The 57,671-nt window shown below is 52.6% G+C and carries 46 protein-coding genes and 3 pseudogenes (2 of these 49 running past the window's edge); 29 read left to right on the top strand and 20 right to left on the bottom strand.

The window, feature by feature from the left end:
• The 12 genes from ABU178_RS19625 to ABU178_RS19570 all read right to left on the bottom strand — a co-directional run.
• Nucleotides 1-538, bottom strand: partial view of an amino acid ABC transporter ATP-binding protein gene (locus ABU178_RS19625; RefSeq protein WP_397218075.1) — the 5' portion only. 275 nt of this gene lie to the left of the window's left edge; 538 of the gene's 813 nt are visible here — the first part of the coding sequence; its start codon is at nucleotides 536-538; its stop codon lies off the left edge, out of view.
• Between the two features lie 4 nt (nucleotides 539-542).
• On the bottom strand, nucleotides 543-1,181 hold the full coding sequence (locus ABU178_RS19620) for an amino acid ABC transporter permease (protein ID WP_397218073.1): 639 nt from the start codon (nucleotides 1,179-1,181) through the stop codon (nucleotides 543-545).
• Nucleotides 1,178-1,837, bottom strand: coding sequence for an amino acid ABC transporter permease (locus ABU178_RS19615; protein ID WP_397218071.1), 660 nt, complete (start codon nucleotides 1,835-1,837; stop codon nucleotides 1,178-1,180). Before ABU178_RS19615 ends, ABU178_RS19620 begins: the two co-directional genes overlap by 4 nt.
• Nucleotides 1,838-1,848: 11 nt before the next feature.
• Complete coding sequence (locus tag ABU178_RS19610) at nucleotides 1,849-2,772, bottom strand: transporter substrate-binding domain-containing protein (RefSeq protein ID WP_449590402.1); 924 nt, start codon at nucleotides 2,770-2,772, stop codon at nucleotides 1,849-1,851.
• Between the two features lie 988 nt (nucleotides 2,773-3,760).
• A complete protein-coding gene (gene gabT / locus ABU178_RS19605) occupies nucleotides 3,761-5,047 on the bottom strand; it encodes a 4-aminobutyrate--2-oxoglutarate transaminase (RefSeq protein WP_397218069.1) in 1,287 nt (428 codons plus the stop codon).
• A gap of 163 nt (nucleotides 5,048-5,210) precedes the next feature.
• Nucleotides 5,211-6,113, bottom strand: a complete 903-nt coding sequence (locus ABU178_RS19600; protein WP_397218068.1) for a DMT family transporter — start codon at nucleotides 6,111-6,113, stop codon at nucleotides 5,211-5,213.
• A complete protein-coding gene (locus ABU178_RS19595) occupies nucleotides 6,110-6,937 on the bottom strand; it encodes a sugar phosphate isomerase/epimerase family protein (protein WP_397218066.1) in 828 nt (275 codons plus the stop codon). Before ABU178_RS19595 ends, ABU178_RS19600 begins: the two co-directional genes overlap by 4 nt.
• A 4-nt stretch (nucleotides 6,938-6,941) precedes the next feature.
• Complete coding sequence (locus ABU178_RS19590; protein WP_397218064.1) at nucleotides 6,942-7,682, bottom strand: amino acid ABC transporter ATP-binding protein; 741 nt, start codon at nucleotides 7,680-7,682, stop codon at nucleotides 6,942-6,944.
• Nucleotides 7,679-8,344: an amino acid ABC transporter permease gene (locus ABU178_RS19585; RefSeq protein ID WP_397218061.1), complete on the bottom strand. Its 666-nt coding sequence runs from the start codon at nucleotides 8,342-8,344 to the stop codon at nucleotides 7,679-7,681. Before ABU178_RS19585 ends, ABU178_RS19590 begins: the two co-directional genes overlap by 4 nt.
• Before the next feature lie 40 nt (nucleotides 8,345-8,384).
• Nucleotides 8,385-9,140, bottom strand: coding sequence for a substrate-binding periplasmic protein (locus ABU178_RS19580; RefSeq protein ID WP_397218059.1), 756 nt, complete (start codon nucleotides 9,138-9,140; stop codon nucleotides 8,385-8,387).
• 49 nt (nucleotides 9,141-9,189) lie between these two features.
• Entirely contained in the window at nucleotides 9,190-10,020 is an 831-nt protein-coding gene (locus tag ABU178_RS19575; RefSeq protein WP_397218057.1) for a PfkB family carbohydrate kinase, read from the bottom strand.
• A 5-nt stretch (nucleotides 10,021-10,025) separates the two neighbouring features.
• The gene (locus ABU178_RS19570; protein ID WP_397218055.1) at nucleotides 10,026-11,063 is read right to left on the bottom strand and encodes an SIS domain-containing protein; all 1,038 of its coding nucleotides are present in this window, start codon (nucleotides 11,061-11,063) and stop codon (nucleotides 10,026-10,028) included.
• Between the two features lie 229 nt (nucleotides 11,064-11,292).
• On the opposite strand from ABU178_RS19570, the gene ABU178_RS19565 reads away from it, so the two are divergent.
• On the top strand, nucleotides 11,293-12,399 hold the full coding sequence (locus ABU178_RS19565) for a LacI family DNA-binding transcriptional regulator (protein ID WP_397218053.1): 1,107 nt from the start codon (nucleotides 11,293-11,295) through the stop codon (nucleotides 12,397-12,399).
• A gap of 710 nt (nucleotides 12,400-13,109) precedes the next feature.
• Entirely contained in the window at nucleotides 13,110-13,895 is a 786-nt protein-coding gene (locus ABU178_RS19560; protein WP_397218051.1) for a hypothetical protein, read from the top strand.
• Nucleotides 13,896-14,375: 480 nt separating this feature from the next.
• On the opposite strand, the gene ABU178_RS19555 is transcribed toward ABU178_RS19560, so the two are convergent.
• Nucleotides 14,376-15,383: a protein kinase domain-containing protein gene (locus ABU178_RS19555; protein ID WP_397218049.1), complete on the bottom strand. Its 1,008-nt coding sequence runs from the start codon at nucleotides 15,381-15,383 to the stop codon at nucleotides 14,376-14,378.
• Between the two features lie 385 nt (nucleotides 15,384-15,768).
• Between ABU178_RS19555 and ABU178_RS19550 the strand changes: the two genes are divergently transcribed.
• The 10 genes from ABU178_RS19550 (at nucleotide 15,769) to ABU178_RS19505 (ending at nucleotide 34,503) form a co-directional block, all read left to right on the top strand.
• Nucleotides 15,769-20,085, top strand: a complete 4,317-nt coding sequence (locus tag ABU178_RS19550; protein WP_397218047.1) for an NACHT domain-containing protein — start codon at nucleotides 15,769-15,771, stop codon at nucleotides 20,083-20,085.
• Between the two features lie 727 nt (nucleotides 20,086-20,812).
• The gene (locus ABU178_RS19545; RefSeq protein WP_397218045.1) at nucleotides 20,813-22,891 is read left to right on the top strand and encodes an AAA family ATPase; all 2,079 of its coding nucleotides are present in this window, start codon (nucleotides 20,813-20,815) and stop codon (nucleotides 22,889-22,891) included.
• 33 nt (nucleotides 22,892-22,924) lie between these two features.
• A complete protein-coding gene (locus ABU178_RS19540; protein WP_397218043.1) occupies nucleotides 22,925-23,899 on the top strand; it encodes a helix-turn-helix transcriptional regulator in 975 nt (324 codons plus the stop codon).
• On the top strand, nucleotides 23,896-25,143 hold the full coding sequence (locus ABU178_RS19535) for a hypothetical protein (RefSeq protein WP_397218042.1): 1,248 nt from the start codon (nucleotides 23,896-23,898) through the stop codon (nucleotides 25,141-25,143). Before ABU178_RS19540 ends, ABU178_RS19535 begins: the two co-directional genes overlap by 4 nt.
• On the top strand, nucleotides 25,136-27,109 hold the full coding sequence (locus ABU178_RS19530; protein ID WP_397218040.1) for a hypothetical protein: 1,974 nt from the start codon (nucleotides 25,136-25,138) through the stop codon (nucleotides 27,107-27,109). The genes ABU178_RS19535 and ABU178_RS19530 overlap by 8 nt, the downstream gene beginning before the upstream one ends.
• Entirely contained in the window at nucleotides 27,102-29,657 is a 2,556-nt protein-coding gene (locus tag ABU178_RS19525) for a helicase-related protein (RefSeq protein WP_397218038.1), read from the top strand. The genes ABU178_RS19530 and ABU178_RS19525 overlap by 8 nt, the downstream gene beginning before the upstream one ends.
• Nucleotides 29,658-29,711: 54 nt before the next feature.
• On the top strand, nucleotides 29,712-30,575 hold the full coding sequence (locus tag ABU178_RS19520) for a GTPase (RefSeq protein WP_397218035.1): 864 nt from the start codon (nucleotides 29,712-29,714) through the stop codon (nucleotides 30,573-30,575).
• The gene (locus tag ABU178_RS19515) at nucleotides 30,553-31,044 is read left to right on the top strand and encodes a hypothetical protein (protein ID WP_397218033.1); all 492 of its coding nucleotides are present in this window, start codon (nucleotides 30,553-30,555) and stop codon (nucleotides 31,042-31,044) included. The genes ABU178_RS19520 and ABU178_RS19515 overlap by 23 nt, the downstream gene beginning before the upstream one ends.
• Nucleotides 31,041-32,879, top strand: a complete 1,839-nt coding sequence (locus tag ABU178_RS19510; protein ID WP_397218031.1) for a dynamin family protein — start codon at nucleotides 31,041-31,043, stop codon at nucleotides 32,877-32,879. The genes ABU178_RS19515 and ABU178_RS19510 overlap by 4 nt, the downstream gene beginning before the upstream one ends.
• Entirely contained in the window at nucleotides 32,866-34,503 is a 1,638-nt protein-coding gene (locus ABU178_RS19505) for a dynamin family protein (protein WP_397218029.1), read from the top strand. The genes ABU178_RS19510 and ABU178_RS19505 overlap by 14 nt, the downstream gene beginning before the upstream one ends.
• A 162-nt stretch (nucleotides 34,504-34,665) precedes the next feature.
• Here ABU178_RS19505 and ABU178_RS19500 read toward each other — a convergent pair whose 3' ends face one another.
• The 3 genes from ABU178_RS19500 to ABU178_RS19490 are packed head-to-tail and all read right to left on the bottom strand — an operon-like array spanning nucleotide 34,666 to nucleotide 35,384.
• On the bottom strand, nucleotides 34,666-34,827 hold the full coding sequence (locus ABU178_RS19500; protein WP_397218028.1) for a hypothetical protein: 162 nt from the start codon (nucleotides 34,825-34,827) through the stop codon (nucleotides 34,666-34,668).
• Nucleotides 34,828-34,866: 39 nt separating this feature from the next.
• Complete coding sequence (locus ABU178_RS19495) at nucleotides 34,867-35,001, bottom strand: winged helix domain-containing protein (RefSeq protein WP_397218026.1); 135 nt, start codon at nucleotides 34,999-35,001, stop codon at nucleotides 34,867-34,869.
• A 29-nt stretch (nucleotides 35,002-35,030) separates the two neighbouring features.
• Nucleotides 35,031-35,384, bottom strand: coding sequence for a JmjC domain-containing protein (locus ABU178_RS19490; RefSeq protein ID WP_397218024.1), 354 nt, complete (start codon nucleotides 35,382-35,384; stop codon nucleotides 35,031-35,033).
• Nucleotides 35,385-35,407: 23 nt separating this feature from the next.
• Between ABU178_RS19490 and ABU178_RS19485 the strand changes: the two are divergent.
• Nucleotides 35,408-36,434: pseudogene (locus ABU178_RS19485) on the top strand (IS3 family transposase); the annotation flags it as partial.
• A 44-nt stretch (nucleotides 36,435-36,478) separates the two neighbouring features.
• Here the strand turns inward: ABU178_RS19485 and ABU178_RS19480 are convergent.
• Nucleotides 36,479-37,405 carry a hypothetical protein gene (locus ABU178_RS19480; RefSeq protein ID WP_397218022.1) on the bottom strand — a complete coding sequence of 309 codons (927 nt, stop codon included), beginning with the start codon at nucleotides 37,403-37,405 and terminating at the stop codon, nucleotides 36,479-36,481.
• Between the two features lie 611 nt (nucleotides 37,406-38,016).
• On the opposite strand from ABU178_RS19480, the pseudogene ABU178_RS19475 reads away from it, so the two are divergent.
• Nucleotides 38,017-39,007 (top strand): annotated as a pseudogene (locus ABU178_RS19475) (tyrosine-type recombinase/integrase).
• A gap of 144 nt (nucleotides 39,008-39,151) precedes the next feature.
• Here ABU178_RS19475 and ABU178_RS19470 read toward each other — a convergent pair.
• On the bottom strand, nucleotides 39,152-40,156 hold the full coding sequence (locus ABU178_RS19470; RefSeq protein ID WP_397218020.1) for a GntR family transcriptional regulator: 1,005 nt from the start codon (nucleotides 40,154-40,156) through the stop codon (nucleotides 39,152-39,154).
• A 323-nt stretch (nucleotides 40,157-40,479) separates the two neighbouring features.
• Between ABU178_RS19470 and ABU178_RS19465 the strand changes: the two genes are divergently transcribed.
• The 8 genes from ABU178_RS19465 to ABU178_RS19430 are packed head-to-tail and all read left to right on the top strand — an operon-like array spanning nucleotide 40,480 to nucleotide 48,264.
• Entirely contained in the window at nucleotides 40,480-41,871 is a 1,392-nt protein-coding gene (locus ABU178_RS19465; RefSeq protein WP_397218018.1) for an amidase family protein, read from the top strand.
• A 25-nt stretch (nucleotides 41,872-41,896) separates the two neighbouring features.
• Nucleotides 41,897-42,778: a polysaccharide deacetylase gene (locus ABU178_RS19460; RefSeq protein WP_397218016.1), complete on the top strand. Its 882-nt coding sequence runs from the start codon at nucleotides 41,897-41,899 to the stop codon at nucleotides 42,776-42,778.
• 31 nt (nucleotides 42,779-42,809) lie between these two features.
• Nucleotides 42,810-44,186, top strand: coding sequence for an MFS transporter (locus ABU178_RS19455; RefSeq protein ID WP_397218015.1), 1,377 nt, complete (start codon nucleotides 42,810-42,812; stop codon nucleotides 44,184-44,186).
• A 12-nt stretch (nucleotides 44,187-44,198) separates the two neighbouring features.
• Nucleotides 44,199-44,966 (top strand): SDR family NAD(P)-dependent oxidoreductase, encoded by a 768-nt coding sequence (locus ABU178_RS19450; RefSeq protein WP_397218013.1) that lies wholly within the window; start codon nucleotides 44,199-44,201, stop codon nucleotides 44,964-44,966.
• An 11-nt stretch (nucleotides 44,967-44,977) separates the two neighbouring features.
• On the top strand, nucleotides 44,978-45,724 hold the full coding sequence (locus ABU178_RS19445) for an SDR family NAD(P)-dependent oxidoreductase (RefSeq protein ID WP_397218011.1): 747 nt from the start codon (nucleotides 44,978-44,980) through the stop codon (nucleotides 45,722-45,724).
• A gap of 13 nt (nucleotides 45,725-45,737) precedes the next feature.
• On the top strand, nucleotides 45,738-46,022 hold the full coding sequence (locus tag ABU178_RS19440) for a hypothetical protein (RefSeq protein ID WP_397218009.1): 285 nt from the start codon (nucleotides 45,738-45,740) through the stop codon (nucleotides 46,020-46,022).
• A gap of 21 nt (nucleotides 46,023-46,043) precedes the next feature.
• Nucleotides 46,044-47,066 carry a CobW family GTP-binding protein gene (locus ABU178_RS19435; RefSeq protein WP_397218007.1) on the top strand — a complete coding sequence of 341 codons (1,023 nt, stop codon included), beginning with the start codon at nucleotides 46,044-46,046 and terminating at the stop codon, nucleotides 47,064-47,066.
• A gap of 4 nt (nucleotides 47,067-47,070) precedes the next feature.
• Nucleotides 47,071-48,264 (top strand): PotD/PotF family extracellular solute-binding protein, encoded by a 1,194-nt coding sequence (locus ABU178_RS19430; protein WP_397218005.1) that lies wholly within the window; start codon nucleotides 47,071-47,073, stop codon nucleotides 48,262-48,264.
• 8 nt (nucleotides 48,265-48,272) lie between these two features.
• On the opposite strand, the pseudogene ABU178_RS19425 reads toward ABU178_RS19430, so the two are convergent.
• Nucleotides 48,273-48,407: pseudogene (locus tag ABU178_RS19425) on the bottom strand (GntR family transcriptional regulator); the annotation flags it as partial.
• Nucleotides 48,408-48,696: 289 nt separating this feature from the next.
• Nucleotides 48,697-49,371, bottom strand: a complete 675-nt coding sequence (locus ABU178_RS19420) for a TetR/AcrR family transcriptional regulator (RefSeq protein WP_397218004.1) — start codon at nucleotides 49,369-49,371, stop codon at nucleotides 48,697-48,699.
• A gap of 484 nt (nucleotides 49,372-49,855) precedes the next feature.
• Between ABU178_RS19420 and ABU178_RS19415 the strand changes: the two genes are divergently transcribed.
• The 7 genes from ABU178_RS19415 to ABU178_RS19385 all read left to right on the top strand — a co-directional run.
• Nucleotides 49,856-50,902 (top strand): zinc-binding alcohol dehydrogenase family protein, encoded by a 1,047-nt coding sequence (locus tag ABU178_RS19415; protein WP_397218002.1) that lies wholly within the window; start codon nucleotides 49,856-49,858, stop codon nucleotides 50,900-50,902.
• Between the two features lie 191 nt (nucleotides 50,903-51,093).
• Nucleotides 51,094-52,074, top strand: a complete 981-nt coding sequence (locus tag ABU178_RS19410; protein ID WP_397218000.1) for an aldo/keto reductase — start codon at nucleotides 51,094-51,096, stop codon at nucleotides 52,072-52,074.
• A 21-nt stretch (nucleotides 52,075-52,095) separates the two neighbouring features.
• Entirely contained in the window at nucleotides 52,096-52,941 is an 846-nt protein-coding gene (locus ABU178_RS19405) for an NAD-dependent epimerase/dehydratase family protein (protein ID WP_397217998.1), read from the top strand.
• A gap of 103 nt (nucleotides 52,942-53,044) precedes the next feature.
• The gene (locus tag ABU178_RS19400; RefSeq protein ID WP_397217997.1) at nucleotides 53,045-54,103 is read left to right on the top strand and encodes an aldo/keto reductase; all 1,059 of its coding nucleotides are present in this window, start codon (nucleotides 53,045-53,047) and stop codon (nucleotides 54,101-54,103) included.
• Nucleotides 54,104-54,402: 299 nt separating this feature from the next.
• The gene (locus tag ABU178_RS19395) at nucleotides 54,403-55,452 is read left to right on the top strand and encodes an NAD(P)-dependent alcohol dehydrogenase (protein ID WP_397217995.1); all 1,050 of its coding nucleotides are present in this window, start codon (nucleotides 54,403-54,405) and stop codon (nucleotides 55,450-55,452) included.
• Between the two features lie 907 nt (nucleotides 55,453-56,359).
• Complete coding sequence (locus ABU178_RS19390; RefSeq protein ID WP_397217993.1) at nucleotides 56,360-56,710, top strand: helix-turn-helix domain-containing protein; 351 nt, start codon at nucleotides 56,360-56,362, stop codon at nucleotides 56,708-56,710.
• Between the two features lie 36 nt (nucleotides 56,711-56,746).
• On the top strand, nucleotides 56,747-57,671 hold the 5' portion of the coding sequence (locus ABU178_RS19385; RefSeq protein WP_397217991.1) for an efflux RND transporter periplasmic adaptor subunit. It continues 254 nt past the right edge of the window; only the first 925 of its 1,179 coding nucleotides appear in the window; its start codon is at nucleotides 56,747-56,749; the stop codon falls past the right edge of the window.

Below are 57,671 nucleotides of genomic sequence, written 5' to 3'. Positions count from 1 at the left end.
TGGGCTCGTCCAGCAACATAAGCTCCGGCTCCAGCGCCAGCGCTCGGGCAATACCAACGCGCTGTTGTTGTCCTCCAGAAAGGCGAGCTGGCCGCGCACTGGCTTTTTCCGCCATTCCCACCTGTGCCAGTGCTTGCGCCGCTTTCTTCCGCGCCACATCGCGTGGCGTTTTCTTGCCAAGAATTAGCGGTGCGCAGACATTTTCTAATACCGTCATATGTGGCCACAGATTAAATTGCTGAAACACCATAGCCAGCGGACGACGCACTTCGGCAATCAACGCTGCGCTGTCACGATCTTTCAGGCTGCGGCTGTTGCTGCTGTACCCCAGAAGCTGCCCTTTGATCAGCACGTCTCCTTCGTCATAGGCTTCGAGAAAATTCATGCAGCGCAGCGCGGTGGTTTTACCCGAGCCTGAAGGGCCGATTAGCGTCACGATCTCACCGGTACTGACCGTGAGATTGATGTCCGCAAGCACCCGATTGTCGGCAAATGACTTGCCAACACGGCGTAGTTCAAGAATAGGTTGGGGATGCATGCTCTTATCCTTCTACAGAGGTGCGGCTCAACAGACGCACGCCGATACTGACACCCTGAGCCAGCAGCCAGTAGCTGAGGATCAATAGGGTGTACGGCACGATATAGGTGTAGGTGTTGGCGACAATTTGCCCGGTCGTCATGGTCAGTTCAGGCACGGTAATCACCGAAGCCACCGCGCTTTCTTTAATCGTGGAAATAAACTGATTACCCAGTAATGGAAAGCTGAAACGAAGCGCCTGCGGCGTCTGGATATGCCAGAAGCTTTTCCAGGCAGAAATATCGTGTACCTGCGCAGCTTCCAGTTGCCCGACACTGATGCTCTTCCATGCGGCGCGGAAAATTTCGCCGAAGTAAGCGGTACTGTATAGTGCAAGTGAAATCACCGTGGCTTCGACGGCGCTAAGCGTGATGCCGATTGCCGGCAGGCCAAAGTAGAACACCGCCAGCTGCGCTAAATAGGGTGTGCCGCGTACCAGCCAGACATAAGTGCGCCACAATCCGTACAGTAACGCGTTCATACGGCTCATGGCCTGCGCAGCGAAACCGATGAGAGCGCCTGACAACGCAGCACATAAACTGATACCGAGCGTAACGACGAGAGCGTGACCAAAATCGGGAATATAGAGCAGGAAGTCGTTCATTGGCCCTCCTTCTGCCAGCGGCGTTCAGCATAGCTGCCCAGCAGCGAAAGCAGGCTGGTGAGTACCAGGTACGACAGCGCGATTGCAATATAGACTTCCAGCGGCCGATAGGTTGAGGAGGCAAGTTGTTGCCCAACTCGCATCAGATCCGTAATGGCAATCACTGACACCACGGCAGAAGCCTTGATCACGTCGATCAACTCGGAAATTAACGACGGTAACGTCAAACGCAGCACCTGCGGGATCTGGATATGCCACAGCGCCTGACGTGGCGTCAGCCCACAGATTGACGCAGCCTCCAGTTGTCCTGGCGCAATGGCCTGAAAACCGCTGCGCAAAATCTGTGACTGGTAAGCTGCGGTATTCAACGTGAGTGCGATAACAGCGGCCAGGTAGCCAGGCAATGACAGGCCCAGCTCGCCCGGCAGGTAATAACAGAGCAAGACCTGTGCAATAACCGGCGTGCCACGAAACAGGCTGATATACACACGAGCGACTCTGCACGCGATTAATGACCGGCCGTTTTCCATCAGATAAATCACCACACCGACAAAAAAACCGGTAACGATGGCAACGATGCACAATGAGGCGGTAGTCACCGCGCCATCTATTAGCATCGGCAGCCAACGGGTCAGCAGCGAGAAGAATTCGCCCATGTTCCCACCTCTTACAGTGCGGGTGCAGGCATTTTGTCCGCCGGCACGTCCATCACGAAACCAAACCATTTCTGCTGAAGGGCTTTCATCGTGCCATCTTTGTTGGCTTCGCTGATGCCATCGCTGAGAAGCTTCACCAGAGATGCGCTGTCAGTATCCTGACGCCCGACCCAGCCGAAATAGGTAGTGGGTCCGAGCATGGGCTTCAGGGTGGTGAAAAGGCCCGGGCGTGACTTGATCAGGGGACCAAGGTTGGCAAGAGATTGCGCGACGCCATCCAGACGTTTGTTTGCCAGATCGGCGTAGGCCTCATCAAAAGAGACGTACTGCTTGATCTCTTTGACGCCCGGCTTGCCGCTGGACTTCAGTTTTGCGTTGAACTCCTGTAACACCTGCAACTGACCTGAGCCCGCTTGGGATCCGACTATTTTGCCGCTCAGATCATCTAATGTGGTAATCGTGCCGTCATTTTCACGTTTGAGCAGCGCAACAGTAGATTCTGCAATCGGTACGGTAAACGCGAAGTGCGCAACGCGCTGTTTGTTTACGGTGACTGCCGTGACCACAAAATCGAATTTCTTGGCATCCAGCCCGGGTAGGATGCCCTGAAACGGCAGGTCAAGCTGTTTAACCGCCACGCCAGGCAGCTTTTTCTCCAGAATGTGATTCATCAGATCGACGTCATAACCCACGATCTTGCTGTTTTCTACCGACTCAAAGGGGGCGTAACGCGCCTCAGTCGCAATGGTAATAGTTTTTTCTTCTTTGATGCGATCCAGCACATCTGCACTGTGAGCCGTCACGGAAAATCCGCCGATTACGCACAGCATCGCCCAGCTGAGAGAAAGCGCCTTTTTACGTCGTTTCATGTTTGCCACCCCGGTGAAAGTATTTTGAAATTTATTCAAGTTACTTGAACTAGGTGAAATAAGCATGAAGCATGCCAGCCGAAAATAACCAGCACCAAAAAGTGATGGGATTTTTTTAACCACATGATTTTAAATTTAAAAAGCAATAATTTTATTTAGCAGATGTCGGCGTTTTACAGATAGGATTGCGAGGCTTGCTAGCTGCAAATGCACAGAAATAATGCAGCCGCGATATTTATTGGTGCAGAAAGAAAGGATCACTGCAGAAGAAATGCCCCCTCGCAGAATAAGATGCGGACAAGAAGCGGCAGCGTAAAGCCAACGAAACGGATCGGATAAAGCTATAAAAGTCCGCGTCTTTCATCAGGTTGTTATCTGTCATCGTAGAAACTCATCCAGACATTCGCACCTCATGCAAGAGCAATAAGAAGCTTTGCCTATAACAAAGCCTCTTATTGCTCTTGCTGTCTCGCGCTATGCCTTTCTTTTAGCCGTATGCGCGTCCAGCTCCCGGTTAAACGCTTCCGGATTTAAGTAGTCACGTAAGGCTTCCAGCACCAGTTGCTGCTGAGCGTTCCCGATACGTCCGTTGTTACCTGCCCCTGGGAAGTTGTCGGCTGTAGTGGTTTACTGAATTTGGCCACCTGAACAGAGGTGATATGCTCATCTCAGAACAACAGATGTGTCCCAATGAAAAGAAGAAATTTCAGCGCAGAGTTTAAATGCGAATCCGCTCAAATGGTCCTTGACCAGAGCCACACCATTGCAGATGCAGCCAAAACTACGGATGTTGGTCTTTCTACCTCGATACTTTTTCCAAGCGCAACGGCTGCATCAACGTGACCAGCTCATCGAGAAACTCGTTCAGGTCGCGCTGGCGGATATGCTTCTGCAGCAGAGTCAGGATGGTTTGCCGAGGCGAAACGCCAGCGTCGTTTATTTTAAAAAATGTTGGGTTTGCTAATCCTTAAAATCAACGGGCAGGCAGCCAGCGCGGCTGCCTGATCAGAGCGTCAATATAATCCCGACTCGTAAGGTAAGGCGAGCCGGGATGTCAGGCTGACGCCGAAGCCGTTTCAGTCTGACTGGCGTGGATGTTCAGCACGTTGCTGAGAATGGAGAGCGCCTGATGAAACTGCATTTCCGGAATGGTCAGCGGATAAAGAAAACGGATAACGTTGCCGTGGAGGCCGCAGGTAAGCAATAGCAAACCTTGTTCCATCGCTGCACTTTGCACAGCCTGAGCGGTACTGGTTTGATCGAATTCCACCGCAACCATGGAACCCAGTGCGCGGATATCAGTAATAGCTTTACATTTCACCCGAGCCTGTTCCAGATGCGTAGTAAGCTGAGCGCCCAGTTGTAGCGCACGTTTACAGAGCTGTTCTTCTTCAATCACGTCCAGCACCGCATGTGCCGCTGCGATTGCCAGCGGATTGCCTGCATAGGTTCCGCCAAGTCCGCCGGGGCCCGGCGCATCCATGACTTCAGCCCGGCCCGCTACGGCGGAGAGCGGCATCCCCCCAGCTAGGCTTTTTGCCATGGTCATTAAATCGACTTTCACTGAATAATGCGCCATCGCAAACAGTTTACCGGTACGGGCAAATCCGCTCTGTACTTCATCAGCAATTAACAGAATACCGTACCGATCGGCCAGCGCACGAAGCCGAACTAAAAATTCAGGCGGCGCGATATGAAACCCGCCTTCGCCCTGAACCGGTTCCAGCACAATCGCCGCGACATCCTGAGGCGCAATACTCTGGCTGAAAATATCTTGCAGGCTCGCTATGGCTGCATCAACGGTAATTCCTTCAGGCGAATTAGGATAGCGGGCATGCCAGACTGAGGCGGGCATGGGGCCAAAATCGCGTTTGTAGGGCGCTACTTTGCCAGTCATTGCCATCGTCATAAAAGTACGGCCATGAAAACCACCGCCAAAGGTGATGAGACCATGACGTTTGGTATAGGCGCGTGCGATTTTAACCGCATTCTCCACCGCTTCGGCGCCAGTAGTGAAAAAAGCGGTTTTGGCTTTTCCGTTTACGGGCACATGCTGATTAATACGTTCCGCCAGCGCGACATAACTTTCATAAGGCGTAATCTGGAAGGCGGTATGGGTAAACCTCTCCAGCTGATGCGCTATGGCCTGTTGAACGCGCGGATGTCTGTGGCCAGTGTTGAGCACAGCAATCCCGCCAGCAAAATCTATCCAGGTGCGACCTTCTGTATCCCACAGCGTAGCGTTTTCTGCCCGCTCGACATACCAGTCGCAAAGATGACTGACTCCCCGGGGTAAAGCGTCATCTTTACGCTGCTGCAGGAGACTATTTTTTCCTTCCATCTCTTTTCCTCACTCAATGTCTTTTTACTCGTTAAGGTAAATACGTTTGCGGCGGCAGTGCTCAGTCGCAGCTGCAGGCGCAACGCGGACTACGGGTGTATGCCTGCGTGGATGAAAAGCAATATCTGGCGCCTTTTCTGGCGCAAATGCTTATGGCCTGGCTTCAGGAATGAGGCTGATTTGAAGTGGTTCGCTCTCTTGCCACGATCAATGCCAGCAAAATCAGCAGCGCGCCGCCAAGTTGCTGTAGCGTCATTTCTTCGCCATACCATAGTGCAGAGAAAATTGCCGCCCAGACCGGCTCCAGCAGCATAATCAGCCCACCGTTGGGCGTGTACGCCAGACGTTGCGCGCAGTTTTGTAAATAAAAGCGAAGACAGGTGGGGATCAGAATGCTGAGCGCCAGCCACAGCCAGTCCCTGGCAGCAAGCGCTGTGGGCCAGGTTTCAAGCCAGAAACTAACCGGCAGCGCCAGCGCACCCACAATAAACATCTGCATTGCGGCAAAAAGAACCATCGGTTGGCTGACGGCAAAGTGGTTATTCAGGCAAAAGTAGAAAGCGAAAATAGCGGCTGCGCCGAAAAACCAGAGCTGTCCCGCTTCGGGATGCCACTCTTCAAGTCCGTTTCCTACCAGCAGCACAATGCCCGGAAGAGCAATCGCGAGACTCATCCAAATCCGCCTTGAAAGCGGCTGGCGGAACAGCAGCATTCCGGCCAGCGGCACCATAAGCGGCCCAAGACAAGTCAGAAAGGCGCCCACGCTGAGCTCGGAGGTCAAGTGCAGCGCCACGATCCAACACATCATTGAACCGCATATCAAGGAGCCAATCGCCAACGCAGGCCGCAGGCTATGCCGCCACAGGCGACGCTCCGCACCAGGCACCGCGCAGCCCAGCAGGATGCCACCCATAAGAAAACGTACGGCGATAAACAGCACAGGCGGCATGGTGGTCAGCGATTCTTTCGAGAAAATCCAGCCTGCCCCGGCACAAAGGGTGACCAGCAGTAACAGGCTTTCGCTCTTACGTGCTGGCTGTATAGCCGCGCCGCTACGCGTCATCATGAGAGTGCATTTTGTAAAAATTGAATACTCTGACGCATTGGCGCAAGCGGATTCTGCCAGTAGCGGCTGCCAGCGATCTCCAGCGACAACAGGCCGTTATATCCGCCGTTGCGCATTTCCCTGAGGTAGTTTTCAAGAGGAAGATTGCCGTCACCGCAGGCAAGATGTCCGGCTGGCATACCATCAATGAAATGGCAATGGCGAAGTTTCGGTCCGAAAGCGGTCAGGTAATCTTCTACGCTGTCGCCACCTACAGCCATGCCAACAATATCTAGCGCAGCATCAAGTGCAGAGGAATTAACTTCTTCAATCAGACCTTTTAGCGCGCGAACATCGGGAGCAAGGTTGCTTTCACGTGGCTGAAGCACTTCCAGTACTAAAGTAACGCCGCGGCTTTCGGCACTGTGTGACAGCTCAGCCAGCGCGTCAACTGCGCGTCCACGCGCCATAGTGATGTTATCCTCCTCATAACCCCAGCCTGGCGTCATAAAGAGCAGCGGTGATTCGAGGCTTTCGCAAATTTCAAGGCTGCGGCGGAAATAGTTGATGCTGTATTCTCGCTGCTGCACGTTTTCAGCGGCTATGTTTATCGGATAGACGCATTGCTCCGGCGTCAGGCAGGCCAGGCGCAACTCACGTACCGCCAACTGGCGCTTAAGATCGCGTAAATCTTCCTCCTGGACGGTATCGATATGCAAGTGGGGTGAGACGCCCCACAATTCAAACCACTGTACGCCGAGCGCGGCAACGTCATCCAGACAGTGGGTAAGTCGATAATGCTGATAGGTAAAGTTAGTGGCGCAGATATGGCTGGCATTAAGCATTTCTTTACTCCTCGCTGATAGGATTAAGTACGCGTTGCAAAAATTCCTGCGTCCGGGGATGAGAAGGCGCCGTCAGAACCCGGCGCGCCGGACCTTCTTCCGTCACCACGCCGCCATCAATAAAGATCACCCGGTCAGCCACCTCACGGGCGAAGGCAATCTCATGCGTTACCACAACCATCGTCATTCCCTGGTTCGCCAGCTCGCGCATGACTTTCAGCACCTCCCCCACCAGCTCTGGATCCAGGGCTGAAGTGGGTTCGTCGAACAGAATTGCTCTTGGCCGCATCGCAAGTGCACGAGCGATAGCGACGCGCTGCTGCTGACCGCCGGAAAGATCCTGCGGGTAAGCCTGCGCCTTATGCGCCATACCTACCTGTGTCAGTAGCTGCATGGCATGTTCTCTAGCCACACCGGGGCGCTCACCCTTGACGTAAATCGGCCCTTCAGTCACATTTTCCAGCACGGTACGGTGAGGAAAAAGATTGAACCGCTGAAACACCATCGCCACCTCGCCACGTACCTGGCTCAACGCACGATCGCTGCCGTCCAGCAGCATGCCGTCGAAGACGACTTCCCCCTGCTGGTAATCTTCCAATCCGTTAATACAGCGCAGCAGGGTAGATTTACCGGAGCCGGAGGGGCCAATAATGCACACCACTTCCTTACGGTTGATGGCTAACGTCACCCCGTTCAGCACAGGCACCGCGCCGTAACTCTTATGAACGTTACGATATTCAATCATGAGTGACTCCGTCGTTTATGCATGGCATGTTCTACACGGCGGCATACCCACATCAGTGGCCAGCACAACACCAGATAAAGCAGGGCAACGAGCGTAAATACCGTGGTGTTTTCAAAGGTTGACGAGGCGAGGAGTTTGCCCTGCAAAGAGAGCTCCGCCACGGTAATAGTAGAAGCCAGCGAACTGTCCTTAAGCATCATCACCATGGTGTTACCGTAGGAAGGCCAGATGATTTTGATCGCCTGTGGCAGAATGACCCGTCTCATCATCAGCCGCCGCGACATGCCAAGCGTCTGCGCGGCTTCGATTTGTCCTTTGTCTATAGCCTGAATGCCTGCGCGGAAATCCTCCGCCTGATAGACCGAATAGGCGATGCCAAGGCCAAGGACGGCAGCGGTAAGCGCCGTCATCGCAATACCAATATCCGGCAGTACGAAATAGATATAAAACAGCTGCACCAGCATCGGAATACCGCGCAGTACGTTCACCACACCGCTGCCCACTAAGCGCAGCGGGCGGCGAGTGGAAAGCCGCATCAACGCCCACATCAACCCCAGCAGGGTCGAGATGATGAGCGAAAAGAAAGTCACCAGCACCGTGTATTTCACGCCCTCCAGCAAAATAGGAAGGACGGAGGCGCTGAAGGTTAAGAAATCGTTCATCGCTTTTCCTGTTGCGGTTTATGGAGCAGGGTCAGTGAACTTAATTAAGCTTCCACTTTTCCAGCAGCGTCGTAATTTCACCGTTGGATTGCATAATGGCAATCGCATCGTTGAGCTGGGCCAGCCGCTGCGCTTCATCTTTGCGCATACCCAGACCGAGCGAGCCGGGCAAAACTGGCTTGTAACTTTTTACCAGCCGCACATCGGGATACTGTCCCAGTGAAAGGTAGTAGGCCATCGACGGCGTATCACCGAATCCCGCTTTAATGCGTCCGGCGTTAACATCTTTCATGATGCCGGTCAGCGTGTCGTAAGCTTTGACATCCTTGAAAATATTCGCCTGCTTGAGCGGCTCAATAAAAATGGTGCCCATTTGCGCGCCGACTACCGCGCCGGGCAGCTCTTTAAAGGAGGTATAATCATGTTGATCCTCCTTACGTACGATCATGCCTTCACCGTAGCGGTAAACGGGGGTAGAGAAGTTGATAATTTTTTTACGTGGCTCGGTTATGTACATACCGGTTGCAATCATGTCTATTTTGCCGGTACGCAGCGCCGGGATCAGCGCAGAGAAATCCATCGCCCTGAACTGCACCTCATAGCCAGCGTGCTTTGCCGCCTGGCGGGCAATGTCCAGCATGAATCCATCCAGCTGATTGGTTTTGGGATTGAGAAAAGAGATGGGAATGCCATTGGCTTCGGTCCCGACGACCAGCGTAGTCACAGCCCCGGCGGGTAAAGTAACGGCGAGAGTAGCCATGAGCGCGGCTGAACAGGCAAAGGTTTTTAATTTCATAGCTTGCTCCACTAAATGAATGTTGGATTGCAGGCCGCCAGAGGCAGTCTTAATATTGTTGTTTCGCTTGCGGCGGCAAGGGCGTCAGCGGCACGCCGCAACCAAATGCGCCCAGGCGTTCGCATACTCGCCCTGAAGCCTGAGCGGCTTTGTAAGCGGCCCGGGTAAGGGAATGACCTTGTCCAAGCGCCACCAGCAGCGTGGCGATAAAGGCGTCACCCGCGCCCAGCGTATCCACAACCTTTGCGGCCAGAGCGGGCTGATAATGTTGTTCGCCGCGATGGCTGATCAGTGCGCCATTCGCGCCCTGGGTGATTAATACGGTGGCAACGCCCGCCGTATGCGCCTTTTCGATGAGGCACCCGGCCGCTTCCGGCGAGCTGCCGCTGCGCGAAAAGGTTGCAACCTGTACCCAACGCAGCAGCGGTTCTGCCCAGGCATCGTCACGCGCGCCAAAATCAAATGACAGCGGCGCGCAGGCAGCAAGGGCGGGAAGCTGCTCTTCAATCTGGCTGTAATCGCTGGTATGCAGCAGATCGAAGCCCTGAAGCCACTTCAGATCCTCATTGCTCAACTGCAGCTGATAAGGCGGCGGCACCGAACCAACAAAAAAACGATTACCTTCATCATCAAGATCGATCTGGGAAAGCGCGTTAAAGCTCTCATTTATGCGCAGACGGCTGATATCCACCTCCTCGGCACAGAGAGCGTGATGAATGACCCCAGCCGGAATATCATTGCCGGTCACCCCGAGGTAAGCCGCATGCGCACCGGCCTGGCGGCCAAACACAGCAAAATTGAGCGCATTGCCGCCCGGAAACATTTGGCCGCAGTGCAGATAGCGGTCAATGACGTTGTCACCTACTCCACAAATGCGCATCGCGATCAATACTCCACTTTGTACATGTAGCGGCGGTCATCGAGAGAATGGCCGGTGTGATGTTCCAGATGATCGGCAAGACGGGTGCCCATCAGGCCAAGCGCCAGCGCGGCGAAGCGGGCTTTTACCTCAGGATTGACGTCAGACAGACTGAAGGCGGCCGCATCAAACAGATGCAGGTTACCGGTATAGCGGCGGGCGAAATCACAGACGCGCTGCGTCATGGCGCGGCTTTCGTCGTCGGCATGAAAGACCACCAGGTGCGCATCGGGAAGAAGCATCTCAAAAGGGCCGTGACAAAAATCGCCTGCCAGTACCGGCGTGGCGTTGCGCCACTGCATCTCCATCAGATAGCAGTAAGAGAGAGTGTAGGCTGCACCATAGTTTGCTCCGGCAGCGGTAACGTAAATGTCTCCGCCCCGGGCAATAGCACTGGCGATGGTATCGCACGTCTCCTCCTGATCCTGCAGATAACGCAGCAGTGCTTCGGGCAGTAAAGGCAGTGCGGCGCGCCATGCGCTCATATCGAGATTATCCACGCGCTCCAGTAGTTCAATAACCAGTTGCAGAAGCAGCAACTGTTTGCCCGGGGTAACGGTGCGAGGACTGTAATAAATCAGCGCCGTGTCTGCGGTATTGGCCAGAGGGGTATTAAGCTCCTGACTGAGTGAAACCACATAGGCGCCGTAAGATTTGGCAAAATCCGCTGCCCGTGCCGTTTCCGGCGTGGCTCCGGAATGAGAAGAGAGGATCACCAGCGATGATGCACCCAGGCGTGCGGGCGGCAACGCCATAAATTCTGCCGCGTTCAGGTTCCAGGCCTGTAGTTTTTTGCTGTAGCGGCAGAGCTGAGTGTGCGCATGAACGGAAGAAGAGAAAGAACCGCCACAGCCGACAAAATAAATATCCCGAAGCGACCGGGAAAGCGCGGCATCGGCAATAGCCGTGATCGCTTCTTTCTGGGCCAGTACTTTTTCCAGCGTCGGGATAAAATCCGCTTCCAGCGGACGCAGTGGTAACGAAGCAGCAGAAGGTGTTTGCATGATAATTTTTGCCTGTTTATCGGATTTAGGATTGATGTGATAACGTTCTCATATTTTTCTGAAAAATAACCCGCGATTTACAGCAGCGGGTTGTTGGCATAAAATGAGAGAACGTTATCACATGAGCAATAATTCACCTGTCCTGAAAAACTGTCAACGATCTTTTTCTTATACTATGACCGTTTATCCATAACCTGTTCATCGTGCAAGCAGAGTGAGCAAAAGCTTTATGAAGAAAAAAAACAACCGGATCACTATCAACGACGTTGCACGTAAAGCGGGTGTTTCTTCCGCAGCTGCGGGTCGGGCACTGGGAAATTACGGTTATGTGAGCGAGGAAATTAAAGAAAAAATCATGCGTGCCGCTGCAGATCTGGGCTATGTAGCCAATCAGGTAGCACGTGCGATGATCACCGGTAAAAGCCAGACTATCGGCGTGGTGGGTGCTGATATCAGCAATCCTTTCTTCGCTGAGGCACTGCGGGGTATCAGCGACGTGGCACGTCGGCATGAATTTGGCGTCCTGATCACCAGCAGTGATGAAGAGGTACCGCGAGAACAGGACGCGGTGCGTATTCTGCTGGAAAAGCAGGTTGATGGATTGATCGTATCGCCGGCTGATATCAATAACTGCCGTCATCTGCAGCAGGCCATTTCGCAAGGTATTCCGGTAGCGTTGCTGGACCGGCAGCTATCAACGCTGGCTGCCGATGCGGTGCTCATCGACAATGTCCACGCCAGCCGGGAGGCAACGCGTTACCTGCTGAGCTGCGGACATCACCGTATCGCCATTATTACCGAGTTAAGCTCCGACTACGATGCCCGACTGGCGCTTGAACCGGAACACTTTTCCCGTATTGATGCCACACGTCTCAATTCAAGCGGCTCGCGTCTGCTCGGCTATCTGCTTGCTCACCATGAAATGGGGATACCGGTGGAACGCGCACTGATTCGCCGAACCGGCAAGTATTGCGCTCAGCGCGCTTATGAAGAGACACTTTCCGTACTGGATGAAGTCCGTCCCGGTGCGATTTTTGCTGTGGACAATGTAATGACACAGGGTGCTTACCGTGCGGTACGCGAACGTGAAATTGCGATTCCCGATGGGCTCTCTTTTTTCGCTTTCGATGAACTTGACTGGCTCACCCTGACAACGCCGCGTATTTCCACAGTGGCTCAGCCTATCTATAAGATGGGTGTGCATGTGGCCGAGCTGCTATTCAGGCGTATCAGTCAGCCTGATTTACCCGTATCCTGGCAAACCTGGCAGGTAGAAATGAAACTTCGCGAGTCGGTGGCTAAAGCCGGTGAGGTGGCAGCTAAGCAAGATATTTGAAAAGTATAAAAAGTGCTGAATGGGATCATATTCAAAAGGCATGCGCATATAAGTTACGCTGTAACTTTAGACAGGAAATACGCGTCCACGTCTGCTTTGAGGTGGCCGGACATGTGTAAAGCCAGACTGTCAAATAGACTGACAGAACAGACCCATCAGTCTATTTCAGCCTTTTAACCAGCCTCGAACCACATGTGCCCGACAGCAACTGCAACAAGCTGGTGGTTCTTATGTGGCACAATCCTTCAGGCATACATGGCCGGGTAATTATAAAAGCCAAATTTACAGGCAGGTCGCTACTACAGCCTGGTTATAAATCAACCAATTTCACTTAATCGTGCTACGTGAATTCTGCAGATAAAGCAGAGGTGTAACCGGTCAGAATTCGCGTAGCGATGTCATTTTATGGTGGAGTTTTGAACACGGAACCGCAGTCAGATTTGCTTCCAATTCAGCCAACCGGTTTTCTGACTTCATATAAGCTTAATTATATAAGGCCAGACAAAATGACTTGATCAAAGGCTGTGATGGAAGCGGGTATGACCTACTCATTTATTATATAAAAATAATGCCGATGAGCCGATAACGACTTTGTCGGCTAAGACTTTTATTATAAAATGGCAATCTAGCTTTATTGTGTTTTTATTAATCAACTAGCGAACTATTACGCCAGTCAATTATTTTAACCTGAAAAATACAAAGGATTTAGAATGTTTGATCAAATTCTAGCTGCAATAAAAATTCGGCAGGAACTTCCAGATGCAATTGGTTATGCATTCATTGAAAAACAAGATATGTTCGAAATTCCGAATGAAATATCCAAGGATTTAAGCGAAGAAACTTTAGAGAAAATTGAACAGTTAAGCTGCCTTTATTTCCGCGTAGACAATTTCACTACCAGCGTTCAGAAAAACATACGAGTTTTAATGTCAGGTTCATATGAATACCTTCCTCGCTTAATTTATCAGCGTCGTGATGTTGATGTCGGTTTTGAGGTAATGCCCGATTTAAGAGAGATTTTAATTAATGAAGTTTTCCCAAATGACTCTGTCATCATACAATTCTACAATCCAGATAAAAAGTTCAATGTTGACCAAGTGCTTATTAAAGAAAAAACCATAACACCGACCATGCAAAAACTGGCATATGCAAAGCGCCATCCAGATCTTGCCAAAATGACATTTACATCCTCATTATTAATTCTTATTTTATCATGTTTAACTATTTTTTCGATATTTTTTGGCGCATATGCTTACCTTACACGCTCAGCATATGAGGAAAAAATAAGCGAATTCACTGAGAACTCGAATATGTGCAAATATGAATTATTCGAGAACTCGGCGGACAAAGAAAAAGAACTCGATCGTAAATTTCTTCAATTGGGAGAAGCCGGGAGTATTACACTGCTCATCAATAAAGTTCCTACACTTGCAGAACTCAAGCTTAAGGATACTGTTGTTCTGTGTGTGCCAACAAAACCCCATAACAAATTCTAAACCTCTAAATTTCAAAACATGCATTATTATAGTAATAAGCTGCAAGCAATAGCATCATTGATGTGCAGGTGACTGCATCGCACAACATAGGGTGCGCGTCCATGCACTTAATTTAACAAAATTATAATTTGCTGTGTTTTTATAATATTGATTAATATGAATTTAATAGAACTTAGCTAAGCTGATATGGCCATTGCGGATGACGTGTTACCAGACCAAAGAGAACAACTTATGGTGCTGAGTTTTTCTCGATGAACCAAGTAAGCCGGCTTAAAAAGATTTAGGACGTTATTGACCGCCGGTTCTGCATGCCCAGTAACTATCAGCGGCTCGAAAACCTCACTGAACGTGCTCTTCAGATCATCCGCGAGCGCTACTCAGACTTTGGCCCGACACTGGCCAGTGAGAAGCTGGCTGAGTTCCACGGTGTAATGCTGTCTAAGAGTTGATAACTTAGTAAGTATTCAAGTCTGTTGACAATTAATTTAGCCTGAAATTAATCTTTTCCCTAGGATAATCAATAGACTGCTTTTCAAAGTATTCGATATAAAACTTGGAGATTTCACATTGGACTGAATCATGTTTTTGGAATTCTTGCTCCAACACTTCAAAACATCTTTTGAAGTCTGGGCGTGCATTGGGTTCTGGGCATAACAAGCTAAGAATTAAATTAGCAACATTTTCATTATGAAAGTCTACGGTCATTTTCCCCACAACTGCCCAGCTTTCCCAGCTAGTTTTCAGCTTTTTTGGATTTTTCCTAAGTATCTCATTAGGTTGATAACCACAGGGATGTTTATTAGTAAATAACATGCACAGTATAACTCCAAGAGCAAAATGGTCTGGCTTGAAACCTTCAATATTTGTCGATGAATATTGCTCTGGTGCTTTAAATGGAAATTTACCACCAGACTTTCCATCTATGTTGTTCTTAATGTAATAATTAGACATCGCAAAGTCCGATATCATCAATCTGAAACGATGGGATGGATGCATATTGTTTGATGGAAAATCTTTGAATAGCTGAGAAAGGTCCTCATAAAGGATATTCTGCGGGTTAAGATCTTGGTGATAAATAATAGAACTATTGTTGATATCTATCATCCCCTTGACCAACTGGAGTGCATAAACATAAGCGCTAGTTTCATCAAAACTTCCTTGCATTAAATCAACTAAAGAACCATGACATGCTCTCATACAAGCAAAATATTCATTCAAGATGATATGAACATAGAAAATAGGCACTATGTAGCGACTCGTAATTGAGTTCCATTTCATTATTTCCTCTTCAAAAAGTGTCCTACCTTCATCAGTTAGATATTTGCAACGTTTATACGCGATAAACTTTGGAGACACGGAATCATTCTTAACCAAATAGACTAAACCGGAATTCCCTTGAAATTTTTTCTTAATTTCCCCTTGAAAGGCCAGGTTGAGAAACTGATCCTGGGCATTTTCAGAACCTATCATTGAAAATAAATCACTCATAATTCACCTTAAGAAAATATTTTATAAATTTGGGAAGAGTCCTTCTTGTTATGTATACCATCCTTCAACGTAGAGACCAAAGTACTCTTTCAACACATGTATCCGGCGCGTCTCAACTGGGTTGAGCCACAGGCATGCCTGCGTGACGTGCTGGAAAAGCTGCCGTAGTGGCCGCAGCCCAAGCTACGTGATCTGCTGCCGTACCGGGCCTAAAGAGCCCGCCCTTGTGCCCGCGCCACCGGGATAAACACTCTGAAAATCAAAGATCACACCTCACGTTGCTGCACAACGTGAGTTCACCGGACGCTTATGGAGAAAAAAGGTTTTCTTCTATTCAAATCTCGTTAGCATTGGATCTGATTTTTCTGAAGACTGAGGGGTTTAAATGATGTATCCGCCTGTTCCGGTAACCCGATATTTTTCTTTAATCCCTCAGTCAGAGACTGATTCAGATAAGGATGAGTTGTCTTTTTACTGGAGTGCTCAGAAACGTAGTGACTGGCAAACACTTCATGAAGAATATCGCTGCGTGATACTGGCAGAGGCAGGTGCAGGAAAGACTTTCGAGATGAAATCCTACGCAGAGCACATCCAGCAATCGGGCCGAGCTGCATTTTTCATCAGAATCGAAGACGTTGAGGACGGTTTTGAAGATGCATTTGAAGTCGGATGCGCAGAATCTTTTGAGAACTGGCTCAGTTTTCAGGAAGAAGCATGGTTTTTTCTTGATTCGGTTGATGAGGCTCGCCTTGAAAACCCTCGCGCTTTTGAGAAAGCCATCAGGCGCTTTTCACTGAAAATAAAGTCAGCACAAAAACGTGCGCACATTTTCATTTCCAGCCGGCCTTACGCGTGGCGTTCACGCACTGACCGTGCAACTTTAGAGCAGCATTTACCCTTTGAAACCCTGTTGACTGACATGCTGGCGCCAGCAGAAACCGATTCTGATGAAACTGAGAACAGTGATGCAGTAGGCGTTACCAGTGCGTTGAAAGTATTTCTACTCGAACCACTTGATGAGAGTGGCATTCGACTGTATGCCGAATATCGAGACACACCTCAGGTGGATAATCTGCTAACTGAGCTGCGCCGCGCGAATCTTATCGCTATGGCGTCCCGTCCCTTTGATCTGGAGAGCATTCTTGCAAAGTGGAAAGCGGACCAAAAACTGGGGGGGCGGCTTGAGTTGCTGCAGCACAATATAGCGCTTCGTTTAAATGAAATTGAACCGGACCGTTCACAACGGCAACCACTTAACCGTGAGAAGGCATTATCAGGTGCGCGTTTACTTGCTGCTGCGGTAGTGATGACGGGCGAGCCTGGAATTCGAATCCCAGACGCGACGCTTCCTTATGCAGGTATTGATGCGGAAGTCATTTTGGGCGATGACTGGACCCCATCCGAGGTCAGAGCGCTGCTTGAACGGGGAATCTTCAATGATGTCATTTACGGTATGGTACGATTCCGGCACCGGGAAGTGCGGGAGCTACTAGCCGCAGAGTGGTTTCGTTATCAGCTTGATAGGGGGCATTCTCGTCGGGCAACAGAGTCTTTGTTTGTTCGTGAACAATATGGCCAGATGGTTATCACTCCGCGTTTACGGCCGGTATTGCCCTGGTTAATCCTGTTCGATGGTGAGTTACGTCAGCAAGTATTAAAAATATCGCCTGAAATTGTGTTTGAAGGAGGGGATGTGGCTCGCCTACCGCTACCTGAACGACAGAAGATACTATCAGATGTTGTAAGTCGTATTGCGCAAGGCAGTGATTATCATTCTTCACGAGATAACGACGCTATCGCCCGCATTGCCCATCCAGATTTAATGAATGACACGTTAAGGCTGACTGAGGCGTATCGTATGAATGATGATGCGATTTTCTTCCTTGGAAGGTTAGTCTGGCAGGGTGGGATGGGGGAGTGTGTACCGATTCTGTCAGACATCGCAATCGCCCCTGAACGAGATATCTATGTCCGGATTGCTGCTACGCGCGCCGTGATGACGTGTGGAGATGAAAATCAGATAGCCCATCTCTGGAATGAGTTGATTCGTGCGCCTTCCGTTTTTCCACACAAATTACTGGCTGAAGTACTGGATAATGCCAGTGCAGATGCAGCTTCTGTTGACTTCTTGCTGGCATCACTTGCAAAACTTGACGCTTATGATCGATTTGAATCATCCGGATTAAACGAGGCGTTGCATCTGTTCATCACGCGTTTTAAGGATGATGCGCCGGCGTTGGCAGCACTGGAAACTCTTGTTTGTGGCCTGAATGGTTATCTTGAACGAGAACCGTTCATCGAAGGAAGAGAGTGTCATGTTTCGAAAGCGTTTGTATGGCTTCTAGGGCCGGCCACGCAAGCCGCTGAACGACTGGTTTCTGCACATTCTGACGCTGCACTTTCGCTGGATGCACTGGCGATTATGCTGAAAGTTCCGGCTGTGCGATTCTGGCGAAGCGAAGATTTTGAAGAGTATAAAACTCAGCTCCATGACATCGTTCCCGCCTGGAAGGAACTCAACGATGCTCTTTTCTGGAAAAGCATCGAAGCGGCTCGCGATATTGCTGAGAACAAGACATCCGGGCGGATAACCGATGACTTCGCGGTGGAATGGCTGGGTCACTTCTGGAAGTTTGGGGCTGAGCGATTAGGGGATGTGCTGAATTTTATTGCGACACGTGATTTTCTGGATGACAAGTTTGTGGCGATTTCTGTTGCCTTGAGGATTTACAACGAGGCGGGCAAACCTGAAAGCAGCTTATCCGAACTCAGACGTGCGACAGAAGATAATGCAGAGGTCAGAGCGTATCTTAATAGTTTTCTAAACCCACAGAAACCGCAAGCAGTAATCGAATGGGAGGAAGAGGATGCACGACGCAAGGCCAGGTGGGCAAAAGAGAAAGAAGTACGTGATGGTGACCGTCAGGAATGGGTCACGCGTTTAAAAGCCAACCCGGACAATGTTCGCACACCATCAGGATTAAAATCCGGCGAATTTTCAAATGATCAGCTCCACTTATTTCGCGAAATTTATGGGCGGCGAAATTCGTCAACTGGTGCAAACTGGGCAGCGCTTATCCCTGAATTTGGTGATAACGTCGCGAGAGCCTATCGGGATGCTGCGACAGCACACTGGCGGTACTACGTCCCGGCACTGAAGTCGGAGGGCGGTGACACCAACACTGTTCCCTATGAATTACTGTTCGCTATGGCGGGTCTGGACATTGAGGCAAAGGAGAACGAAGGTTTTCCATCATGCCTTACTGACGGAGAGGTACACCAGGCACTACGTTACATGATATGGGACTTTAACGGGCTGCCTAAATGGCTTGAAAAATTATATCTGACGTTCCCTGCGCGGGTTCAGGACGCCTTCCTCAAAGAGTTATTCTGGGAATTACTGCATACACCCGCGGACGGACCCGCCTATTATCTTTTGCAAAAAATTGCCATGCTTGCGCCATGGGCGCACCCGCATCTGGCACCCGCATTGCTGGACTGGATGGAGAAAAACGAGGTCCTTAACGCTGGACTGCTTCGCTACAGTCTGTTGATTTTACGGTGTGGAAGTGTTCATTCTGATACATTAATCGGACTGGTTAAATCCAAGATTTCACAGGGTGTTGTCAAAGAACAGCTGGCAACCTGGTATGCACTTTGGATCGATCTTGATGCGGAGGACGCAATACCTGCGCTTAAGGATTGGTTAGCAGGCATAGAGTTTGAAAAGGCTGCAACAGAAGCGCAGTTGTTTATCACAAAGCTAATGGGGTCCCGATTTACTAACGATCCATCTTACAGCAATGGTGAACGCTTTAGCGTCAAACAACTCAAAACGTTATATCTTCTCATGCTGCACTACATACAGGTTCAGGATGATATTGAGCGCGCCAATAAGGGGGTGTATTCACCGGAGTTAAGGGATGATGCGCAGGATGGCCGTAATGCGTTGTTTAACCGGTTGTCTGCGATTTCAGGAAAAGAGGCCTATGTTGCCCTTACTGAACTGTCGGACGAACATCCCGTTATTTCCTCCCGGTCATGGATGAGGGCGCTTGCGTATAAACGTGCGGAAGAGGATGCAAATTTAGAAGCATGGTCGGCGCAACAAATGCGGGACTATGCGAAAGACCAGATGAGCACGCCTACAACACACCGGCAGTTGTATGATCTGACCGTCAACCGGTTAATTGACCTTAAGTCCTGGATTGAAGGGGGAAATGACAGCCCCTACAGGACATGGCAACGCGTTGAAGGTGAGACAGAGATGCGGAACCTTGTTGCGGGCTGGTTAAATCACAACGCGTCGGGTCGTTACAGTTGTGCCCAGGAAAACGAACTTTCGAACAGACAACGACCAGACATATGGACTCTTCACCCACTCATTCCCTCGCCTGTGCCTGTTGAACTTAAGTTGCTTGATAACTGGTCCGGTCCCGAGCTCTGTGAACGACTTCGCAATCAGCTTGCGGGGGATTATTTACGAGAGGAAGCGGCAGGTTGTGGGATCATGCTGCTGGTCTGGACGGGAAAATCATCTCAGGCTCACTGGCAGATTGATAGGCATAACGTCCCGGTTTCTGGCGTAGTTGGCGCACTTAAGTCGTATTGGAATTCCATTGCCAGTGATTATCCAGGCGTTGCGGCCATAGATATTATTATAATTGACCTTACTGTCAGAGAGGCTAAATCGAATATCTGACCAAGCTAAAAAGCGCGATAAATCGTCCCGCGACGGGAGAGGTGGGCGTTTCAGGGATGAGCCGGATATTATATTTAACATAAATAGCATTACCCGAACTTAGGTTTGTTACTCCAAAGCGCTAATGTCGTACGGGGAGATGCGGATGTTTTGACGGGGGGATAAAAATCAGTACCGGCCATTGTTCCCTCTAAATAGCTGCGCCGAATAGTAGATCACTTTGAGGGAACTCAGCCCGGATTGTGCGATCTGATCAATCGCCAAACATCACAAATCACCAACCGGACTGAGCGATGCCAATCATAGCACCTATTCCCCGCGACTCACTGTGCTGCAAGCGAGCTAAAACCAATAATGACCAGCAAAAGTGGCACTGATAAATCCATAAACCGTCTCGTTTTAATCAAGTGAAAGAATGAGTGTAGGCGTTGATGCGTGTTTGCTCATACCAGTGAGTGGTTTTGACAGCGTTATGAGATGTTCAACGGACGAACGTCATGATCAAACGGGCACGAATAACTGTTTCGAACCTCTCTTCTGAATTGACACCTCCGCCAGACAGCGACGGTAAAACGCGCCGTTGTCACCGTATGCGCCCTGAGCATAACTCTGCGACACATTGTGACGCAGCAAACTGTTTCAAAGAAGAATTTTTTCCGGCAATGCTCTGCGACACAACTTGTCATCTTCGGCAGGAGAATAGTGTTTTTTTGCCCGGAGACGAAAAATGATTCCTGTCCTGCACGCCGTAAAACCAGATTCTGATGACATTAATTTGCAGTTATGGCTGTTTCGCCTGTTATTCCGGCTGGGAGCGCATAAGCAATTTATTACTGCCGGCGGATTAACCCATACGCTGCTCAGCGACTATTTCAGCTTGACCCACTACGAAAATCAGTCGTTAACACCGGCAGAGCAACAAAACGTACTGGATACCTTACTACAGCATTACCGGGAGCTGGAGCGGCGGCCCGCTTCTGCTGCGCCGTCAGCGTCGCAACAGGCTATCGGGCAGCTGGCGCGTCGTATTGGCCTGAGCAAAGCGGAGCAGTTAATTTTTGAATTTACGATAAAACTGCATCATGAACGTTTGCTGGATGATGCGGCGGACTGGCTTGGTCTACTCAGTTCGTCAAAAGTGTATGGCATTCTGGCGACGTTATTGGATCTACCCCAGACGGATATTCGCCACGCACTCGGCCCGACCAGTCTCCTGAGCCAGACCGGTCTGGTCACGCTGGAAACCAGTGGATTACATTCGCTACGTAATAAACTTGAGCCGTTTTCCTTAACGCTGGCTGAACGCCTGAGTGATGGCGAAAGCGATCCTGCCCGTTTACTACAGGGAATCGTTACCCTCTGTGAAAAGTCTCATCTGACTTTCGACCATTTCGCCCATCTCCCAACCATAAATATCATTCGGCAGTGGCTGTATTACGCGCAAAGTTCACGCCGCCCTGGGGTCAATATTTTGATTTATGGTCAGCCTGGCAGCGGAAAAAGTCAGCTTTGTCGCCTGCTGGCGCAGGAACTGGGAAGCGAACTGTATGAAATCGCAAGCGAAAATGAATCTTCGCGACTCATAACCGGTAGTCGGCGTCTACGAGCCTGGCAGGCCGCTCAACGTTTTTTTGCGGGCGATAGCGCGCTGATCCTGCTGGATGAAGCTGAAGACGTGTTCAGCGACAGCGCAGGTTCGTTCTCCTCCCCCGCAAGCCCGCTGTCTAAAGCGTGGATTAATCGCCTGTTGGAGGAAAACAGGGTTCCCGGTCTGTGGGTCTCAAACGACATCAGCGCAATGGATCCCGCCTTTATTCGCCGTTTTGATATTGTTCTCGAACTGGATGTGCCGCCGCGCCAGCAACGCGAGGCGCTGTTAAAACAGGCCTGTGACGCAACGCTGGCACCCGGCGATCTCGCGCAACTGGTCAGCCACCGCGCGGTAACGCCCGCCATAATTGAACGCGCCGCCAACGTTACCGGTTCCATGACTGACCGGAAGGATGGTCAAAAACGCGCTCAATCTTTAATGTTTTTAATCAATAACACACTAAAGGCGCAAGGTCATACGCCGATAAAACAGAAAAATAGCTCTGCGTCAGCGACGGTATACGATCCGTCACTCATTAGCAGCGACAGCCCGGTTACCGACATTGCTGCCGCGCTTTCAGCAGAACATTCGGCCCGCCTCTGTCTGTATGGCCCTTCCGGAACCGGTAAAACGGCCTGGGCGCACTGGCTGGCGCAGCAACTGAAAATGCCGGTGGTGGAAATCAAGGCTTCTCAACTGATGAGTCCCTATGTCGGTGAAAGCGAACAAAACATTGCAGCCATCTTTGCGCAGGCGCGACGCGAAGGTGCGATGCTGCTGATAGACGAAACTGACACCTTTCTGGCAGACCGTGAAGCGTGCCAGCAGCGCTGGGAGCTGAGTTGCGTGAACGAGATGCTCAGCCAGATAGAGCATTACAACGGCATTTTAATTACCACCACTAACCGATTTGAGGTTCTGGATGCTGCGGCTTTGCGCCGTTTCGATCTTAAAATTCGCTTCAGCTACCTGTGTGATTATCAGGCTGTCGCGCTGCTTAATCTCTATTGCGAGCAGTTGCAACTTGACCGGCCATCTACCCAGACAGTGCTGAACCTGACGAAGTTAACCTCATTAACACCGGGCGATTTTGCCGTGGTTTCGCGGCAACACACATTCAGGCCGCTGACCTCCGCCAGTGCCTTTGTTGCCGCACTGAAAGCGGAATGCTGGTTAAAAAAACGCGATAAGCCCGCTATTGGATTTTTGCATTAATCCACTGTGCGTGACGAAAACAGGGAGTAAAACGTGGCCAGAAGACCCGAAACAATTGAAACAACATTGCTGGCAATTGAGCTGTTGCGGCGTATTCCTCGTGGCAGAAAAATCACTGCAAAAGCCTTGCACGAACAGCTATTGAATGCGGGCATTGAACGGGAATTACGCACTATTCAGCGCCAGCTGGAGATGCTCTCTCATCACTTTGCCATTGAGTGTGATACCCGCAATCGGCCATACGGTTACTGCTGGTCAGAAAACGCGAAAGGGGTGTCGTTGCCGGTATTGACGCTGCAGGAATCCCTGTTGCTGGCGATGGCAGAAGCGCATCTTAAACCCATTCTGCCCGCCCGACTGGTTAAATCCATGACAGGCTTTTTTACTCAGGCACAACGTAATCTGCAGGGAAGTGGCCAGAGTCGGCTGGAAGCGGAGTGGCCCGATAAAGTGCGAATCGTCGCCACCAGCCAACCTTTATTGCCGCCCCCCATTGCAGAGGGCGTATTTGAGTCGGTGAGCGAGGCGCTCTATCTGAACCGCTGGCTGAAGATCACTTACCGTAATGCGGGTGGTAAAGAGAGTGAAAATTCGGTGATGCCGCTCGGACTGGCGCAGCAGGGGCCGCGCCTCTATCTGGTTTGTCGCTTCGATGGCTACAACAATGAGCGCAGTCTGGCGATGAACCGAATTCTGGCGGCCCATGTCAGCACCTTTACCTTTGAGCGCCCTGCCGAATTCAACCTGAAAAAATATGATGATGATGGACGCTTTGGTTTTGGCGAAGGCCATCAAATTTTCCTGACGTTCGAAATCGAACGTAGCGCCGGACTTCACCTGATCGAATCCCCGCTCTCGCTTGATCAGACCCACCGCGAACTGAGCGATGACCGCCTCGAATTTTCCGCCACCGTGGTTGACAGCGCCATGCTGAACTGGTTTTTGGCCGCGTTTGGCGAGGCGGTCAGCAACGTGGAACGTCGTCCCATTTTGGAAATTGCCGAATGAGCGTGAACACCCTGAGCTGGGGGCTGTGCGCGCCAGGCGCGGTGCTGTCCGTCCGTCGAAGACGCACCCTGAAAATCAGCGAAACCGTAGCTCGCTTCAACCAGCTCGCCGTGCCGGGTCTGGGCGGCGTGTGGTTTGGTCGTCAGCTCATCCTGGCCTTACAGGGGGTGGCGATTGCCACGGAACTCGGCGAGCAGTTCAGTAATATTGAGGTTGCCAACGCCATTGAGGCTCTCTCCTGCTGGAAAGGTTTTAAACAGCCCTCCGCACGCAATGGTGATCGCCGTTTGCGCGGAATCCGCAAAATAAAATCGCTGGAGGCGGGAAGTATTACGTTTCGCGCCGCTCGAAAAAAGGCGTTTTATGTCACTATTCCGATGCGGATGGCGACGCTGGAAGCCCTGCCCGCGCTGGGACTGGTGCAGCCACAGCGTAGTTTCAATGCCTTTCAGTGCACGCCGCTGGGCGAGCAGCTTGCCAGGGTTGAACCCACACAGCGTGACTTGCTGACGCAATGGGTGAAATCCGGCGGTGGCCCGCCTGCGTCGCTGGTTTCGCCTCTGGTGCCGTTACCCCGAACGGCCAGTCGGCTGATTCGCACTCAGTTGCAGTATGCGGGTGATGAACAGAGCCGACAGCGCCGCAGTGCGGCGCTGCAGTGGGTGGATCGGCTGCGCCAGCACCCGCCCGCGTCGCTCAGCTGGCAGGATCGCCCCGACGAGATCACGCCGGATCACTGGCACGATCTGCAGGCCGGTGCTTTTTTTACACGCACGCGTAACAGCGCAATCGCACTGCTGGAGATCATTGAACAAGAGATGGCGCAGCGCAGCAGCGGCCCGCGATTTGCGCTCAATCAGACGTTTTCAAAGGTGGTGCAGCAGGCGCTGAAAACGCTTGAGCGCAACGCGCGTGCGTTTCTTGAACTGCGACATCGGGACGCTGACGCTAACCAGTTTTGCAGTGAATGCAGCGGTGAAGCGGTCGCGGTGCTCCGCGCGTTGATCAGCCGGGATGGCCACATTCTCCAGCTTAATGGCGAGCATATTGAGCCGGGCGCGGCATACAAAGCGACGGGCTTACCCGCCGGGCGGCAACCGGGCGAGCAGGACGATCTCCCGCCTGCCGCCGACGGATTCTGGCCTGCGGATATCTCCGGGCGAATCTTAAACCTGTTTTTGCTCAACCTGGATCTGCACGGCGAACTGAATGCCTGGCTCAGCAAGGCGGTATCAAATGGCTGATCGAAACCGACTGCCGCTATCACTGGCTGACTACTTTGATGCCCCTGAGGGATACCGTGGACATTTTGGCTGGATGTGTGGCTTCTCCGCCGATAAACCGTTTCTGGACAGTACAATGACACGCTTTAGCGGGCTAAATCACGCGACCCGCGCACATCAGGGACAGTGCCAGTTAGCGCTGTTTCTCGACGCCGGAAACCGCGCTATTACGCCGGTTGACGTGCCTGGCGTTGCCCATTGTCTGTTGCAGGCAGCACCGCCACTTAACTTGCTTCATGCGAAGGTCGCCATTCTGGGGTTCAAGGCTGACGATCCTGAGGCGGGCTGGCGTCTTCGTCTGCTGGTCAGCAGCGGTAACTGGACTGAAATGACCTTACAGCGCAGCCTGGATCTGGTCTGGTGCCTCGATCTTTCCCGCGAGGCGCTCCTCACTGATGCCGTTGCGGTTCAGCAGAGCTGTGCCGATTTCAATGCCGCGCATAACCTGCTCAGCGACATTGCCACCTGGTGTGAAACCAGCCTGTTGTCGCTGGAGACCCACAATCTGCCCACCTCCGGCACACTGGCGCGGCAAGAGGTTGAGAGCTGGCTTGCGGCCTGCCGCAAACGCGCGCGCGGTAAACCCCGGTTGGTCGATAACCGGAAACGGTCGCTGTTCAGCCAGCTGCAATCCTGGCTGGCGCAGCCTTCGTTTACCGGGAAACGGAATTATCTGGCGATGGGTTCCGGTTTCTTTGAAGGAGGTCGTCAGGACGTTCTGGTGCCGCAAAAGATTGTTCAGCAACTGCAGGCGTCGGATCAGTTAACCCAGTCAGCTGAAATTGATTTGTTTGTTAATCCGCAGGCCTGTCAGGCCGTGGCACACCATCTGGAAGCGCTGCAAAGCCAGCGTTTCACCATCAGACCCCCCGATCAGCCGACGCAGCCCGCGCGTTTTCTGCACGCCAAATTTATTTTTAGCGCTAACCAGCGCGCGGGAAGCGAGATGCTGAACCGCACCTGGCTCTATATGGGTTCAGGAAATCTGACCGAGCCTGGCTTTATGCAACGAATGAAACAGGGGGCGGGTAACCTGGAAGCGGGCGTTTTATTCACGCCCGGTCGGCTGGCAAAAAGTCACAAGGGCAAACTGCCGCCGGAACAGACGCTGAGCTGGTTGCTGCCGGTGCAGAGCGAGCTGAACTGCGATGAACTGCAGGAGCCATTGGCCGCTGGAGAAGAGATGGCGGAGCGCCCGTCGCATTTTGCGCCGCCCGTAGCGTGGCTGCGGTGGAAAACGCGGGATGAGGGTAATCACCTGCTCACCTCGCCTGACCTGCCACTGACAACTATCATGGTGCTGAACCGCGATGGCATGGCCTGCCGCCAGACGCATGAAGGCGTTGAGTGGCAGGGCGATATGCCGCGCTCGGTGACGATTCGCTGGCAGAGCGATCACGGAGAACAATGTGTCAGCATTCCGGTCATTGATGAACTGGGCCGCATCGCGGCGACACCATTATGGCCGCTCAGTCTGGACGAGGCGTTGTGGCAGCTGGCGCACTTCCCGGTCGCACCCGACGTCGAACCGTCCGATGAGGAGGAAGATCTCAACCTGTCGGCAATGCCTGCTGACGAAGCGTTAAGCGGCGGGCAGCGCGTTGACGTTCATCCCATTCGCCAGATGATGGCACTGATCGAGGGTATTGCCGATCGCCAGACGCAACTGGCGGAAAGTGACTGGCGTCTCTGGTGCCGCAGCCTGGAGCAGGCGTTGATTCAGGCCAGTCATCACGATGACATTGTCCGTTTTCGCGATACCGGGATTAATCCGCTCAGCGCATTACGGGAAGCCGCGTTTCGCCCGGTATTCGCCGAAAACGATGCGAGTGAAGCAGGACAGAATTACCTGCAAATGCTGGATCGCGTGGAACACGCCTGGGGCGTATCAGCGCTCTGCTCGTTAACGGAGGTTGCCGATGTATAAGCGTTTTCAGGGCTGGTCGCGGGTCGTCGATTTACTGCGCCAGCAGGTCAGCGAGTCACCCGCTCAACTGAATGCGGGACAAAAAGCGACCCTGTCAGCGATTGCCGAACGCATTAAGCAGCACGGTATGATTCTGGCGGATGAAGTGGGTATGGGGAAAACCCGCATTGCTGCCACCCTTGCCCGCTGCGTCATTCAGGCGGGTGGAAGAGTGGCGGTGTTAATTCCGGGTGGGCTTGCGGCTAACTGGCAAGAAGAGCTGAAGACCGTCGGCGTCATCCCGTCAGCACCGCTGCTCTCGCTGAAACAATATATGCGTGTCTGGGCCCCCGATGCCCCTTCCCGTCCGTGGTTTGCGGAACAGTGCCTGATCATCTCCCATGCGATGGCAAACTGGCGACTGGGTGCAGGCAGCTATCCCTGGCGTTGGGGATTGCTGCCCGAACTCTGTCAGCAATGGTTACACCAGCGGCACGAGAGAACCCTGTCTGAGCCCTGGCTCAAGCGGGCGGCACAAGAGATCTATGCGTTCACGCACAATCTACCGAAGGCACATCCGGCGCGAAAAACCCTTGACGCGCTGGCGGCAGAGGTAGTGATGAAACGAGCGCGGCGCGATGAACACTATACCGTAGAGAGCAATGAGCGCCGCCAGCTGGAAACCAGCGTCGGGCTGGGGCTGGGAACGTTTGATCTCATCATTGTGGACGAAGCGCACAAAAGCCGTGGTGCGAGCAGCAGCCTGAATCGCGTACTGGAGAATGTCATCCAGCCCGCCCGTCATGCCCGCCGACTGGCGGTGAGCGCCACGCCGGTTGAGTTGCACAGAGATCAGTGGAAGCAGATGCTGCAACGTATCAACGTTCATGCTCCGCCGGTGATCGAAGCCATCGAACACTATCAGTCTGCCGTTGACGATCTGCGTCAGAATTATACCGACCCGCGCGTGCAGCAACGTTATCGCGCCGCTTCCGCGGCTTTCCAGCAGGCGCTCTCGCCGTATCTGCTGCGCCGTGACAAGCGGGAAGATGAGTCTGTGCAGAAATATTATCAGCACACCACCCGTCCCTATCGACGTGAGAAAGCGATCGTTGTGGATACCTTTGCCTTGTCGATGGCGTGGAAACAGGCGGTTTGCGCCGCAGAAGCACTCTCTTTTGTCAGCCGGATGCACGAAGACAGCGCAGCAAAACGGCTGCGCCTGACCTTTGGCAACGGGCACGGTATCGCCACGGTAATGAATAATCAGCACGATGAAACCCCCGATGCGCAGCTGAGTGAAATTATCGCCGTGGCTGACGACACCGCCCCGGCTGACAAACGTCAGCAGCGCGCCCGCTGGTGGCAGCGTAAGCTCAACGCGGTGATGAAAGCCGATGACGAATTTGCGCTGTTTAACCATCCCGCCATTCTGGCCACCGTCAATGCCGTGGAAGCCGTCTGTGACAGCGGGGAAAAAGTGCTGGTGTTTGGCCGCTTTACCCAGCCGATGCGAGCGCTGGTCAAACTCATCAATGCCCGCGCTCTTTTAAAAGCGCTGGACAAGAAAGAGCCCTGGCCGCAGGAGTATATTCGTGAGGATGAGTGGCCCGCCATTCAATGCGCCAGCCGCCAGCTGTATAACCGAGATGCCGACCAGGCCGCCCTCACCCGCCAGCTGAAACGCCAGTACCGTTTGCTCAGTCGCGATCGTGAGGCGTTTCGACATCGTCTGCTGCCTCTGCTGCAACAGGGACTTGAATCCTGTGAAAATGATCAGGTCAACGCCCTGTTCACGCTGTTCGCGCAACGCAGCGAGAGCGGTTCGCCGCATCGGGATTTGGTGAGTGTGGCCCATGCGCTGTACCTGTTGACTAACACGGACGCTGAACGCCACTCCCCTCTGCATCTGGCTGGTGTGTTTACCGACCTGATCAATGCGGCCCGCGACCGCGATCATGCCGACGGCCAGACAGAAGCGATCGAAGAGGCGCAGAGCACAGAACTGCGCTGGCAAGCCGTGCTGGAGCGGCTCGATCAGGAGTACGGCCCGCGCGAAAGCCATTTTGCCCGTCTGATGGATGGCAATACTGCGCCGCCTACCCGCCAGTTGCTCAATTTTGCCTTCAACCGGCCACACTGCCGCCCTTCGGTTCTGGTGGCGCAATCCCTAGTCGCCAGAGAGGGGCTGAACCTCCACTTAGCCTGCCGCACGGTGGTGATGATGCATCCTGAATGGAATCCCGGCGTCGCGGAACAACAGATTGGTCGCGTCGACCGGCTCAACAGCCTGTGGCAGAAAAAACTGGATGAGGCACTGGCGGCCGGTCAGCGCGGCGATCACCTGCCCACAATCGATTTCTGCCCGGTAATTTTCAAAGGCACCTATGACGAACAAAACTGGCAGGTGCTGAGTCAGCGCTGGGACGACCTGCGAGCGCAGTTGCATGGCAACCCCTTCTCCGCCAGCGCGCTACAGGATCATGCTCTGCACAGAGAACTTATTCAGTCGGTGCTGGACAGTGCGCCGAACTTCTCTCCGTTAAAGAGAGCGCAGTCAAAAGGGTAGTTTGCACGCTTGTTACTTACAGATAAAAGGTTGAGTCAATCATAAGGAATCACGATGGGGAATATTGACGGATTGACGCTGATGCAGAGAGAAGATCCTGCATTCGCTGAGCATTACCTGCGTTGGGAAAGTATCAGGCAGGCCACAGCACCCCATCAGGTGGCCATTTGCGGCCTGATGAATGCCGGGAAAAGCGCATTACTGAATATGCTGACCGGACACCTGGAACGGGAGTATTTCGCCACCGGCGCGAGTCGCACCACGGCAGACGTGCAGTCGATAACGATGGACAACATTGACTGGCTCGATACGCCAGGCATTGATGCCAGTGACAGTGATGATCACACCGCCTGGCGCGGCATTTTGCGAGCGGATTCGGTTCTTTTTGCCCATACCCTGCGCACCGGCACGCTTGAGCAGGTGGAACTCGATTTTCTTGATACGCTGATGCGCCATATCGCCGATCTGCCGCAGCGATTGATCGTGGTGCTTACCCACGCCGATAGCGTAGAAGCCCATCAGCAAGAGAGCATTGATTCCATTACCCGGATTCTCTCCACGCGTTTTGCTAAGCCGTTGCCGCTGTTTGTCACCTCAAGCCCGCGTTTTATTAAAGGCACGCTGACGAATAAGCCTGGGCTGGTTCAGCGCAGCGGCATTCCGCAGCTGCTGGCAGCCATCACTACCCGCGTCAGTGAGGCCAACGCTTCGCTCGTCTCCGGGCGGGCGCTGGAAAAAGTACATCTCGACATCATGCTCAAGGGTGCCATCACTGAGGCGCTTGCCCGGCGCGAAGAGCAGATGAACGCGCTGCTTCAGCAACATAAAGATGAGGATAGAGCGTTTCGCAAGGCAGCGAAGCAACTGCTCAACGCCCTGCGTCAACGTATCCCTGATGAGACAAAATCTGACATTTAAGGAAAAAACGATGTGGTGGTTACTTATTCCTGTTGTAGGCGCAGTGATTACAGCCGTCGCCTCCTCAGACAGCAGCAGTTCATCTTCTTCATCTGATAGCAGCAACAGCCGTGAGACGGCGGCGCGCGACGCGCTGGAAAAAGAGCAAATGCGTAACCGGGAATTGAACCGGGCGGCACTGGTTCAGGATGCCCGCAAAGGCCTGGAAAGACTGCTGGCCGATCATGCTGCGTTTCTGAAACGCACCCAGCCCAATAACTGGCACACACTCACGGCGGTTAATCTCGAAACTGCGTTAAGCACTCCGGCGACGGTAAATAACAGCTTTGCAAAACTGCGGGCGCTGTTACCGGACCTGGAATATGTCGGCAACGCCAGTGAGGTGCAGACGCGTATTCACCAGTTGCAGGGTGAGATCGCGGAGTTGCTCGCGCTCAGTCAGCGTATTTCTGAGGAGGAGGATCAATGATCACCTCTCCAGCCAACCGTAATGAACTGCTCGCCGTGTTTTCGCAGGTGGCAGAGGGATTTAGCTCCACGGGCAACAGGATTACACAGTACGAAGCGCGCATTAGTCCATTGCTGGCAGCACTCACCGACACACAACAGCGTGATCCCTGGGCCACCAGCGCACTCCGGCGTGACCATCCTTTTTTGCGATTTGTTGAAGACCACACCGCACGGCTGCGAGAGATGCTGCGCCTCCAGGTCGGGGAGATACTCAGCTATCAGCGGAAAAACCGTTTTCGCCAGAAGTTCGATGATGCGCTGATGGTCTACGTTTACGGCAAAGTCAAAGCCGGTAAATCCTCGTTCGGGAATTACATTGCCTGGGGCCACCCCTGCCCAGATGCGGCGCTGAAAAGCCAGGCTGAACCGAAACCCGCCTTCTTTTGTGAAGTGGATAGCGGCACAACGGAGAAGATGTCGGCAGAGAAAATGGCGCAACAGCAACATTTTTCCGTTGGCGTCTCAGAGACCACCAGCGCTATTCAGGGTTTCACCCTGCCTGGGCTGACCTGGATTGATTCGCCCGGTATTCACTCCGTAACCGCTGAAAATGGCCGACTGGCGCAGGAGTACAGCGATGCCGCCGACCTTATCATCTATCTGACCAGTTCCAGCAGCCCCGGTCGCAAAAGCGATCTGGAGGTAATGCGCGAGGTGGTTGAGAAGAACAAGCCGATGATGGTGCTGATCCCGGCCAGCGACATTATCGACGAAGATGAAGATGACGAAGGTAATCCCGTTTCTCAACTGATCATGAAGTCAGATGCCGATCGCGCTGATCAGGAAAACTATGTCAGCGAGTCGCTTTCTGCGCTGGTGGACAGCCATCAAGCGGGCGTTACGGTGCAATCCATCTCGGTCGAGTATGCGCGACAAGGCGCAGACACAGAGCGCAACGCACGCTGGCAGGAGAGCGGCTTAAAGACGTTTGCCGAAACCGTTGCGCGGATCGCGCAATCCGACGGTATCAAAATCAAACAGCGCACCCCGCTGATTAACCACAAAAATGTTTGCGATTATCTGATCAACAGTAGCGATGACATCATCACGCTGTTGAATGACGTGGCTGCCGGGCTGGACGCCGCCGCGCACAAACTGCATCAGGAGTGTGAACGCCTCTGTCTTGAGCTGGAGCAGCGGCTTCAACCGAAAATCGAACGTCTGATCGATCGCTACGCGATGGATAATCGCCAGTACCTGTCGCACTGCGCCAGCGTGTGGGAAGAGGAGATTGCGACCAGCAAAGCGGCGCTGCTTACTCAGGTTCAGCAGGGCTTTGATCAGTTGACACTTAACCTCAACCAACTGGATGTGATTGACGAGGCGATACCCGGTTTTGAAAAACGAGTGGAGCGTATCGCCTTTCACTCACGTCTGGGGGAAAACGTCGGTAAAGCTGGCGGCTCGGCTGTCGGCACGGCGATCGGCGCATTTGCGGGAAGCATCGTTCCGGGTATTGGAACAGCTATCGGTGCCACCGTCGGCGGTTTGCTCGGCGGCATGTTTGGCGGCTACGGTGGCGGCAAAATCGGAGAGAATTTCAATTCAACCGAATACGAAGATATCGAAGTTGGCGATAACCGCGTGGAGGTGGCGTTAAAAACCCGCAACGTGTTAAGCCAGCGGGCTGAACGTGAACTGGGCGCGGTAACGGTCATGCTGGAGAACGCCTTTTATGGCGATATCAAAGCCTGGGTGACAGAGATCCATACCGCCCTGACTGCATTACAACTGGAATTACGTAGCCAGCATCTGGCCCTGAAAAAGGAGTTACTTAACAATGAACTTGCCTGATTATCAAAACGTTTTTGACGTTTACCACCACTGCCAGGAGACGCTCGACGTGGCCTTACCGGCGGGGGAAGCAGCCTTGCTGGGCAAACGTCTGATGACGAAAAGCGAACAATTGCAGCCAGTGATTATGGTGTACGGCGTCTATAACGCTGGAAAAAGCACCTTGCTTAACGCGTTAATGGGTCGGGCTGATGCTGAAATGGCAGACCGGCCCATGACCGATCAGGTGACGGGCTATCAATGGCGCGGTTATACGCTGTATGACACGCCGGGCATTGATGCACCACAGGAACATCAAGAGGTGACGGAAGCGCATTTGCGTGAATCCGATGTTGTATTGTTCGTCGTTGCCACGGGCGGCGCGGTCGAAGAGCAATCGACCTGGCAGGCGCTGATTTCGCTGGTCGAAAAAGAGCGTCGCGTCATGCTGATCGTTAACAATAAAACCGGCCTTAAACCCGAATCCCCTGAATATCTTCATATCGTCGATCAACTCAGACAGCGCCTCCAGGATGCCGCCGACGAGGCGCAGATCGGCGATATCCTCAGCAAAGTCAGTATCCATCTGGTGAATGCCCGTTCAGCGCTCAAGGGAAGGCTTGAGCAGAAGTCAGGACTGATCAACTCAAGCGGGATCGCGTTGCTGGAAGATCAACTGTCGCAGTTTTTGCAGGAAACCGATCAGTACAACGTGCTCGATACCTGTTACAGCGACCTGCGTCAGGCCATTGATACCGCCCTGCTCTCGCTCGCCAAAATCGATGCCAGTCCGGAAAGTGAGGCCCTGCAGGACGCCAGACTGCGCGTGGAGAGTGAGCGCGAGCGCCTGAGCCTGCAACTCCATGATCAGTTAGAGAAAAACATTCAGAAGCATCAGCACGTCCTGGCAGGCACCATTGATGACCTGCTGGAAAACTGCCGATCTAAGCACGTCTTTGAAGCGGACCTCAGCCGCGAACTGGAAGTGGTCTCAGATAAGATTTTCCAGCAACAGCAGGCGTTACTGGAAAGTGAACTGCCCAAAACGCAGCGCAAGCTGGAGGACATTGGCGAAACCTTACAGGTCGCCGAGATGCGGCAGGCTCAGGCAGAGAGTCCGGACGTAAAGGCGTTCCAGAGTGAAGAAGAGGAATCTGCCTGGAAACAGGGCATGAAGCAGGTGATGGGCCACAGTGACAAACTGGATGTGAATGCCCTTGCCGAGGCGGGCGCCAAAAAAGGATTAGTGATTGCCAAAGATCTGTTGCCAAATCTGTTTAAAGGGATTGGGAAAAGAACCATCGAACGCTGGGCCGCCACGGCAGGACGCTTAGCAGGCCCCGCCATTGCTCTGGGCGTGGGAGCCTGGAATATTTATCAGGCCGTGAATGAAAATGAAAAATTAAAGCAGGCAAGACGTCGCCGTCGGGAAGCCGCAGAAGACACCGCCACCACGCTGATGGATGGGCTGAAACACGCGTGGCAGGGAGTGATTCGCGAGGTAGTGAATGAGATTTTCGAACCGGTAGACGCTTTCCTGAAACGGAAAAAAAACGAGCATCACCAGCAGAGCGAGCTCACCGCAAAACGCATTGAGGAATTAGAAACAGCAAAACGTGCGTTGAGGGATTTCAGGGTGGGGTGAGTGGGAATATGACGGGTTAGCGGGTTAGCTGCCAGACATTAATGCGAGTTTATCGATAATGAAGAAGAGGAGACGTTTCTGTACGTTACCCGATAACTCACGCCCGGCAAAAGTCTGCCGGGCAGAGTGAAAGATTACTCCTCAAAATACCAGTAGCCCTGATTAATCAGGCCGGTCAATTCGGTAATAAACGCCGGGTTGCAGCGCAGCGCCCAACGCATCCTGATCGACGACTGTGAACCGACAAAGCCTATCCGCCGCGTTATTATCGACCGTTTTCCAGCGTTCGTTGTTAATAAAGAAAAGCTCACCGATATTCAGCACATGCAATCCACTCAGGCAAATGAGTCTTTCACCGCTCAGCTACGCGTCCCGCACTTCTTCTTCGCTATAGGGTAATTCGACAAGGGCAATATCCAGTTCGTGACGTGGCGTGGAGGCGAAACGGCCAAACCACTGCGCGAAGTTCTCTGGCTGATGGAGCATATCTACCATCATGTTGCGCAGCCGCTCGAGCGCATGCTTCTCTATGCGTCCGGATGTTCACGCACCCTGAGATCCAGGTCACTGTAATGCGCGCCGCCCAAAGCGTTTTCCAGCGCGTAATCGGCGAAGATGCTCATCAGGTCGCGCCCATTAGGCCCACGGAACCCGACCGAGTAGTTTAGCGTGTCTTCATAGGTGAAACCGTCGTAGGGAGGCGGAATATACAAAATATTACCGGGCGACATCTCGATGTTCGATACTCGGCTCAAAGGGATTAACACGCAGCAGCGCCGGATGCGGACAGAACTGACGCATTGGCAGAGCATTCCCACGTGCCAGCGACGACTGTAGTGGTCAACAAAAACTGGCCACCTGAACAGAGGTGATATGCTCACCTCAGAACAATACAGGTGCACCAATGAAAAGAAGAAATTTTAGTCCTGAATTCAAACGCGAATCCGCTCAGCTGGTTGTCGATCAAAACTACACCGTCTCTGATGCCGCTAAGGCTATGGATGTCGGTCTTTCCGCGATGACAAAATGGGTCAGGCAACTGCGTGAAGAGCGTCAGGGCAAAACACCAAAAGCCTCTCCGATTACACCGGAACAAATCGAAATACGTGAACTGAAGCAAAAGCTACAACCTATTGAAATGAAAAAGAAATATTAAAAAAGGCTACCGCGCTCTTGATGTCAGGCTCCCTGAACAATTCTCGATAATCGGGAAACTCAGGGCGCGTTATCCTGTGGCCACTCTCTGCCACGTGTTCGGGGTTCATCGCAGCAGCTACAAATACTGGAAAAACCGTCCTGAAAAGCCAGACGGCAGACGGACTGTATTACGCAGTCAGGTACTCGAGCTACATGGCATCAGCTACGGTTCGGCCGGAGCAAGAAGCATCGCCACAATGGCAACCCAGAGAGGCTACCAGATGGGGCGCTGGCTCGCTGGCAGGCTCATGAAAGAGCTGAGGCTGGTCAGTTGCCAGCAGCCGACTCACCGGTATAATCGTGGCGGTCATGAGCACGTTGCTATCCCGAATCATCTTGAGCGACAGTTCGCTGTAACAGAGCCAAACCAGGTGTGGTGCGGTGATGTGACCTATATCTGGACAGGTAGGCGCTGGGCATACCTCGCTGTTGTTCTCGACCTGTTTGCAAGGAAACCCGTGGGCTGGGCAATGTCGTTCTCACCGGACAGCAGACTTACCATGAAAGCGCTGGAAATGGCGTGGGAAAAGCGCGGCAAGCCCGTCGGAGTATTGTTCCACAGCGATCAGGGGAGTCATTATACAAGCAGACAGTTCCGGCAGTTACTGTGGCGATACCGGATCAGGCAGAGTATAAGTCGGCGTGGAAACTGCCGGGATAACAGTCCAATGGAACGCTTCTTCCGGAGTCTGAAGAACGAATGGGTGCCAGTGACAGGTTACGTAAGCTTCAGCGGAGGCAGCATTAAGCCAATTTTACTTTACAGAAGCTGAGGGTATCAGCTTCTGACGTACATATCTTCTATTCCAGGGAAGTTTTTCTTCCGGTGAGGATCTCTTAACATTTCGTTGCAGAGTTTTCTTTCTTCTTCCAAATAGGCCGGTGGATCTATGATGTCAGCCATATCATCATTCATTTTATTTTCATGAAAACTGAGGAAGTCACGCAGTGAAAGTATCGCCTGCTTCGCGTCGGAGTTGAATTTAGGATCTGACAGTGGGTCGCCGTTACCAAAGATAATTTCATATTGAATCCTGTTGGGATTGGTGCAACCCTCATTGTTCTCGTTGGCCAGCGTAAATACGCCCGCTACGAATGTGAGCATTGAAAATCCTGAACTGTTTTTATGTTTATTATTAATTATTTGATTAAAAATGCATTCTGCAAAGTGGCCGGATGGCTTTTGGTCCCACATCGTACTTTCAGCAATCACATTTCCATTGAGGAACAAGGTAAACCCAAAAAAATCTTCAGATCCAATCGGATCATCACGCCTGTAAACATCCTTAATGTAAAATCCATTTTTTAAAAAATCTCTCTCAAAATTTTTATTAAATTTGCTACATTTATGTTTTTGACAAAGTTCACCATTTTTCCATTTACCTTGTTGTATTCTATAGTTATGAACTGCTTCTGTATAAAAAGTTAAATTTGCGTCGTATGGTACAAACTCAAGAAATGGAGAATAGTTGTCAGCGAATTCACCTTGATGTATTTTTCCTGTGTTTTTATCAAACAGTATAAATATAGGGAAATGATTATTTATGAGGGTTATTGATCCAGAGTATTTAAAACTAAGGAATTCACGTGCCTTTATTCTGAAAGAGTTTAAACGAGCCCTCCTATCTTTAGCACAGTGTTCATAATCTGCCTTTGCCGTGAACAACGCTCGTTTGTCAGCGTTAAATAAATCAAAAATTCCCATACTTTTCTCCTGTGGTTTTTAGAAAATATTACCATTATCAGATAAATCTCACCATTCAAAACCATTCTGACAAATCCCTAGAGTGCCAGGCATCCAGCGAAGAGTGCCTGGTACGATCCCGCCGGCGCCGTTTCCGTCCGCTTTATCTTTCTCATCAGACAGTTACGCGTGTTTTACGCGGCGTTCTGTCTGCTGGCGCCCCGCTTTTTATTTCGACCCGTCCAGGTTATTCTCCGCATACGGGAGAAAAGCCCAAAATCCGATCCGGGCAGGATCCTTTTCGGATCGATTTATTCCGGTCGAAAACGCTTTACAGATAAGGGAAAATGCGTTCCACGCCTGCAGACAACGGAGAACGAAAATTTGAGTATTTTACCCCGTGAAGTCATGCATACTTCACGCAGCGACGCCACCGGTCGTTTTTTAGCCAAATTTATTTAAAGTATCAGATAGTTAATAACGGAAGACACCTTAAGTTCTACCTACTTATTAAAATGTACCTTGAAAAAGTAGCTTTACCGGAGGGGGCTGAGCAACGGATAATCTGGGCACATTTCAGCACAGGGTGCGCGTTGTTTCCGGCGGCGTTACTGACGCTGAGGAGCAACAACATGACCGATCCGGTTGAGGACAACTGGCTGCCGCGCGCCCCGCATTTTCCTTCCGCTGACGGGCAGGATGCATCCGTCCTGGCCGCGATTAACAGCAGCCCGCCGCTGAACCCGGCGCAGACCTATCTTATCGGCCTGTCCTCCGCCGCCAGCCGGCAGACAATGCGCTCCTTTCTGAATATCGTGGCGGGCATGCTCGGCTTCAGCTCCCTGCAGAGCTGCGCCTGGGGCAGCCTGCGCCGTCACCATATCCGCGGCCTGCTGGAGATGCTTTCGGTCAGCGGCCGGGCACCTGCCACCATCAATACCTACCTCTCTGCGCTGAAAGGCACGGCCCGCGAGGCGTGGATGATGAAGCAGATGGACACGGAAAGTTATCAGCAAATCCTCAGCGTTCGCGCGGTACGGGGCAGCCGGCTGACCCGCGGCCGGGCGCTGGGCGCAGAAGAAATTCATGCCCTGTTCCGCAGCTGCGACCAGGACGCCGGCTGCAAGGGCCCGCGCGATGCCGCGATGCTGGCGGTCATGCTCGGCTGCGGCCTGCGCCGCTCGGAAGTCATTGGTCTGGATTACGCCAGCCTGCTGCAGCAGGAGCAGGCGCTGCGGGTACGCGGCAAAGGCAACAAAGAGCGGCTGGCGTTTATGCCGGAGTCGGTCTGGCGGCGCATCCGCACCTGGACGGAAACGATTCGTGGCGAGGACGACGGGCCGCTGTTCACCCGGATACGCGCCGGTGACGACGTCACGTCTCAGCGCATGACGCCGCAGGCGGTCTATCACATTCTCGGCCAGCGCCGGGGCAGAAAGCGGTATTGAGGAATGCGCGCCGCACGACTTACGCCGCACCTTCGCCTCGATGATGCTGGATAACGGCGAAGACCTGATAACCGTCCGCGATGCGATGGGGCATGCCAGCGTCACCACCACGCAGAAATATGACCGCCGGGGAGATGAGCGTTTGCGTAACGCTGCGTTCAAACTAAAGTTCTAAGACAACCCTGGCGCGGCTTATAGCCCATGCTGTCATGCAAAATACCGCCTGCTTTTTATACTGAATCGTTCACAGGCTATCTCTATTTTCTGTGATGTAAAAATATCACTATTAATACCAGACCCCATCAATTTCAGATCATTGCTACTGGCGTTCCATAAAGTCAGGCAGCGCGGGAACGGGCAACACCGACAGCACCTTTAGCCGCTGCAATGTGCGGAGCTGAGCGCGCTCAAGATGATCGCGTAGACAAGCCGCAGCTAAATCGGCATTCCCTTTCAGCAGCATTTCATACACCAAGGCGTGCTCTTCCAGCATTGCTGTCTCTACTGGAATGGAGAGCATATCGTAGAAAATACGCGTCACGATGAACGGTGACTGGTTCTGCCGCAGAATCTGCATCATCAGTTTATTTCCTGCAGGCTCAAGGCAGTGCACGTGGAGCGCTTCTTCCAGCCGTTCCAGTTCGCTGGATTTCAGCTGCCGTCCGCGATAGCTCTGCACCGTTTCCAGCCGCGCTGTGAGCCATTCTGCAGGTAACAAGGCACCAGACTTACGTAGCGCGGCAGGTTCGAGATTGGCTCGAATTTCAAAATGATCGGCTATTTCACGGGCTGTAAGGGGACCGGTCAGCCACTGAGAATAGGGTTCTTTCTCTACCAGACCTTTATCGCGCAATCTCAACAGGCTCTCGCGGATTATCGCGCGGCTGGTGTTGTAATAGTGAGCGGCTTTCTGTTCGTTAACTTGATAACAGCCGAAAATCATCGCCGTAGAGAGGACTTCATTCAGGCTATCCAGCACTCTCTCGCCGGTGCTGCGAATGTCTACCAGCTCCTGCTGCAAATCCAGGCCCAGCAACTCGCGCGTTAGCACAACGCGCAGCGGCTCTACCTCTTCGCCTTCCTGCGCCACGATGAACCCTCGGCCTTCGAAGCGGGCAATCAATCCTTCTTCATGCAGCAGACTGAGCGCATGCCTGACCGGCACGCGGCTGGTGCCAAACAGCTGCGCTAAAGGACCTTCCAGCAAAACCAGTCCCTGTGGTACGCCTTTATTTAGCAGTGCATGCCGTAAAACCTGTCTGATACCTTCATATCGCGCAGATCCTTTCTCTTTCGCTTCTGATCGCCTGTTATTTATCCGCATTCTGGCTTTCGCTGGTTCCGTATTTATCAGGTTACAGTATCACATCCGGTTGCATAACAAGGGACGTGTATCGCAGCCCCTTTCTGGTGCAGCCTGCACACTAATGGATCAAAAAACAAAATATACAATTTAATTATACAGAGCCCCGAGAGACAAAATGAAAGATGCAGGGGCACATCATATTTTAAATTATTGTATTTAAGTTATTTTTTATATATTTTCACATTTACCTCACACTTTACACACCTTGACCTCCCGTTTATGGCATCACTCTTGCTACCTTTAGATGTACTTTATTTTTAAATATACATTTAAGAGGGTATATGGACGCTGATGACGTTCGCCGCCAGTTATGTCTGGGCCGCATTGATGCCCTTGACGTCACCACACTGTTTTCGCAAGGTCGTCTGACGCCGCTGGCGCTGGCAGAGGCTTGTCTGCAGGCCGCGAAAAAGAGCGAAAACGTGTTTATCGTGCTGACCGGGCAGCGCGCGTTGGCTGAAGCGGCCGCCTCATCTGAGCGCTGGAAAGCAAAGAAACCATTAAGCGCCCTGGATGGCGTGCCGATCGCCTGGAAAGACCTGTTCGATCTGGCGGGCACGGTCACGACCGCCGGATCCGCCACGCGGCGGCAGGCGCCGATCGCCAAAAAGGACGCCCCTGTCGTCGCCCGGCTAACACAGGCTGGCATGGTGAATATCGGAAAAACCAACCTGAGCGAATTCGCCTTCTCCGGGCTGGGTCTGAACTCTGCGTTCGGCACGCCAGTCCTCAAAAACCAGCAAGGAGTACGCTGCGCACCGGGCGGGTCGTCAAGCGGCTCGGCGCGTGCGGTGGCGGAAGGACTTGCCTGTATTGCTATGGGCACAGACACCGCAGGATCTATCCGCATCCCGGCTGCCTTCAGTGGCATCACTGGCTTTCGCGCCAGCCGCCAGCGCTATGATGCAACCGCGGTTTTCCCCTTGTCCGCTTCGCTGGACACGACGGGTCCGCTTTGCCGCAGCGTCAGAGAGGCGCTGGTGCTGGTGCTGGACACTATTTTGACGGGCGAAACCGCATGTGCAGACGAAAAACCCTGTTTTCGCGCCGATCCCGATTTACTGAGTTATGTGCATGTTGATGTACGCGCGCAGGCCTGCCGGCAGCTGGATCGACTGGTCATGCAGGGTTTTACCGTCGAATGGAAGCCAGTCCGCGCCTTCCATCAGGCGCTGGCATGGATCGACGAAAATGGCTGGCCCGGTGCGTGGGAAGCATGGCAGCTCCATGCTGCTTTGCTCACCAGTCCTGCGGCGGAAATAATGGATCCATTGATTCGCAGCAGGCTACAGGAGTCAGGGCGAATGAATCCGTCGACATTGTCTGCTTTTCTGGCGCAGCGCAGCACATGGCAAAACGCAATGCGTGCGGAACTAAACGGCAGCGTATTGATCACGCCGACCGTCGCGCATACCGCGCCACGGCTCGCGCCGCTTGAAGCGGACGCTGCGCTGTTTGCGCAAACCAATCGCGCCACGCTGCGCTTAACCATGCCTGGCAGCCTGCTGGATATGCCGGGCGTCGCGCTGCCCTGCGGCGTCGATGGCAACGGGCTGGCAACCAGCCTGCTTTTCTCTCTACCAGACGGCGACGATCGCCGGCTACTTATGGCTGCGAAAGCGGCTGCCGAAATTTTTGCGGCCGGTAAACCGGTCGCGCCCGCAATGTTCTGATTACCTGAATAAAGGAGTGGCAAAAATGGCCAAAGAAATTTTGTGTGCGTTTGGTGTGGATGTAGATGCCGTTGCTGGCTGGCTGGGATCCTACGGCGGCGAAGATTCGCCGGACGATATTTCTCGTGGCCTGTTCGCCGGCGAAGTCGGCGCGCCGCGCTTGTTAAAGATGTTCGCCGAGCAGAATCTTCGTACCACGTGGTTTATTCCGGGTCACTCAATTGAAACCTTTCCCGAGCAGATGAAGGCGGTGGTGAACGCAGGTCACGAGATAGGCATTCATGGCTACAGCCATGAAAACCCTATCGCCATGACCCCCGCTCAGGAAGAAGCGGTGTTGGATCGCAGTATCGAACTGGTCACCCAACTGGCGGGCAAACGTCCGACCGGCTATGTCGCGCCGTGGTGGGAATTCAGCAACGTCACTAACGAGCTACTGCTGAAAAAAGGCATCAAGTACGATCACAGTCTGATGCATAACGACTTTCATCCTTACTACGTTCGCGTCGGTGATAGCTGGACCAAAATCGATTACAGCCAGCACCCAGATGCCTGGATGAAACCGCTTCAGCGCGGCCATGAAACAGATCTGATCGAAATCCCCGCCAACTGGTATCTGGACGATCTGCCGCCGATGATGTTCATCAAAAAATCGCCGAACAGCCACGGATTTGTGAACCCGCGTCATCTGGAAGAAATGTGGCGCGATCAGTTCGACTGGGTTTACCGCGAAAACGACTACGCCGTCTTTACCATGACGATTCACCCCGATGTCTCCGGGCGTCCGCAGGTATTACTGATGCTGGAACGTCTGATTCAGTACATCCGTAGCCATGAAGGCGTTCGATTCGTCACCTTTGACGAGATTGCGGATGATTTCAAACAGCGCCAGCCGCGCTCGGCATAACTCCCTTTCTAACTGACAGAGCGATAGCGACATGAGCATCTTCAAGAAAACTTCCGTAAACGGCTGGCAGCCGCAGCAGTTAACCATCAGGGATGTGAAATTTGCCACCTGGATTGCTTTTTTTGCCTGGGTTTTTGCAGTTTATGATTTCATTCTGTTTGGCACGCTGCTGCCGGAAATTGGCGCCCACTTCGGCTGGAGCGAAGTGGAGCAGGCGAAGATCGCTACCTGGGTCGCTGTCGGAGGAGCAGTGATTGCGTTGGCCATCGGACCACTGGTTGATCGTCTCGGTCGCCGCATGGGTATTGTTGTCACCGTCGGCGGCGCTGCCGTTTGCTCGCTGTTGACCGCCATTGGCGGCGCCTGGGGTAAAGGCGCGCTGACTGCGATCCGCTCTGTCGCAGGATTGGGTTATGCCGAACAAACGGTTAACGCCACCTATCTCTCCGAACTCTACAGCGCCCTGGACGATCCCAAACTGAACCAGCGCAAAGGCTTCGTGTACAGCCTGGTGCAGGGAGGCTGGCCGGTGGGCGCGCTGGTCGCCTCAGCGTTGACGGCGATACTGATGCCGGTGATCGGCTGGCAGGGGAGCTTCATTTTTGCCGCCTTGCCCTCGCTGGTGATTGCAGTCCTGGCGCTCAGGCTGAAAGAGACGCCGCAGTTTCAGGTGCAGAAAAAAATCCAGCAGCTTCGCCAGCAGGGCCAGGAGCAGGATGCCCGCCAGGTTGCGGCCGATTATCAGGTCGTTTATGAAGAGCAGCATCGCTCAGGGATGGCAGCGGCGTTTCGCGGCCCGTCGCTGCGAGCAACGCTGGTGCTGGGCGGCGCCGTCTTGTTGAACTGGTTTGCTATTCAGATTTTCAGCGTGCTGGGCACGACGGTTATCACTAAAACGCATGCGGTCTCTTTTGATAACTCACTGCTGATCCTGATCCTTTCTAATCTGGTCGGCTACTGCGGCTATCTGGCGCACGGCTGGTTCGGCGATCGCTTTGGCCGCCGCAACACCATCGCCGTTGGCTGGATGCTGGGCGGACTCGCCTTTGCCGGCATGCTGTTTTGCCCCGATAACTTCGTCACTATTGTCGTCCTCTACAGCGTTGGCCTGTTTTTCCTGATTGGACCCTATGCCGCCGCCCTGTTTTTCATCAGCGAAAGTTTTCCGACGGCCATCCGCGCCACGGCGGGCGCGCTCATCGGCGCAATGGGACCGGTCGGCGCCATCATCGCCGGTGTCGGCACCACCAGCATACTGAGCGGCGGCGGCAACTGGCAGGAAGCGGCGCTCTGGTTTGGCGCGGTACCCTGCTTTATTTCCGGCATTATTATGCTCTTCGCGCGTCCGGTCGCGCAGCCACATTCCGCCGTCAGTACGACAGCGAATTCAACTCAGCCTCTGGCTTAAGGAAGACGAAATATGACTGCAACACAGCCTGTAGCGGCTATTAGCGGTGCAGCCAGCGGTATTGGCCTGGCACTGGCGACCCTTTACGCGCAGCGCGGCATTCGCGTTATCGCAGGCTTCTATCCAGACGATCCCCACGATCCGGCCCTGGCGGCGGCGCAGGTAGAATCGGCCGGCGGCGAAGCGATATGGCTGCCGCTGGATGTCGGCGCGACAGCCTCGGTTGACGCCTTTATTGCCGCGGGCGTTAAACAGTTTGGCCGTCTCGACTATGTCATCGCCAATGCGGGCATTCTGCGCCGGGCGTCGATTGACGAGATGAGCGACGCGCGCTGGGATGAGATGCTGAATGTCGATCTTACCGGCGTGATGCGCTGCTTCCGCGCTGCTGCGCCGCACCTGACAACCGGCGCCAGCTTAGTGGCCATCTCTTCTATCGCTGGCGGCGTCTACGGCTGGCAGGATCATGCGCACTACGCAGCAGCAAAGGCGGCAGTGCCGGGTATTTGTCGCTCGCTGGCGGTGGAGCTGGCGCCTAAAGGCGTACGCTGTAACGCCGTCATTCCAGGGCTTATCGAAACGCCTCAATCACTGGATAAACAAAATTCCCTCGGGCCGGAGGGACTGGCCAAGGCCGCCAGGGCGATTCCGCTTGCACGGGTGGGCAGACCAGAAGAGGTCGCAAAAGTCATAGCTTTTTTAACCAGCGACGAAAGCAGCTATCTCACCGGCCAGAGTCTGATTGTTGACGGCGGCTTGACGGTGCGCTGGCCGGACTAAGAGGAATCTCAATGCAACTGCAAAATAAACGCTGTGTGATTTCCGGGGCCGCCAGCGGCATTGGCGCGGCTATAGCCACGCTGTTTGCCGCCGAAGGTGCGCGGCTCATCCTGACCGACAGGGACGGCGACCGACTCAACGCCGTCGTGGCACGCTGTCGGGATCTCGGCGCGCAATGCCACGGCATCATCGCCGATGTCGGCGAAGTCGCCGGCGCGACGGCAGGCGTGGATGCGTCTGTCGCGCGCTACGACGGCATCGACGTGCTGGTGAATAATGCCGGCATGCTGACTCAGGCGCGCTACGGCGACATTACGCTGGCGATGTGGGAAGAGATGATGGCGGTCGATCTGCGAAGTGTATTCCTGGCGACGCAGCGAGCCCTGCCGTCGATGCTGGCGCAGCACTGGGGAAGAGTGATTAATATCGCCTCTCAGCTGGGCATCAAAGGTGGGGCGGAGCTGTGTCATTACGCGGCGGCTAAGGCAGGCGTCATCGGCTTCACAAAATCGCTGGCTCTGGAGGTTTCCTCGCAGAACGTGCTGGTGAATGCGATTGCGCCAGGCCCCATTGAAACCCCGCTGATTGACGGCATCAACAGCGCGTGGAAAACGGCCAAAGCGGCAGAGCTGCCATTGGGTCGTTTTGGCCGTGCCGAAGAGGTGGCACCGGTAGCGCTGCTGCTGGCCAGCGAGCCGGGCGGCAATCTGTTTGTCGGCCAGACGCTGGGACCAAATTCAGGCGATGTGATGCCCTGAACAGGAGATAACGATGTGCGGTATCTGCGGACTGCTGGATAACGGACCGCAGTGGAGCGATTCACTGCGGCAGGATCTTCCCCAGCGCCAGCTGCGTTTGCGTCAGCTCGCGTTGCTGAATCGAGCGCTAAAGCCGTGGCGGCTTACGCTGACCGAATTTCACAACAGCTGGCTGCTGGCCAGCCCGACAGGCCAGCAGGCGATCGTCCCCACGCTCGATCTGCTGTGGAAGGAGGCGGAAAAAATGGCCAGGCGCCCGCTTGACCCGCTGGATGAAAGCTGGCTGGCTGCGCTGTAAGGGCGATGAAGAGGAACCGAGATGCAATATGAAGAAAAATTACCCCTGCATATTCTCAGTGGCTTTCTCGGCAGTGGGAAAACCACCTTGCTTAAAGCCTGGCTGACGCAGCAAAATCTGAACGACGTGGCGCTTCTGGTCAATGAGTTTGGAGAGGTCGGCATCGATCATCATCTGTTGAACGAAGTCGCGCCGGATATCGTCCTGCTGCCCGGCGGCTGCCTGTGCTGTCAGATACGGGGTGAACTGAAAACGGCATTGCTCGATCTTTATGAAAAGCGCGCGCGCGGCGCGCTTCCCCCCTTCAGGCAGGTCATCCTTGAGACGACCGGCCTGGCAGATCCCGCGCCGATCCTCTCTACGCTGCTACACGACCGACAGCTGCAGCACCATTTCAGGCAGGGCGCGCTGGTTACGCTGGTGGATGCTGAGCACTGCCAGCTACAGGCGAAAACGCAGCCAGAATGGATTGGCCAGGTTACGGCGGCGGATAAGCTGCTGATCAGTAAACGCGATCGCGTTAGCGCGCAGACGTTCGCTGCAACCGAACGCTGGCTGGCGCAGCTTAATCCCTTGGCGGAAGTGAGCGATAACGCGCTGGCGCTGGCTGACCCCGATCAGCTTTTTCAGGTGCTGGTGACGAAAGGCAGTAAAGATCAACGTTTTCGCTGGTTAGGTGCTTGCGGAACGCATGAATCTACGTTGAAAGCGGCGCCGCTCTCTGCGTCGCATCCCGTCACGCAAACCTGCGTGATTACGTTGCAACGGACACTGAACTGGCCGGCATTTGCTATCTGGTTGTCAATGCTATTACATAGTCACGGCAGCGCTGTTTTGCGCATGAAGGGTATTCTGCGCATTGACGACAGCACGTCGCCGGTAGTGATTCATGGCGTTCAGCACACGTTGCATCCGCCGGTGCATATGCGCGACTGGCCCGGCGAGCTGGAAACATCAAAACTGGTTTTTATCCTGCGCGGACTGGACGCCGACCGGCTAAAACTGGCTTTTTCACGATATATGCAAGCTTTCGAAGGCCAATAAAATCATGAACAGTGCGGCAATCGTCAACAATCAGTTGACCCTTCGCGTGCTCGGAACCTCCGTCACCCTACTGGAAGTACTGCGCGTCAGAGCGGAGCAGGACTTGGGTATTAAGATTGAATACATGTTGCGTAGCGTGGAGGATGCTCAGCGTATTGCGGTCATGCATCCAGAAAGTTTCGATCTCTATGACCAATGGTTCCACAATATTGACTTTGTCTGGCCTGCTCGCGCGATACAGCCTCTGGAAATCAAGCGGCTCAAGTACTGGGATGAAATCAATGCGCTGCCGAAAACCGGCACCCTGAACGCCAGCGTGCCGCTGGCAGACGGCAGCGTGCCGGCGCACCGCCTTTATGTGCAACGCGATTTGCATCTCGGTAATCAGCCGAGCGATAAAATCAGCATGCTGCCGCTGACACATAATGCTGACAGCTTTGCCTATCACATCGATCGACTGCCTGCTGTGTTACGCGAACAGGAAGAGAGCTGGGGTTGGTTGCTTCATCCTGCGCTAACCGGTCAGGTCGCCCTGCAGGAAGATGCCGCCATGGGCGGGCTGGACGCCGCTCTGGCTATGCAAGCCACACAACAGACGCGATTTGGCAATGCTGGCAACCTCAGGCTGGAAGAAATCGATGCGCTAACCCAGTATCTGACGCGCCTGCGACGTCAGGGACACTTTGCTGCGTTCTGGGCGACGCAGGAGGAGGCATGCGACTTAATCGAAAATCGTCAGGTGGAAGTGCAAAGCCTGTGGGCGCCTATCTATTTTCGCCATCATTTCCATCAGCGCGGCTACAAAATGGCGCGACCGCGGGAAGGCTACCGCGCCTGGTACGGCGGCATGTCTCTTTCCCGCTGCGCCACGGGCAGGATCAAAGACGCCGCCTATGCCTACCTGAACTGGTGGCAGTCTGGCTGGCCTGGTGCCGTGATGGCTCGCCAGGGCTACTATATTTCAACGCCAGAACGCACCCGCAGACATCTTTCTACGGCTGAATGGGATTTCTGGTACGGCGGCAAAAGCGCCAGTGAAGTGCTTCTTGATGCCTGGGGCACGCCGCTTATTCCTCAAGGCGAGCAGCGCGATGGCGGCAGCTATGAAGAACGAATGAGCCATATCGCCGTCTGGAATTCGGTAATGGATGAACACAACTATCTCACGCGTCGCTGGCAGGATTTTTTGCGCGCTTAACGGAGCGATCAGCGCACCTCATTCACATACATGAAATGTTCAGTACTAAATGGGTGATGCGCGAGGATCGTCGGCACAGCGCTCTGATCAAACGAAACCTCATCAATCGCCATCACTGCATGAGGCAGCGTGAGCGCCAGCAATGCCGCAGGTTTCATCATTCAAAACCAGGTGGATAGACAGGATTTTTGCTGCCTTATCCTGTGCAAGCGGCCGATCAAATATTGTCAGCATTGAACCTTCAGGCAGTTTTGACCAGTCCGCCGCCTCGCGCGATATCAGTGTAATCATCCAGAACGGCAACTTGTAATATTATGGCCTCTCTTCATTATCTCTGATTTTGACCCAGGCGCTGGCCTGAGCCGGTCAATAATTGCCTTTATCCACGCTATCGCCGGAGCTGATCCTGACGGTGAAATTACTCAATATTCATCATTTTTTGTAATGGCCAACGAAAATTATTATCGCCTGTTCAATGACGTCATCGATCTGTTCCTGAGGCAAGGTCGCTTCATTTCCCATGACTCTCATCCATATCAGGGTTTCGTCAATCAGCCCGAGAAACTGGCGGACAGCTAATTCCGGATTTGAAATATTCAGCGATCCCTGCAGACCGAGCTGCTGTATATAGTTTTTAACCGCCGTCACTGCCGGGGCTTTCACCTCATAAAAGCTTTTCATCAGACCGGGAAAGCGCGAGGATTCACCTATCACCATGCGTAAAAAGGCAATCGACAGTGGCGGACGCCAGAAATCAGCAATAGCGTGGCCAATCTGACGTAGTCCTTCTTCAGGTTTAGATAAAACAGTTTCATCTTCAGCAATCGTCATGGCGGGAAAAGACTGCCACATACGCAACATCACAGCATGGAACAATGATGCTTTCCCTTCCGGGAACTGATTGTAGAGTGTTCTGCGAGCAACACCCGCGCGCCGGGCAACCAGCTCCATGCTGGCACCTTCAAAACTGTGCTCAGTGAAAACCAGGCACGCTGCCGCCAGGATAGCGTCACGCTTTGAGGGCTGCGGAAAAGGAGTTGTAAGAATGTCAAATAACGAACGCTCAATCATAATAACAGTGTCCTGTAAGATGTCTGGCTGGCTCATACCAGACAGGCAACGCATTTCTGTGCGATTTCACAAAGCACAGCTGATAAGCCGGCATCAATAAGCTGGGTGACGAACAAAAAGGCCGAGCCCGGTCGTTCAATATTTTCCCCGTTTCCGCCATATGCAATACAAGGGCAGACGCCACCTAATTTCCGGGATTATGCCTGACTATTTACCCTGTTACGCATAAGTGCCTTTTTAGCTGTAATGAGTGATAACTGATTTTATGTTTTTTAAACAGCAGTTTTTACTCACTAATCCACTGTTATTACTCGTAATTAGCACCTGAACTTTTCTCTGTGGCCACGCATTCTACTTTACTTTTTGTGCGTCCGCTTTGGCTTTACCCTGAATTGCACTCTGCAATACAAAATTGCACAATAACGTGCAATTCTGTAGCTTTTTTATGCAGAAGATGCCTGCAAAAAAGGCATAATCATTCGAGGCATATGAAAGCAGATGAGGACAACAGGAAACCATAATGAAAGCGGCGCTGATTGCATCAAGTTCGGGTGAAATCCTCTGTACCACTCAGGTAACAGACGTACCCGGCAAAAAAAACGATTTCCTTGATAAAGCAGCAGTTACCGGTCAAGCAACGGGTAATAACCGGCTTCGCATCGTTGAGGTTCCCGATCCGATCGCTGGCCCTGATGACCTTCTGATTCGGGTTGAACATATCAGTATTGAAGGTGGTGATCTGATGTTCCGCCGCGTCGGAATGGGAGGAAGAAATAATGTCCTTGGCTACTCCGCAGCAGGTGAAATCGTGGCGGTGGGTGAAAATGTTCAGGGTTTCTCAGTGGGCCAAAAAGTGACGACCTTCGCTGCCGACGGATCGCATGCAACGCTGCGTTCAGCGCCTGCGGCGACCTGCTTTCATATACCAGAAGGCCTTGATCCTGCCGTAGCTGCGGCCATTCCGGTGGCAGCAGGAACCGCCGGGCGGGCAATGGACCTTTCCGGTGTAGGGCGCGATGACACAGTAATGATTACCGGTGCGGCAGGCGGGCTGGGCATCGCAGCTGTTCAGCTGGCTGCACTCCGCGGCGCACGGGTTATTGCCACAGGCACAAATGCAGCGACGCTGGAAAAAACGCGGGGTTATGGTGCAACCGATACGATAGTCAGCAGAGATGAGCCCACGAGCGTGCAGGTTCGCAAGCTGCTTGACGGCAACAAGGTTACGGTTCTGATCGATACGATTGGCGGTCCTGTCCTGGGGGATGCAATCGAGACGATGTCGGATCATGGTCGTGTGGTGCTGCTTGGCGGTTTTGCCGGCCTTGAGCAGAAGATTGACGCCGGGCAGCTTTTGCTTCGTCAATTAACCGTTTCCGGCTGCCTGTTCGGAGAAGAAATGGGCGAACCTCACAACCATGCAATGATCGTCAGACTTTTACAGTCTGCCGCTACCGGCGCACTACGGGTACCCATTGACCGGATTTTTCCGTTCGAAGAAATTGACGCGGCTCACGCGCGGGCTGAAGAACGCGGCCGGTTTGGACGCGTGATCGTAACGGTCTGACCTTCACGACCACATCTGAAACAGATCTGTGCAATAGCGGCAACCTGATCTCAGCGGCCTCAGAGTGATGCATCTTCAACATCAATGGCTTATATGATCAACTGCCTCTTTATAGGCAAAACATTCCTTTCCTGCACAAATCGGAAAGGCCATGCGGCAGTCGCTTTTTTCTTATACGAATGGAGTTATTAATGAACTATGTGAAACTTGGACGCACCGGGCTGGAAGTTTCCCGCCTTTGTCTGGGCTGTATGACTTATGGCGATCCGAAGCGCGGCACCCATGAATGGACACTGGACGAGAACGCCAGCCGACCGCTCATTAAACAAGCGCTTGATGCTGGTATCAATTTCTTCGATACCGCTAATGCCTATTCGGATGGCAGCTCGGAAGAAATATTAGGTCGCGCGTTGAAAGATTTTACACGCCGCGATGAGGTAGTGATTGCTACTAAGGTATTCGTCCCGATGCGCAAAGGGCCGAACGGCGGTGGCCTCAGCCGCAAGGCAATCATGCATGAAATCGACGCCAGCCTGAAGCGCCTCGGCACCGACTATGTGGATCTCTATCAAATTCACCGCTTTGATCCCACCACGCCCATTGAGGAAACACTGGAGGCTTTACACGATGTGGTGAAAGCCGGCAAGGCACGTTACATCGGCGCCTCTTCCATGTATGCCTGGCAGTTCGCGACCATGCTGCACACATCTGAGAAAAACGGTTGGACACGTTTTGTCAGCATGCAGGATCACCTCAATTTGATTAACCGTGAAGAGGAGCGGGAAATGCTTCCGCTGTGTAAGGCCGAGGGTATTGGCGTTATCCCATGGAGCCCACTTGCACGCGGGCAGCTTACGCGTGACTGGAACGCGGAAACCTCCCGATCACAAACGGATGAATTTGCCCGTACTCTTTATGATCAAACTGCTGATGCAGATCGCAAGGTAGTGGAGGCCGTTGCTGTTCTTGCCGAAGAGCGCGGTTTGCCCCGTGCGCAGATTGCGCTGGCCTGGGTTCTGGCAAAGCCGGAAGTGACCGCCCCTATCGTTGGCGCATCCAAACCGGGCCATCTGGAGGATGCTATCGCAGCACTTGACGTTAAATTAACCGACGAAGAAATCGCCCGGCTGGAGGCACCTTACGTACCGCATCCGGTAGTCGGCTTCGCCTGATCCGAAAAGGAACGTTCAGTTATGCACATTCTTGTAACAGGTAGTTCCGGCAAACTTGGTGTGGCGGCAGTAGCTGCGCTTAAAGCCGCTGGACACGCTGTAACCGGCTTCGATGTCAAAGGCAGCATGGACGGGGATATGATAACCATCGGCGGTGACTGCACCGACTTTGGTCAAATAATCAGTGCCATGAGCGGTGTTGACATGGTGCCTAAGCCGGATATCGTGCTGCACCTTGCGGGTATTCCGGCACCTGCCGTCGCGCCCGATGAGGTCATATTCCGAACGAATACATTGGGTAATTATAATGTTTTCACGGCTGCGGCGCGCGCTGGCATTCGCCGAATTGTTTGGGCATCCAGTGAAACGATCCTTGGACTGCCGTTCAATCACCCTCCAGCCTTCGTGCCGATTGATGAGGATCATCCTGACAGACCTGAATGGTCATATTCCCTGACTAAGAAGCTGGGCGAGGTGATGGCGGACGAGATGGTGCGATGGAACCCAGAGCTTAGCATCGTATCACTCCGTTTTTCCAACATCTGCAACGACGACGATTACGCGTTACGCGGTGCTGTAGATAAGAATCCATCCATTCGAAAAGCGAATCTGTGGAGCTATGTAGACGTGCGTGATGCGGGCGAAGCATGCCGCCTGGCAATAGAGGCCGATATTTCAGGACATGAGCGGATGATTATCGCGGCAGCGGACACGATTATCGATCGTCCAACCGCTGATTTACTCAGAGAATACTTCCCCGACGTCCCGGTTAAGGAAAATTTAGCGACTTATCAGTCACTTGAATCGTCCACCCGAGCCGCTGAGCTTATCGGTTACCATGCGCAGCACAGCTGGCGCAATTCATGACGCTTCGCTGTTCTTCATCCTTACGCGCGAGGAACACCCAAGCCGCTCGCGCGTGATCAGTAAAGATGTCTGCTCACAATCAGCCTAATATCAGGAGAATATCATGGAATATCGTCCACTTGGCCGCTCCGGCCTTAGAGTTTCAACTCTTTCATTTGGCACCATGACTTTCGGTGGTAAGGGTTTCTTTGAAAGGATTGGCGAGGGCGGCGTCGCAGATGCGAAACGCCAGTTTGATATGCTTATCGAGGCAGGCGTCAACCTGATTGACACCGCCGATGTCTATTCAGAAGGCGAGTCCGAAAAGATTGTTGGTGAGGCAATTAAAGGCAAGCGCGATCGGCTGCTTCTCGCTTCCAAGGTCCGCCTGCCAATGGGCACTGGGCCAAACGATCAGGGACTATCGCGCTTTCACATCAAACGGGCCTGCGAGGCCAGCCTGAAACGACTCGGCACCGATCATATCGATCTCTATTGGGCACATGAGTGGGACGGTGCGACGCCACTGGAGGAAACGCTTCGCGCATTTGATGACCTGCAGCAAGAAGGAAAAATCAGCTACTTTGGTATTTCAAACTGGTCTGGCTGGCACATCATGAAAGCACTTGGCATTTCGGAGCGTGACGGGCTGCTTCGTCCGGTTGCTCAGCAGATTCACTACACCCTGCAATCACGTGAGGCAGAATATGAACTCATGCCGATCGCCATTGATCAGGAAGTATCAATCTTCGTCTGGTCGCCGCTCGCTGCGGGTTTACTGTCAGGTAAATTCACCCGAGACAATCCCAACCCAAAAGGAACGCGCCGCGAGCAGGGCTATCCCGAACCAGCCGGTATTGATCAGGAAGCACTTTGGAAAATCGTTGATGAACTGATTGCAATTGCAGGCGATCGCGGGGCGACGCCAGCGCAGATAGCTCTTGCCTGGTTATTGACACGACCTGGCGTTACATCGCTGGTCATTGGTGCGCGCACTGACGAACAGTTGGCAGACAATTTAAAAGCTGCCGAGATTACACTGACAATGGAAGAAGTTACCAGACTGGAGACGGTAAGCCGACCCCGGCTCCTTTATCCATACTGGCATCAGAAAGCAAGCGCCGCCGAGCGTTTATCGCCAGCAGATCGCGCCCTGCTTGACCAGTTTCCCAATCCTTACTGAGATTCATAACAAGCAACGTTTTTAACCTAATAAGCTGAAAAAAAATGAAATTTTCTGTTTATTACACAATGAAGCCGGGCGGCGGACTGATGCTAAACTTACTGCGAACGTCGGGCAGGCTTTATTTCATGTTGCTAACAGCTACGTTTTTCAGGCTTTAACTGGCGCACAGCAGACCCGGGGACCTTAACCTAAACTGGGTTTGCCATTCCTTTAAGCGACGGGCAGATATGCTTCGCCTGTCCTCATTATCGTTTGTAAAAAACGATTCTTTTTTCTTTCACTGTATGAGGTTTTCGATGAAAACAGTTGGTTATGCAGCTCATTCTTCTGACGCGAAGTTGGTTCCTTATCATTTCGAACGTCGCGATTTACGTGATAACGATGTCTCACTCGAAATTCTCTACTGCGGCGTTTGTCACTCAGACTTACATACTGTCAACGGTGACTGGGGATCTCAGCCTTATCCGTTGATCCCTGGCCATGAAATTGTTGGCGTTGTCACGTCTGTTGGCGCTGATGTGAAAAATTACAAGGTTGGCGATAAGGTTGCAGTGGGATGTATGGTTGATAGTTGCCAGCATTGTGATCAGTGTGAATATCATGAAGAACAATTCTGTCGTAACGGTATGACACCAACTTACGGTGCGCCAGATCGTATTAGCGGCGACATCACTCAGGGCGGTTATTCTAAACATATCGTTGTACGCGAAGAGTTCGTGTTGCGTGTTCCGGAAAATATGGATCTGGCGAAGACCGCGCCTATTCTCTGTGCAGGCATTACTACTTTCTCTCCGCTGCGTACCTGGAACGTCGGCCCAGGCAGTCGTGTTGCCGTTATCGGGCTGGGCGGATTAGGTCATATGGCGGTTAAGCTCGCCGTGGCGATGGGAGCTGAGGTTACGGTTATCAGCCGTACAAACAAAAAAGAGGAAGACGCAAAAGCGCTGGGTGCAAAAGGTATTCTGGCTTCATCTGACACCAAAGCTTTAGAGGCATCGGCTAGTGCGTTTGATTTAATTATCGATACCGCACCCGTTAAACATGATCTGAATATTTATACCCCGTTATTAGATATAGATGGTTCATTAGTGATTGTCGGCCAAATTGGTCTGATGAATGAGCCATTAACAGTCCCATTGGTTATGGGTCGCCGCCGCGTTGCCGGCTCGCTGATCGGTGGTATTGCTGAAACGCAGGAGGTGCTGGAATTCTGCGCAAAGCACAATATTTATCCTGAATGCGAAATGATTAGTATCGATCAAATCAACGATACTTTTGCGCGTCTTGAACAAGGCGATACGGCACATCGCTTTGTAATAGATATGGCCTCACTGAGCACCGAATAACCCGCTGCGGGAAGCGGCAGCACGATTGTGCTGCCGCTCCGTCATATATCTTATAAGACAGTGTTTATGAGTAACTAGTAAAATACTTTTCAATAGAGGGCACGTATTTGCTTGCATTCATCTGGCAGGATAGCGCGGAGTCGTGGTTTCAAATATTTTGACGCGCGGGAAGCAGAGTGATTGCTATTAGTAATGTCCTCCCTCATCTTGTGCTTTACAACCCAAAATATCAGTTATTAATCATGCGCCTCTTACTTTATGGCGCATTACATGTTTCTATAATACTTGCCAAATTCGTGGCGGCTAGAATTTTTAGTTAACGGAAAGTTATAATTATGTATATCTAACAGGATAGAAAATCAGGATGCTCTTCAAGTATACTGTAAACAAGATTAATTAATTTAATTCATAACTCCTTTCAGCATTTCCCCTCTAATTTACTGTATCATTCAATGTTACTATTATCTTGTTTTTAGCTATCAATTAAATAATTTCGCCAAAATAGGATGTTATGAAAGCCTTACTCTCATCTGGGTTCTTTTTCACAACCATAGTTCATTTGTTAATCGTCTCAGCGTCAGAAATTTTAAACAATTTTTCAAGTAAAATTTTTTTGGATTTATCTCCGTTCAGGGCGATTAATCATTAAATTATTTAACCAATCAGTTTACTGAAAAGGTGAAGGCTAAGGACGCATCAGCAATAAAAATTGTTTCCGCCGGTTGGCGAAACAAAATTTTGGGCGTGGCTAAGCTTTACAGACAGAAGTATCTAAAAATAATTTGTCATCAGCTCACTGCGATTGTCAACTATCGATATTGAGTGTCCATTTTTTGACATCATTATTGGGCGCTTGTTTATATATTCTCTCTAAATTTAATCAACCCCCTATTTTAATGGTGCAATAATGGACAGGCATGAAGATCTTATTTATGAACTCTTAAAGTGGATAGATAAAAACATTAATAAACCTATAAAGGTTGATGACGTAGCATTACGTTCTGGTTACTCAAAATGGCATCTTCAGCGCATATTTCATCGAGTCAAGAATGTCAGTTTGGGTAATTACATTCGTGATAAGAAGCTGGAACTCGCTGCGCATGACCTTCTTGATAGCCAGGAAGCTGTTATTAATATTTCAGTTAAATATGGTTACGATTCTCAGCAGTCATTTACTCGTTCTTTTGTCCGGAAATATAGTGTGCCGCCTGCAACTTATCGGCGCATCAATACACAAACCCCTAATTTCCGGGTTTGATTCATCTTTATTGCCGGTATCCGGGAGATTATTATAATGCCAAATAATGTGGCACTTAAGCCTCTGGCTTTGTTATGCGCATTCACCCTTTTAAATCTAACAGGATGTGATGATTCCTCAGAGAAAACTACTGAGGTGCAAGATGCCCCAGAAGTTCAGGTCCTTACCCTCAAAACACAACCACTCCCCGTTTCGACTGAACTGCCTGGGCGCACCTCAGCGTTCCGCGTTGCTGAAGTCCGTCCACAAGTATCAGGGATAATTCTAAAACGCGCGTTCACTGAAGGAAGCGATGTTGAGGCCGGTCAGACGCTTTATCAGATCGATCCTGCACCTTTCCGGGCCAGTTACAACAACGCGAAAGCGGCTGTGTCAGAAGCTGAAGCAAACGCACGTATTGCGCAGGTGACGCTTAATCGCTACCGCTCACTGACCGGAACAAATTACATAAGTCGGCAGGACTACGATGAGGCTCAGGCAAACGCCGCACAGACGCGAGCCGCAGCGGAAGCAGCTAACGCTGCCCTGGAAACGGCCCGCATCCATCTGGCCCGAAGTACCATCGTCTCTCCAATCAGTGGACGTATTGGACGCTCTTCAGTGACAGAAGGCGCTCTGGTAGAGGATGCTCAAAACGATGAACTTGCAACGGTTCAGCAACTCGATCCGATGTATCTCGACATTACTCAGTCGAGTCAGGACTTCCTGCGCCTGCAACAGGAACTGGCCTCTGGAAAACTGCGCCAGCAGGCTGGTAAAGCAGTAGTGAGAGTGATCTTTGGTGACGGATCTGTCTACCAACGTACCGGAACCCTGGCCTTCTCTGATGTCACGGTCGACCAGACCACAGGCTCAATTACGCTGCGTGCGATCCTTCCTAACCCGAATCATGCTCTTTTACCCGGCATGTTTTTACGTGCGCGTCTTGAGGAGGGTCTCGACCCGCAAGCATTGCTCATCC

Source organism: Pantoea osteomyelitidis (assembly GCF_044342975.1).
GTDB classification, from domain to species: Bacteria; Pseudomonadota; Gammaproteobacteria; order Enterobacterales; family Enterobacteriaceae; genus Pantoea; species Pantoea osteomyelitidis.
This window is presented reverse-complemented; position numbering and strand designations above follow the sequence as displayed.

Excerpts from the sequence above, each read along its gene's own strand:
- ABU178_RS19620 (WP_397218073.1), bottom strand. The coding sequence starts at position 1,181 with ATGAACGACTTCCTGCTCTATATTCCCGATTTTGGTCACGCTCTCGTC.
- ABU178_RS19615 (WP_397218071.1), bottom strand. The coding sequence starts at position 1,837 with ATGGGCGAATTCTTCTCGCTGCTGACCCGTTGGCTGCCGATGCTAATA.
- ABU178_RS19610 (WP_449590402.1), bottom strand. The coding sequence starts at position 2,772 with ATGCTTATTTCACCTAGTTCAAGTAACTTGAATAAATTTCAAAATACT.
- gabT (WP_397218069.1), bottom strand. The coding sequence starts at position 5,047 with ATGGAAGGAAAAAATAGTCTCCTGCAGCAGCGTAAAGATGACGCTTTA.
- ABU178_RS19600 (WP_397218068.1), bottom strand. The coding sequence starts at position 6,113 with ATGATGACGCGTAGCGGCGCGGCTATACAGCCAGCACGTAAGAGCGAA.
- ABU178_RS19595 (WP_397218066.1), bottom strand. The coding sequence starts at position 6,937 with ATGCTTAATGCCAGCCATATCTGCGCCACTAACTTTACCTATCAGCAT.
- ABU178_RS19590 (WP_397218064.1), bottom strand. The coding sequence starts at position 7,682 with ATGATTGAATATCGTAACGTTCATAAGAGTTACGGCGCGGTGCCTGTG.
- ABU178_RS19585 (WP_397218061.1), bottom strand. The coding sequence starts at position 8,344 with ATGAACGATTTCTTAACCTTCAGCGCCTCCGTCCTTCCTATTTTGCTG.
- ABU178_RS19580 (WP_397218059.1), bottom strand. The coding sequence starts at position 9,140 with ATGAAATTAAAAACCTTTGCCTGTTCAGCCGCGCTCATGGCTACTCTC.
- ABU178_RS19575 (WP_397218057.1), bottom strand. The coding sequence starts at position 10,020 with ATGCGCATTTGTGGAGTAGGTGACAACGTCATTGACCGCTATCTGCAC.
- ABU178_RS19570 (WP_397218055.1), bottom strand. The coding sequence starts at position 11,063 with ATGCAAACACCTTCTGCTGCTTCGTTACCACTGCGTCCGCTGGAAGCG.
- ABU178_RS19565 (WP_397218053.1), top strand. The coding sequence starts at position 11,293 with ATGAAGAAAAAAAACAACCGGATCACTATCAACGACGTTGCACGTAAA.
- ABU178_RS19560 (WP_397218051.1), top strand. The coding sequence starts at position 13,110 with ATGTTTGATCAAATTCTAGCTGCAATAAAAATTCGGCAGGAACTTCCA.
- ABU178_RS19555 (WP_397218049.1), bottom strand. The coding sequence starts at position 15,383 with ATGAGTGATTTATTTTCAATGATAGGTTCTGAAAATGCCCAGGATCAG.
- ABU178_RS19550 (WP_397218047.1), top strand. The coding sequence starts at position 15,769 with ATGATGTATCCGCCTGTTCCGGTAACCCGATATTTTTCTTTAATCCCT.
- ABU178_RS19545 (WP_397218045.1), top strand. The coding sequence starts at position 20,813 with ATGATTCCTGTCCTGCACGCCGTAAAACCAGATTCTGATGACATTAAT.
- ABU178_RS19535 (WP_397218042.1), top strand. The coding sequence starts at position 23,896 with ATGAGCGTGAACACCCTGAGCTGGGGGCTGTGCGCGCCAGGCGCGGTG.
- ABU178_RS19530 (WP_397218040.1), top strand. The coding sequence starts at position 25,136 with ATGGCTGATCGAAACCGACTGCCGCTATCACTGGCTGACTACTTTGAT.
- ABU178_RS19525 (WP_397218038.1), top strand. The coding sequence starts at position 27,102 with ATGTATAAGCGTTTTCAGGGCTGGTCGCGGGTCGTCGATTTACTGCGC.
- ABU178_RS19520 (WP_397218035.1), top strand. The coding sequence starts at position 29,712 with ATGGGGAATATTGACGGATTGACGCTGATGCAGAGAGAAGATCCTGCA.
- ABU178_RS19515 (WP_397218033.1), top strand. The coding sequence starts at position 30,553 with ATGAGACAAAATCTGACATTTAAGGAAAAAACGATGTGGTGGTTACTT.
- ABU178_RS19510 (WP_397218031.1), top strand. The coding sequence starts at position 31,041 with ATGATCACCTCTCCAGCCAACCGTAATGAACTGCTCGCCGTGTTTTCG.
- ABU178_RS19505 (WP_397218029.1), top strand. The coding sequence starts at position 32,866 with ATGAACTTGCCTGATTATCAAAACGTTTTTGACGTTTACCACCACTGC.
- ABU178_RS19495 (WP_397218026.1), bottom strand. The coding sequence starts at position 35,001 with ATGATGGTAGATATGCTCCATCAGCCAGAGAACTTCGCGCAGTGGTTT.
- ABU178_RS19480 (WP_397218022.1), bottom strand. The coding sequence starts at position 37,405 with ATGGGAATTTTTGATTTATTTAACGCTGACAAACGAGCGTTGTTCACG.
- ABU178_RS19470 (WP_397218020.1), bottom strand. The coding sequence starts at position 40,156 with ATGCGGATAAATAACAGGCGATCAGAAGCGAAAGAGAAAGGATCTGCG.
- ABU178_RS19465 (WP_397218018.1), top strand. The coding sequence starts at position 40,480 with ATGGACGCTGATGACGTTCGCCGCCAGTTATGTCTGGGCCGCATTGAT.
- ABU178_RS19460 (WP_397218016.1), top strand. The coding sequence starts at position 41,897 with ATGGCCAAAGAAATTTTGTGTGCGTTTGGTGTGGATGTAGATGCCGTT.
- ABU178_RS19455 (WP_397218015.1), top strand. The coding sequence starts at position 42,810 with ATGAGCATCTTCAAGAAAACTTCCGTAAACGGCTGGCAGCCGCAGCAG.
- ABU178_RS19450 (WP_397218013.1), top strand. The coding sequence starts at position 44,199 with ATGACTGCAACACAGCCTGTAGCGGCTATTAGCGGTGCAGCCAGCGGT.
- ABU178_RS19445 (WP_397218011.1), top strand. The coding sequence starts at position 44,978 with ATGCAACTGCAAAATAAACGCTGTGTGATTTCCGGGGCCGCCAGCGGC.
- ABU178_RS19440 (WP_397218009.1), top strand. The coding sequence starts at position 45,738 with ATGTGCGGTATCTGCGGACTGCTGGATAACGGACCGCAGTGGAGCGAT.
- ABU178_RS19435 (WP_397218007.1), top strand. The coding sequence starts at position 46,044 with ATGCAATATGAAGAAAAATTACCCCTGCATATTCTCAGTGGCTTTCTC.
- ABU178_RS19430 (WP_397218005.1), top strand. The coding sequence starts at position 47,071 with ATGAACAGTGCGGCAATCGTCAACAATCAGTTGACCCTTCGCGTGCTC.
- ABU178_RS19420 (WP_397218004.1), bottom strand. The coding sequence starts at position 49,371 with ATGAGCCAGCCAGACATCTTACAGGACACTGTTATTATGATTGAGCGT.
- ABU178_RS19415 (WP_397218002.1), top strand. The coding sequence starts at position 49,856 with ATGAAAGCGGCGCTGATTGCATCAAGTTCGGGTGAAATCCTCTGTACC.
- ABU178_RS19410 (WP_397218000.1), top strand. The coding sequence starts at position 51,094 with ATGAACTATGTGAAACTTGGACGCACCGGGCTGGAAGTTTCCCGCCTT.
- ABU178_RS19405 (WP_397217998.1), top strand. The coding sequence starts at position 52,096 with ATGCACATTCTTGTAACAGGTAGTTCCGGCAAACTTGGTGTGGCGGCA.
- ABU178_RS19400 (WP_397217997.1), top strand. The coding sequence starts at position 53,045 with ATGGAATATCGTCCACTTGGCCGCTCCGGCCTTAGAGTTTCAACTCTT.
- ABU178_RS19395 (WP_397217995.1), top strand. The coding sequence starts at position 54,403 with ATGAAAACAGTTGGTTATGCAGCTCATTCTTCTGACGCGAAGTTGGTT.
- ABU178_RS19390 (WP_397217993.1), top strand. The coding sequence starts at position 56,360 with ATGGACAGGCATGAAGATCTTATTTATGAACTCTTAAAGTGGATAGAT.